Origin of the sequence: Nocardia shimofusensis NBRC 100134 (assembly GCF_001613125.1) — a bacterium.
In the GTDB taxonomy this organism is placed as follows: domain Bacteria; phylum Actinomycetota; class Actinomycetes; order Mycobacteriales; family Mycobacteriaceae; genus Nocardia; species Nocardia shimofusensis.
The window spans coordinates 1-56,907 of record NZ_BDBT01000014.1 but is presented as its reverse complement, the minus strand read 5'-3'; the positions used below and the strand labels follow the sequence as shown (position 1 = coordinate 56,907).

The 56,907-nt window shown below is 69.2% G+C and carries 53 protein-coding genes and 1 pseudogene (1 of these 54 only partly in view); 22 read left to right on the top strand and 32 right to left on the bottom strand.

The window, feature by feature from the left end:
* The 13 genes from NS3_RS16995 to NS3_RS16935 all read right to left on the bottom strand — a co-directional run.
* A protein-coding gene (locus tag NS3_RS16995; protein ID WP_067860773.1) for a prolipoprotein diacylglyceryl transferase crosses the window boundary here: on the bottom strand, positions 1–271 show its 5' portion. It extends 485 nt beyond the left edge of the window; 271 of the gene's 756 nt are visible here — the first part of the coding sequence; its start codon is at positions 269–271; its stop codon lies beyond the left edge, outside the window.
* Between the two features lie 139 nt (positions 272–410).
* Positions 411–1,538 (bottom strand): glycosyltransferase, encoded by a 1,128-nt coding sequence (locus tag NS3_RS16990; RefSeq protein ID WP_067860771.1) that lies wholly within the window; start codon positions 1,536–1,538, stop codon positions 411–413.
* Between the two features lie 121 nt (positions 1,539–1,659).
* On the bottom strand, positions 1,660–3,006 hold the full coding sequence (locus NS3_RS16985) for a glutamate-1-semialdehyde 2,1-aminomutase (RefSeq protein WP_067860769.1): 1,347 nt from the start codon (positions 3,004–3,006) through the stop codon (positions 1,660–1,662).
* A 36-nt stretch (positions 3,007–3,042) separates the two neighbouring features.
* Positions 3,043–3,636 (bottom strand): YdcF family protein, encoded by a 594-nt coding sequence (locus tag NS3_RS16980; protein ID WP_084495662.1) that lies wholly within the window; start codon positions 3,634–3,636, stop codon positions 3,043–3,045.
* Between the two features lie 3 nt (positions 3,637–3,639).
* Positions 3,640–4,971, bottom strand: a complete 1,332-nt coding sequence (locus tag NS3_RS16975) for a glycosyl hydrolase family 28-related protein (RefSeq protein ID WP_067860767.1) — start codon at positions 4,969–4,971, stop codon at positions 3,640–3,642.
* On the bottom strand, positions 4,968–6,518 hold the full coding sequence (locus NS3_RS16970; RefSeq protein ID WP_067860765.1) for a hypothetical protein: 1,551 nt from the start codon (positions 6,516–6,518) through the stop codon (positions 4,968–4,970). The genes NS3_RS16975 and NS3_RS16970 overlap by 4 nt, the downstream gene beginning before the upstream one ends.
* Positions 6,518–7,936, bottom strand: coding sequence for a hypothetical protein (locus NS3_RS16965; protein WP_245649662.1), 1,419 nt, complete (start codon positions 7,934–7,936; stop codon positions 6,518–6,520). The genes NS3_RS16970 and NS3_RS16965 overlap by 1 nt, the downstream gene beginning before the upstream one ends.
* Entirely contained in the window at positions 7,923–8,927 is a 1,005-nt protein-coding gene (locus NS3_RS16960) for a CgeB family protein (RefSeq protein ID WP_067860763.1), read from the bottom strand. Before NS3_RS16960 ends, NS3_RS16965 begins: the two co-directional genes overlap by 14 nt.
* Positions 8,924–10,459 carry a lipopolysaccharide biosynthesis protein gene (locus NS3_RS16955; protein ID WP_084495658.1) on the bottom strand — a complete coding sequence of 512 codons (1,536 nt, stop codon included), beginning with the start codon at positions 10,457–10,459 and terminating at the stop codon, positions 8,924–8,926. The genes NS3_RS16960 and NS3_RS16955 overlap by 4 nt, the downstream gene beginning before the upstream one ends.
* Positions 10,456–11,682, bottom strand: coding sequence for a glycosyltransferase family 4 protein (locus NS3_RS16950; RefSeq protein ID WP_067860761.1), 1,227 nt, complete (start codon positions 11,680–11,682; stop codon positions 10,456–10,458). The genes NS3_RS16955 and NS3_RS16950 overlap by 4 nt, the downstream gene beginning before the upstream one ends.
* Positions 11,679–12,728, bottom strand: a complete 1,050-nt coding sequence (locus NS3_RS16945; protein WP_067860940.1) for a glycosyltransferase family 4 protein — start codon at positions 12,726–12,728, stop codon at positions 11,679–11,681. Before NS3_RS16945 ends, NS3_RS16950 begins: the two co-directional genes overlap by 4 nt.
* A gap of 26 nt (positions 12,729–12,754) precedes the next feature.
* Positions 12,755–13,594, bottom strand: a complete 840-nt coding sequence (locus NS3_RS16940; protein ID WP_067860759.1) for a glycosyltransferase family 2 protein — start codon at positions 13,592–13,594, stop codon at positions 12,755–12,757.
* Positions 13,591–14,703, bottom strand: a complete 1,113-nt coding sequence (locus tag NS3_RS16935) for a class I SAM-dependent methyltransferase (protein WP_067860757.1) — start codon at positions 14,701–14,703, stop codon at positions 13,591–13,593. Before NS3_RS16935 ends, NS3_RS16940 begins: the two co-directional genes overlap by 4 nt.
* Before the next feature lie 14 nt (positions 14,704–14,717).
* Here NS3_RS16935 and rfbC point away from each other — a divergent pair, with 14 nt between their 5' ends.
* On the top strand, positions 14,718–15,284 hold the full coding sequence (gene rfbC / locus NS3_RS16930; RefSeq protein WP_067860755.1) for a dTDP-4-dehydrorhamnose 3,5-epimerase: 567 nt from the start codon (positions 14,718–14,720) through the stop codon (positions 15,282–15,284).
* Here the strand turns inward: rfbC and NS3_RS16925 are convergent.
* From NS3_RS16925 to NS3_RS16910, 4 genes are read right to left on the bottom strand one after another with little or no spacing between them, the layout of a single operon-like run.
* Positions 15,268–16,296 carry an NAD-dependent epimerase/dehydratase family protein gene (locus NS3_RS16925; RefSeq protein WP_067860753.1) on the bottom strand — a complete coding sequence of 343 codons (1,029 nt, stop codon included), beginning with the start codon at positions 16,294–16,296 and terminating at the stop codon, positions 15,268–15,270. The two genes, rfbC and NS3_RS16925, sit on opposite strands and share 17 nt — an antisense overlap.
* Positions 16,297–16,299: 3 nt before the next feature.
* Positions 16,300–16,950, bottom strand: coding sequence for a PIG-L deacetylase family protein (locus tag NS3_RS16920; protein WP_245649661.1), 651 nt, complete (start codon positions 16,948–16,950; stop codon positions 16,300–16,302).
* On the bottom strand, positions 16,947–17,729 hold the full coding sequence (locus NS3_RS16915; protein ID WP_067860751.1) for a glycosyltransferase family protein: 783 nt from the start codon (positions 17,727–17,729) through the stop codon (positions 16,947–16,949). The genes NS3_RS16920 and NS3_RS16915 overlap by 4 nt, the downstream gene beginning before the upstream one ends.
* Positions 17,726–18,967, bottom strand: coding sequence for a class I SAM-dependent methyltransferase (locus NS3_RS16910; RefSeq protein ID WP_067860938.1), 1,242 nt, complete (start codon positions 18,965–18,967; stop codon positions 17,726–17,728). Before NS3_RS16910 ends, NS3_RS16915 begins: the two co-directional genes overlap by 4 nt.
* A 446-nt stretch (positions 18,968–19,413) precedes the next feature.
* On the opposite strand from NS3_RS16910, the gene NS3_RS16905 reads away from it, so the two are divergent.
* Entirely contained in the window at positions 19,414–20,910 is a 1,497-nt protein-coding gene (locus NS3_RS16905) for a sugar transferase (RefSeq protein ID WP_067860749.1), read from the top strand.
* Here the strand turns inward: NS3_RS16905 and NS3_RS16900 are convergent.
* Positions 20,904–21,518 carry a DUF308 domain-containing protein gene (locus NS3_RS16900; RefSeq protein WP_067860747.1) on the bottom strand — a complete coding sequence of 205 codons (615 nt, stop codon included), beginning with the start codon at positions 21,516–21,518 and terminating at the stop codon, positions 20,904–20,906. The genes NS3_RS16905 and NS3_RS16900 overlap by 7 nt on opposite strands.
* Before the next feature lie 151 nt (positions 21,519–21,669).
* Between NS3_RS16900 and NS3_RS16895 the strand changes: the two genes are divergently transcribed.
* Both NS3_RS16895 and NS3_RS16890 read left to right on the top strand, forming a co-directional pair.
* Positions 21,670–22,239 carry a GNAT family N-acetyltransferase gene (locus NS3_RS16895; RefSeq protein ID WP_067860745.1) on the top strand — a complete coding sequence of 190 codons (570 nt, stop codon included), beginning with the start codon at positions 21,670–21,672 and terminating at the stop codon, positions 22,237–22,239.
* 170 nt (positions 22,240–22,409) lie between these two features.
* A complete protein-coding gene (locus tag NS3_RS16890; RefSeq protein WP_084495656.1) occupies positions 22,410–23,615 on the top strand; it encodes an FAD-dependent oxidoreductase in 1,206 nt (401 codons plus the stop codon).
* Positions 23,616–23,643: 28 nt separating this feature from the next.
* On the opposite strand, the gene NS3_RS16885 is transcribed toward NS3_RS16890, so the two are convergent.
* Complete coding sequence (locus NS3_RS16885) at positions 23,644–24,582, bottom strand: coiled-coil domain-containing protein (protein ID WP_245649660.1); 939 nt, start codon at positions 24,580–24,582, stop codon at positions 23,644–23,646.
* A 673-nt stretch (positions 24,583–25,255) separates the two neighbouring features.
* Between NS3_RS16885 and NS3_RS30095 the strand changes: the two genes are divergently transcribed.
* Positions 25,256–25,708: a hypothetical protein gene (locus NS3_RS30095; protein ID WP_245649659.1), complete on the top strand. Its 453-nt coding sequence runs from the start codon at positions 25,256–25,258 to the stop codon at positions 25,706–25,708.
* Between the two features lie 63 nt (positions 25,709–25,771).
* Here NS3_RS30095 and NS3_RS16880 read toward each other — a convergent pair.
* A pseudogene (locus NS3_RS16880) lies at positions 25,772–26,890 on the bottom strand (methyltransferase); the annotation flags it as partial.
* 307 nt (positions 26,891–27,197) lie between these two features.
* On the opposite strand from NS3_RS16880, the gene NS3_RS16875 reads away from it, so the two are divergent.
* Entirely contained in the window at positions 27,198–28,109 is a 912-nt protein-coding gene (locus NS3_RS16875; protein ID WP_067860741.1) for an LLM class F420-dependent oxidoreductase, read from the top strand.
* A 184-nt stretch (positions 28,110–28,293) separates the two neighbouring features.
* Positions 28,294–29,469 (top strand): site-specific integrase, encoded by a 1,176-nt coding sequence (locus tag NS3_RS16870; protein ID WP_373865318.1) that lies wholly within the window; start codon positions 28,294–28,296, stop codon positions 29,467–29,469.
* Positions 29,470–29,579: 110 nt separating this feature from the next.
* Here NS3_RS16870 and NS3_RS16865 read toward each other — a convergent pair whose 3' ends face one another.
* Complete coding sequence (locus NS3_RS16865; RefSeq protein ID WP_067860737.1) at positions 29,580–29,951, bottom strand: MerR family transcriptional regulator; 372 nt, start codon at positions 29,949–29,951, stop codon at positions 29,580–29,582.
* Positions 29,952–30,008: 57 nt separating this feature from the next.
* Between NS3_RS16865 and NS3_RS16860 the strand changes: the two genes are divergently transcribed.
* Entirely contained in the window at positions 30,009–30,371 is a 363-nt protein-coding gene (locus NS3_RS16860) for an RBBP9/YdeN family alpha/beta hydrolase (protein WP_067860735.1), read from the top strand.
* A 24-nt stretch (positions 30,372–30,395) separates the two neighbouring features.
* On the opposite strand, the gene NS3_RS16855 is transcribed toward NS3_RS16860, so the two are convergent.
* The gene (locus NS3_RS16855) at positions 30,396–30,881 is read right to left on the bottom strand and encodes a nitroreductase family deazaflavin-dependent oxidoreductase (protein WP_067860732.1); all 486 of its coding nucleotides are present in this window, start codon (positions 30,879–30,881) and stop codon (positions 30,396–30,398) included.
* A 90-nt stretch (positions 30,882–30,971) separates the two neighbouring features.
* Between NS3_RS16855 and NS3_RS16850 the strand changes: the two genes are divergently transcribed.
* Both NS3_RS16850 and NS3_RS16845 read left to right on the top strand, forming a co-directional pair.
* Complete coding sequence (locus NS3_RS16850) at positions 30,972–31,694, top strand: endonuclease/exonuclease/phosphatase family protein (protein WP_067860730.1); 723 nt, start codon at positions 30,972–30,974, stop codon at positions 31,692–31,694.
* Between the two features lie 332 nt (positions 31,695–32,026).
* Positions 32,027–33,346: a family 1 glycosylhydrolase gene (locus NS3_RS16845; RefSeq protein WP_067860728.1), complete on the top strand. Its 1,320-nt coding sequence runs from the start codon at positions 32,027–32,029 to the stop codon at positions 33,344–33,346.
* 15 nt (positions 33,347–33,361) lie between these two features.
* Here NS3_RS16845 and NS3_RS16840 read toward each other — a convergent pair whose 3' ends face one another.
* Entirely contained in the window at positions 33,362–34,639 is a 1,278-nt protein-coding gene (locus tag NS3_RS16840) for a PucR family transcriptional regulator (RefSeq protein ID WP_084495650.1), read from the bottom strand.
* A gap of 157 nt (positions 34,640–34,796) precedes the next feature.
* On the opposite strand from NS3_RS16840, the gene NS3_RS16835 reads away from it, so the two are divergent.
* Positions 34,797–35,528, top strand: coding sequence for a TetR/AcrR family transcriptional regulator (locus tag NS3_RS16835; protein WP_084495648.1), 732 nt, complete (start codon positions 34,797–34,799; stop codon positions 35,526–35,528).
* Between the two features lie 15 nt (positions 35,529–35,543).
* Here NS3_RS16835 and NS3_RS16830 read toward each other — a convergent pair whose 3' ends face one another.
* Together NS3_RS16830 and NS3_RS16825 are read right to left on the bottom strand one after the other, a co-directional pair.
* Positions 35,544–36,533, bottom strand: a complete 990-nt coding sequence (locus tag NS3_RS16830) for an AurF N-oxygenase family protein (RefSeq protein WP_067860726.1) — start codon at positions 36,531–36,533, stop codon at positions 35,544–35,546.
* Positions 36,534–36,806: 273 nt separating this feature from the next.
* A complete protein-coding gene (locus NS3_RS16825) occupies positions 36,807–37,490 on the bottom strand; it encodes a MerR family transcriptional regulator (RefSeq protein ID WP_067860724.1) in 684 nt (227 codons plus the stop codon).
* A gap of 96 nt (positions 37,491–37,586) precedes the next feature.
* Between NS3_RS16825 and NS3_RS16820 the strand changes: the two genes are divergently transcribed.
* A complete protein-coding gene (locus NS3_RS16820; RefSeq protein WP_067860722.1) occupies positions 37,587–39,320 on the top strand; it encodes a GMC oxidoreductase in 1,734 nt (577 codons plus the stop codon).
* Between the two features lie 118 nt (positions 39,321–39,438).
* A complete protein-coding gene (locus NS3_RS16815; RefSeq protein ID WP_067860930.1) occupies positions 39,439–41,010 on the top strand; it encodes a GMC family oxidoreductase in 1,572 nt (523 codons plus the stop codon).
* Between the two features lie 63 nt (positions 41,011–41,073).
* Here NS3_RS16815 and NS3_RS16810 read toward each other — a convergent pair whose 3' ends face one another.
* A complete protein-coding gene (locus NS3_RS16810; RefSeq protein ID WP_067860720.1) occupies positions 41,074–41,550 on the bottom strand; it encodes an HAD-IIIC family phosphatase in 477 nt (158 codons plus the stop codon).
* Between the two features lie 250 nt (positions 41,551–41,800).
* Between NS3_RS16810 and NS3_RS16805 the strand changes: the two genes are divergently transcribed.
* Positions 41,801–43,351, top strand: coding sequence for an acyl-CoA carboxylase subunit beta (locus tag NS3_RS16805; RefSeq protein ID WP_067860718.1), 1,551 nt, complete (start codon positions 41,801–41,803; stop codon positions 43,349–43,351).
* 296 nt (positions 43,352–43,647) lie between these two features.
* On the top strand, positions 43,648–45,750 hold the full coding sequence (locus NS3_RS16800) for an AMP-binding protein (protein ID WP_067860716.1): 2,103 nt from the start codon (positions 43,648–43,650) through the stop codon (positions 45,748–45,750).
* Positions 45,751–45,778: 28 nt separating this feature from the next.
* Here the strand turns inward: NS3_RS16800 and NS3_RS16795 are convergent, their stop codons facing one another.
* On the bottom strand, positions 45,779–46,642 hold the full coding sequence (locus NS3_RS16795; RefSeq protein WP_507762084.1) for a Sco1979 family transcriptional regulator: 864 nt from the start codon (positions 46,640–46,642) through the stop codon (positions 45,779–45,781).
* 263 nt (positions 46,643–46,905) lie between these two features.
* On the opposite strand from NS3_RS16795, the gene NS3_RS16790 reads away from it, so the two are divergent.
* The 3 genes from NS3_RS16790 to NS3_RS16780 all read left to right on the top strand — a co-directional run bounded on the left by NS3_RS16790 (position 46,906) and on the right by NS3_RS16780 (position 49,075).
* Entirely contained in the window at positions 46,906–47,448 is a 543-nt protein-coding gene (locus NS3_RS16790; RefSeq protein ID WP_067860712.1) for a DUF2599 domain-containing protein, read from the top strand.
* Between the two features lie 65 nt (positions 47,449–47,513).
* The gene (locus NS3_RS16785; RefSeq protein WP_067860710.1) at positions 47,514–48,173 is read left to right on the top strand and encodes an SDR family oxidoreductase; all 660 of its coding nucleotides are present in this window, start codon (positions 47,514–47,516) and stop codon (positions 48,171–48,173) included.
* A 674-nt stretch (positions 48,174–48,847) separates the two neighbouring features.
* The gene (locus NS3_RS16780; RefSeq protein ID WP_067860708.1) at positions 48,848–49,075 is read left to right on the top strand and encodes a hypothetical protein; all 228 of its coding nucleotides are present in this window, start codon (positions 48,848–48,850) and stop codon (positions 49,073–49,075) included.
* A 215-nt stretch (positions 49,076–49,290) separates the two neighbouring features.
* Here the strand turns inward: NS3_RS16780 and NS3_RS16775 are convergent, their stop codons facing one another.
* Both NS3_RS16775 and NS3_RS16770 read right to left on the bottom strand, forming a co-directional pair.
* Positions 49,291–50,190: a Sco1979 family transcriptional regulator gene (locus tag NS3_RS16775; protein WP_174550480.1), complete on the bottom strand. Its 900-nt coding sequence runs from the start codon at positions 50,188–50,190 to the stop codon at positions 49,291–49,293.
* A gap of 146 nt (positions 50,191–50,336) precedes the next feature.
* Positions 50,337–50,561 (bottom strand): DUF397 domain-containing protein, encoded by a 225-nt coding sequence (locus NS3_RS16770; protein WP_067860704.1) that lies wholly within the window; start codon positions 50,559–50,561, stop codon positions 50,337–50,339.
* Between the two features lie 371 nt (positions 50,562–50,932).
* Between NS3_RS16770 and NS3_RS16765 the strand changes: the two genes are divergently transcribed.
* Together NS3_RS16765 and NS3_RS16760 are read left to right on the top strand one after the other, a co-directional pair.
* Positions 50,933–51,730, top strand: a complete 798-nt coding sequence (locus tag NS3_RS16765; RefSeq protein ID WP_067860702.1) for an SAM-dependent methyltransferase — start codon at positions 50,933–50,935, stop codon at positions 51,728–51,730.
* Between the two features lie 251 nt (positions 51,731–51,981).
* A complete protein-coding gene (locus NS3_RS16760) occupies positions 51,982–52,245 on the top strand; it encodes a hypothetical protein (protein WP_157101384.1) in 264 nt (87 codons plus the stop codon).
* A gap of 51 nt (positions 52,246–52,296) precedes the next feature.
* Here NS3_RS16760 and NS3_RS16755 read toward each other — a convergent pair whose 3' ends face one another.
* Positions 52,297–53,391, bottom strand: coding sequence for an NAD(P)-dependent alcohol dehydrogenase (locus tag NS3_RS16755; RefSeq protein ID WP_067860698.1), 1,095 nt, complete (start codon positions 53,389–53,391; stop codon positions 52,297–52,299).
* A complete protein-coding gene (locus tag NS3_RS16750) occupies positions 53,391–53,876 on the bottom strand; it encodes a DUF4334 domain-containing protein (protein ID WP_067860696.1) in 486 nt (161 codons plus the stop codon). The genes NS3_RS16755 and NS3_RS16750 overlap by 1 nt, the downstream gene beginning before the upstream one ends.
* A gap of 125 nt (positions 53,877–54,001) precedes the next feature.
* On the opposite strand from NS3_RS16750, the gene NS3_RS16745 reads away from it, so the two are divergent.
* Positions 54,002–54,565, top strand: a complete 564-nt coding sequence (locus NS3_RS16745; protein WP_067860694.1) for a TetR/AcrR family transcriptional regulator — start codon at positions 54,002–54,004, stop codon at positions 54,563–54,565.
* Between the two features lie 43 nt (positions 54,566–54,608).
* Here the strand turns inward: NS3_RS16745 and NS3_RS16740 are convergent, their stop codons facing one another.
* On the bottom strand, positions 54,609–55,253 hold the full coding sequence (locus NS3_RS16740) for a TetR/AcrR family transcriptional regulator (RefSeq protein ID WP_067860692.1): 645 nt from the start codon (positions 55,251–55,253) through the stop codon (positions 54,609–54,611).
* A 161-nt stretch (positions 55,254–55,414) separates the two neighbouring features.
* Between NS3_RS16740 and NS3_RS16735 the strand changes: the two genes are divergently transcribed.
* The gene (locus NS3_RS16735) at positions 55,415–56,830 is read left to right on the top strand and encodes an NAD(P)/FAD-dependent oxidoreductase (protein WP_067860690.1); all 1,416 of its coding nucleotides are present in this window, start codon (positions 55,415–55,417) and stop codon (positions 56,828–56,830) included.
* Positions 56,831–56,907 lie beyond the last annotated feature (77 nt).

Genomic DNA, 56,907 nt, shown 5'->3' with positions numbered 1-56,907 from the left:
CGAGCACACCGAGGTAGGCGCCGAGCAGTCCGCCGAGCACGCTGCGCGCGCCGAACAGCCAGCTTTCGTAGGGGTCGAGGGTTTCGGCCAGGCTCGACAGGCGCATCCCGATCGCTCCGCCGACCAGCGCGCCGGTGACCGCGACCAGCGATTCCTCACCGAGCGCACCGCGGCGTCGGCATTCGGCGACGAAGACGACGGCGGCGACCGCCACCCCGAGCGCCACGAAGAACCCGTGCGTGGGGAGCCCGAAGATCAGCTGCGGCACCATGGGGCGAGAGTATCCGGGGTGCGTCCGGGCGGGCATGAGTGGAACTACCCGTCGCGATCTCCGTGGCCGGGGTGAGCGTGTGCCGGTGCGGCGGGTCGGGCTCCGGCGGGGCCGGAGATCGCGAGACGCCGCGATCCGGTCAGCGCGCGGCGAGGACGCCGTCGACCACCTGCGCCATCCGCGACCGGAACATCTCGGGGCCGAAGGTTTGCGCGTGGGCGCGGATCTCGGCGGGGTCGAGGTCGGTCGCCGTGGGGTCGGCGAGCACCGCGGCGAATCCTTCCACGACCTCGTCGTCGGCGCCGTGGGCGACGTGTGCGCCGCTGAGGCCGGGCAGCACGGTGTCCAGGGCGCCGCCCTCCCCCACCGCGATCACCGGCGTGCCGCAGGCCATGGCTTCGACGGGGACGATGCCGAAATCTTCGACGCCGGGCATGAGCAGGGCATGGCAGCGGCGGTACATGTCGACGAGGACGTGATCGGGTGCGGCGCCGAGGAAGGTTGTTTCCGGGCCCGCGAGGGTTTCGAGGTGGCGGCGGTAGCGTCCGTCGCCGACGACGACGAGACGACGGCCGCTGCGCTGGGCGGCGCGGATGGCCAGGTCGGGGCGTTTGTAGGGGACGAGGCGACCGGCGAAGAGCAGGAAGTCCTCGCGGGCGAGGGCCGGGTCGGGAGCGAAACGGTCCAGGCGCACGGGCGGATTGATCACCTCGGCGGGCAGCCCCCACCAGTCGCGGACGCGGTCGGCGACAGCATGGGAGTTGGCCACGACGGCGCTCAGGTGCGGTGCGGCGGCGAGTTCGGCGCGGCGGGCCAGAACGCCCAGCGCCGCCAGTGCGCCGCGTCCGGCGAGTCCGCCGGCTTCGCGGGCGCGGAAGGCGGGGTCCCAGGCCCAGCGGGCGGGGCTGTGCACGTAGGCGATCACGGGCGCGTCGGTGGCCAGCGCCGCTTGGATGCCGAAGGAGTGATGGCTGACGACGACGGCGTCGTAGCCGTCGCGCAGCGGCAGTCCGCGCAGCGCTCGGGGCACCAGCGGCAGCAGCGGCGCGTGGGAGCGGCGGCCGGTGGCGGCGTGTACGCGGTCGAGCCAGGTGGCGGTGATGGTGTCCCACGGAGGGTGGGCGACGGCGGGTGCGCGGGCGGCGTCGACCAGCGGCGCGAATACCGGCGCCTGGGGCCAGGTGCGCGCGAATTCGCCGACCACGGCTTCGGATCCGCCGTATTCGGTGAAGCGTTCGTGCACGATCGCGAGGCGCGGCTCGGTCATTGCTTGATCTCCTGTGCGCTGCGGGCTCGCCGCGTGCTGGGTCGTTCGGTTCGGTGCGATGCGGGCGATGCTGCGGGCATCGACTGTGGAGACGGTCCGGCGGTGACGGTGGAGCGCGCGGTCATGCGGGTCTCGTCGCGGGCGCGCGGTTTTCCAGGCGACGGGGTGCGGCGAGGGCGCGCAGGGCGGGCGCGACGGGGCGACCGTTCAGCAGCCCGTCGACGCTGCCCTGGTCGAGGGCGCGGGCGTAGATCGCGGCGGCGGCGCGACAGGCCTCGAGGGTGTGGTCGATGTCGGTGTCGGTGTGGGCGGCGGAGGTGACGAACGACTGCCCGAGGACGCCGCGGCGCAACATTTCCTGCAGGAACAGGGTGCGGTACGGCTGGGACGGGTGTCCGTGCGGGTCGAGGGTCTGGAAGATCAGGCAGGAGGGGCGGCCCGCGATGCGCAGATGGTCGCCGATGCCGAGTTCGCCGGTGATCTGTTCGAACCCGGTGCGCAGGCAGCGACCCGCGGCTTCCATCCGGCCGATGGGGTCGGTGGTGGTGTAGGCGTGGGCGACGGCGAGGAAGGCGGCCAGGGAGCCGGTTTCGGGGCCGTGGGTGGTCGAGAGCAGGAAGACGCGCTCGGCGTCGGTGCGCAGGCCGCCCAGTTCCATGTAGTCGCGGCGGCCGGCGAGAGCGGAGACGGGGAATCCGTTGCCCATGGCTTTGCCCCAGCACGACAGGTCGGGGGTGATGTCGTAGATCTGCTGGGCGCCGCCCGCCGACCAGCGGTAGCCGGTGATCATTTCGTCGAAGATCAGCAGTGCGCCGTGCCGGTCGCACAGTGCGCGCACTCCGGCCAGGTAACCGGGGGGTGGTTCGTGCAGCGCGGTGGCGGCTTCCATGACGACGCAGGCGATGTCGTGGCCGGTGAGCACGGCGTCGAGAGCGGTGAGGTCGCCGTAGGCGAAGCGCACGGTGGGTGGGGACGGGATGCCCGCGGACATGGCGGTGGTGCCGATGAACCAGTCGTCGACGGAGAAGAACGGCTGGTCGCAGACGGCGATGGCGGTTCGGCCGGTGACGGCGCGGGCCAGGCGGACGGCGGCGGTGGTGGTGTCGGAGCCGTTCTTGGCGAATTTCACCATGTCGGCGCCGGGGACGAGGTTCAGGAACGTTTCGGCGGCGGTGAGTTCGAGCAGGGTGGGGCGGGAGAAGTTGACGCCGTCGGCGATGGCGGCGGTGACGGCGTCGACGACGGGCCGGTAGCCGTGGCCGAGGGTGACCGAGCGCAGTCCCATGCCGTATTCGACGAATTCGTTGCCGTCGCAGTCGGTGACGCGGCAGCCGTGGCCGCGCACGAGGACCGGCGCCATGTTTTCGGGGTATTGGTCGGCGCCGCGGGCGTAGGTGTGGGCGCCGCCGGGCACGAGGTCGTGCAGGCGGGCCTGGGCGGCGTTGTCGCGGGTGAAGTCGGTGATCACGGCGGGGGTTCCTCTTTCGGCTCAGCAGCTTTCGGCTCAGCAGCCGGTCTCGGTGAAGGCTCGCAGATAGCCGGCGCTCTGGCGCAGATACATCCACCCCTGGTAGGCCAGGCCGGTCGGGGCGGGGCTGGCGACCATGGTGAGTTCGCCGTCGAAGCATTTGCCGATGATGTAGCGGGCGCGGGAGATGTGCGGGGTGAAGGTGACGACGATGATGTGACGCCAACCGCCCGATTCGGCGCGGCGGCGGATCTCCTGCGCCTCGCCCTGGGTGGTCCACGGGCGCGGTTCGAAACACTGCACCCGGAACGGGTATTCGCCGCGGCAGTAGCGGTCCATGAGAGGGTCGTCCAAGCCGGTGGAGGCGGCGATCACCAGTTCCGGAGCCAGTCCCGCGCGCGCGAGGTCCACACCGATGTCGAAGCGTTCGTACGGGGTGCCGCCGAGCACCACGATGGCGTCGGCGGGCCGTAGCGGGTCGAGCTGGGGGTGCACGAACACCGGGATCCCGGCCAGGGCGAGGGCCGTGATCGTCGCCGCGATCGCCAGCGGAAGGCGCAGCAGGCACAGCAGGCCCCGGAGGCTGGGCCTGCAGCGGTGGGGCGTGGTGGCGCCGGGCGTGGTGCTCATGGGTCAGCGGGCCGGCCGGTCCTTGCCCAAAGGGGCGGTGGTCAGTGCGCCGTTGGGGGCCACGACGAGCCGCCAGTAGCCGCCTTCGCCGTCGCGCAGCACCACGCCGGCGTCGGCGCGGTCGGAAACGTAGGCGCCGGAGGCGAGTACGGAGGCGACGGCGGTGCCGTCCTGGGAGCGGGCGCGCAGGATCTCGGCCTCGCCCGTACCTTGGGCGGTGACGGTGCCGGTGAAGGTGGGCCGGTGCACGCGGCCGCGTCCGATGACCTGCCAGTGGTCGGGGAACACCCGCGAGTCGAGGTCCTCCCCCGCGCTGGAGATGAGGTTGACGGCGGTGCCCTCGGGGCAGCCCGCGGGGTCGATGCGCAGTTCGGCGGGGCTGTGGCCGGGGTCGGGGTCGAAGGCGACGTTGGCCAGATACGGCTGGCGGCAGTGGTTGAGTTCGACGCAGGCGGTGCGCCCGGCGACTTTGCAGTTGATCATGCCGAATTGGGCGGGCCCACCGCGTCCGGCCACCCCGACCTGCACGGCGACCTCGGAGCCTTCGAACCACACGTTGGTCAGCCACCAGTTGGCGGCGGGCCCGTCGATGAGCAGGTGCCGGTCGGTGGTGCCCGGATCTGTGTCGGAGACGAACTCGGAATTGGTGATCGACAGTCCGGCCGCGTGGTCGTCGGTGCCGACGCCGAGGACGCCGATGCGGTTGCTGGTGAACTTCGAGGAGGTGACGTAGTTCTGGATGCAGGAAGTGCTCAGCCCGATCCCGAAGTTGTTGATGTCGCAGTCGACGAAAGAGGTGCCGCCGGTGTTGGCCTCCAGCACGACGCCGCGTTGGCGGGCGTAGCGGGGGAAGTTGTCGCCGAGGTGATTACCGCGCACGAGCACGGTGTCGAAGCTGCAGCGGAAACACTCGCTGAGCTGGATGGCGGTCGCTTCGGGACCGGTGAGGTAGAAACCCATGCGCGCGAACCGGACCCGCTGCTTGTTGCGCAGGGTCACCAGGGTGGTGTCGGTTTCGCAGAACACGGTGGTCACGTCGGCGCCGTCACCGTAGACGACGGCGTAATCGGGCAGCTCGGGGAACGCGGTCACCTTGTAGTCGCCCGCGGGCAGGTAGATCACCGGCGGCGGTCCGTCGGTGCGGGCGGCTTCGGCCAGAGCGGCGGTGTCGTCGGCCTTGCCGTCGCCGACGGCGCCGAAGTCACGGATGTTGCGCACGGCGGTTCCTCCCGGTGGCATGGGGCCGGTGGGTTCCTGGGCGTTGCAGGAGGCGATCGGCACCGCGGCGATGCCGAGTCCGGCGGCGAGCAGGTGGCGGCGACGGAGTCCGGTCATCGGACCTGCCCGGGACCTGCGGCGTCGACCGTGGCCGCCGCGCCTGCCGTGGCGGCGGTCGGGTTCGGGGCGGGGACGGCGGGCGGTGTGGCGGCGGACGGCACAGGTGCGGTGGTGTCGCGGCCCGACAGCCGCTGCCACAGAGTGCGCCGCGACGGCACGGCGACCAGGCCGGTGAGCTGGCCGCCCGCAGCCCCCAGCGCGGCCAGGTCCTGTTCGATCCGCGTGGTGGTCGCGTCGCCGAGCACGGTGACCGCGAGGACGCCCGCGCTGCGTGCGGCCACCGCGGCGGCGTCGGCGGCGTCGCCGGGAGCGGCGGTTTCGACGATCACATGGTCGTAGCGTTGCGCGGCCTCGGCGAGCAGCGCGGTGAAGCGCGCCGAGGCGATCAGGTCGGGAGTGCGGGCGTCGGCGGTGCCGAGGGTGAGCACGGTGATGCCGCGCGCGGTCCAGTTGGTCGTGGTGTCGTCGAGGCGCGCTTCTCCGCGCAGCACCAGGTCGAGTCCGCCGGGGATGTGGGGGCCGAGGACGGGTTCGTCGGCGGGCACGGCGGCGGGGATGGTGCGCAGGTCGATCTTGGTGGTGCGCAGGGTGGCGTTCTCGAGGTAGTCGTGTCCGGCGGCGACGGTGGTTCTGTGCAGGGTCGCCGATTCCCGGATCGGCCAGTTCCCCGCGGTGACGGGCAGCAGTGTGCTGGTGCCCGCGCCGGTGGTGTCGGCGTCGATGAGCAGCACCCGGCGGCCGGTGGCGGCCATCGCCCCGGCCAGCGCGGCGGCGAATCCCGGTGCGCTGCCCGCGCCCGCCCCGGTGACCAGCAGGGGTGTGGCGGTTTCGGGCAGGCGGGCGCGCACGGCCCGCAGGCCGGCGGTTTCGGCGTCACCGCCGAGGTCGACGGTCCCCAGCAGCGGCACGCCGAACGGTTCGAGGTCGTCGAGGTCGCGGGGCCTGCGGGAGAACCGTTCCAGCAGGTAGGCCGCGACAGCGCCGAGCAGCAGTCCACCGACCGCGCCCGCGGCGAGCAGGCTGGTGCCGCCGCCACCGTCGGGTTCGGTGGGCAGTTCGGCGCGGTCGACGACGGCGACGCGCGCGGCGGGAGCCGCGCTGCGTTCGATGGTTTCCAGATCGTGGATCAGCGCACGCATCTGGGAGACGACTTCATCGGCGATGACGCGCGCGCGTTCGGGATTCTCGTCGGTGACATAGACCTGCAACAGGGTCGTCGCCGGCGGGGAGTCCGCACCGATCTGCGCGGCCAACTCCCCACGGCTGGTGTCCAGAGACAGCTGGCCGATGACACGGTCCACGACGGTGTCACTGGTGACCAGCTCGAGGTAGGACCGCACCCGCTGCTGGGCGGCCAGCCCGCCCTGATAGGAGTCCGCGACCGAGGTGCCGGTGGCCATCGAGACATACATGCTGCTGGAGGCGGTATAGGTCTGCGGGGTCGCCTGCACCTGGTAGGCGGCCAGGCCGATGCCCAGCGCCGGTCCGGCGAGCAGTATCGGCCAGCGGCGGCGCGCGATACGCAGATAGTCGGGCAGTTCCATCATCGGTTTCCTTCACTCCCAACGATCGCCGGTTCCGGCCGCGGTGACGGCTCGGTGATCCGTTCCCGGTGCCGGCGCCAGTAACCCACCGCGAGACGGGTCAGCCAGGCCAGCACGACGACTTGCAGATATTTGCCGAGGGTTTCGGCGCTGCCGAGCATCCCGCGCTCGAACACCACCGGCACCTCGATGAGCGCCACACCGAACAGCACCGGCACCAGGTGCCCGGCATACAGCGACCGCCCCCACCCGATCAGCACGACGGCGGTGAACACCATGCCGACGACGACGCCGGTGTACCCGCCGAGGACATAACCTTCGGCGACATTGCCCTCGGCCAGCGACACCGACACCTGACTCATGTCCACCGACGCGCCGCGCACCTGCGCGGCCCATGCCGTGCCCGCGTGCAGCTTCTCCGTGGTGAGCAGCTGGCTGGGCACCATGGCTTTGGCCAGGTGTCCGATCACCTCACCGGCGCTCAACCACGAGTTCGGCCCGAGATAGTAGGCGTCGGTGGCGGCTTCGAGCAGGTCGAAGCGGCGCAGCAGGCTCAGGAACGGACGCACCGACTCCGGGTAGGCGGAATCGATGTTGGCGGCTTCGGCTTTCAGATACGGGGTGGTCTTGAGCGACTGCAGCCAGTCGAACCCGACGATGCCCAGCACCGACACCGCCGCGATGCCACCGATTTTGGCGCGCGTCCAGCCGGTGAGGGCGAAGCGCACCGCGATCGCCAACGCCGCACCCAGAATCGGGGTCTTGGAGGAGATGGCGGTGGTCCACCACAGTTCACCCAGGACCAGGAACCCGAGGACCGCCAGGTTGGCGTGGTGGGTGGCCGGACGCGCGAACACCAGCAACCCGACCGCGCCGAGGGTGGCAGGCATGGTGAGCAGGCTCAGCAGCGGTGAGGCGCTTTCCACTTCACCGGCCTGCCCCGCCGTGCCGCCCGCGACACTGGCCAAGCGGGCGAGGGTGCCCAGCGCGTAGAGCGCCCACAGGGTGGTGATGAAGTCGGGGTCGCCCGCCAGGGCGGCGCGGCGGGCGCGTTCGCGGGGACGCGCCCATATCGCGTAGGCGAGCACGAGCGCGGCGTATACCGACAGCCCGAACGCGACGGGTCCGAGCGCGCCTTCGATGCCGACGTCGTAGCCGATCTCCGCCAGCCTCGGGTCGGCGATGTTGTCGCCGAAGTGCGGGTCGGGCCGCACCACCAGCAGCAGCACCGGGCGCGCCACATACGACATCGACCAGTACACGGCCTGGGCGATCAGCAGCACCCGCAGCACACCGGAGACCAGCACTCCGGCGAGGACCATCGTCGCCAGCGCGGCGATGATCACCAGCAGCGGGCCGTTGCCGAGCACATCACCGATTCCCTGCACACCAGTGCCCGGCACACTACTGAAGGGCACGCAGGATCTCCCTCGCCCGGTCGGTGTAGGTGTGCTCGCCTTCGACGATGCGCCGGTGACCGGCTTCGGCGATCTTGGTCACCTGGTCGGGGTACTGCGAGCAGCGTTCGAGGATGTCGTCGAGTTCGTCGCGACTGGAGAACAGGAACGCTTCGGCGCCGTCCTCGAGCAGTTCGGCGTGTTCGTCGGTGCGTTCGCCGACGAACAGTCCACCCGCGGCGGGCACTTCGAAGGTGCGGCAGGTGTGGGTGTCGCGGTTGGCGGAGTTGAGCAGCACCAGGTTCGCGGTCACCGAGGCCACGGTGATCGAGAAGTCCTCCCCGTACACCCCGGCGGTGACGGCGGCGCGGGTGGTGCGCAGCCGCCGCACCCGCCGCCAGCCCGGCCCGCACACCAGCAGTTGCGCACCGTAGGTGCGGGCCAGGGAGACCATGCCGTCGCGGCGGTCGGGGCGGCAGGCGCCGATGAAGCCGACGAGGAACTGGCGGGTGCTGCGCCGGGCGGCCAGGTGATGCCAGGCCGGGTCGTAGGCGCTGCGCACGAACAACGCCTCCTCGGCTCCGCGTGCCAGCAGTTCGGGCACGTTGTGACGTTTGGTGGTGACCACCAGATCCCATTCCGATTCGTGCGCCAGATAGTCCGCGGTCGTGTTCGCCGGGTTGGCGACGTCGTCGGGACTGTAGTGCACGTGCAGCGCGGCCGGGATGTCGAGCAGGCGGCGCTGGTCCAGGTGCACGGATTTGAACCCGAACACCAGGTCCGGGCGCAGTTCGGCGGCGGCGCGCTCGAGACGGGTGTGGATGCGCTCGATCGTCCACGGGGCGCGCTGCTCATGGGTTTTGGCATACATCCACGACGGCGACAGCCGTGGCGGCAGCGTCGCCGGGGTGGAGTCGATCACGATCACTTCGTGGCCGAGGGCTCGGAAACCTTCGGCGAGCGAGCGCGCATTGCTGCCGAGCCAGTCGTCGCCGAGGAACAGGATCTTCATCGCGTCCTTCTTCTTTCCGCGTCCGTGCGGACCCCGCCACCGAGGGCACCCTCGCCGAGGACGGCACCCCCGGGCGCACTCGCGGCGCGTTCACGCACGAACATTCCGCGCATGCGCGCGAGATACCACAGGGCCACGGCGCATTCGGCGGCGACGATGCCGCCCGCCAGGGTCCACATCGAATGGGTGCGCACCGCCATGAGCAGCGCCGCACCCGCCACACAGGTGCCCACGAGCGCCCCGATCAGCACACCGTTGGTGTCCTGACGCACCGGCAGCACCGCGGTGGTGACGAACGAGGTCACCGTCGTCGCGGGCAGGATCAACGCTTCCAGGCGCAGCACCGCGACCGCTTCGGCGAATTCCGCGCCGAACACCACCGGGATCAGCAGCGGCGCGCCGACCCACAACGCCGCCGAGGCCACACACGCCACCGCCACGCACACCGCCAGCGAGCGCAACGCATCAGGCCAGAACCGTTCTCCGCTGCCCCGTTCGGCCAGCCGCGGCAGCAGCGCGAACCCGATGGGATCGAGCATGGACTGCACCGCGCGCACCAACCGGTCCGAGGCGGAGAACAAGCCGAGGGAGACAGCGTCGAGCACGGTGCCGTACACGGTCGCCGCGCCTTGCCCGTAGCTGGTGGTGAGCAGGCGTCCGCTGACCACCGGCACCGCCGAACGCACCAGCTTCCACACTCCGCGCGGCGCGGTCGGCGCGCCGAAGGTGCGCCAGGTATCCCACCAGGTCAACGCGACGCTGATCACCGCCGACCCCAGCAGGCACAGCAGAGCCATGACCGCGCTCGGGAATCTCGGCAGCAACACCAGCAGCAGCCCGAGATAGCCGACGCGGGCGATGGACTGATACAGCGTGGAGGCGCCGAAGCGGCCCTGGCCGATGAGCACCCAGTCCTCCGACATCGACCAGAAGCCGCCGACGAACAAGCCGAGCACGATCATGGTCGCCTGCTCGGGCGCGCCGGCGACGACCGCGATCGCCAACGCCGCTCCGACCACGGCGAGGATGCTCGCGCGGATCACCAGGTAGGTGCCGCGGACGCGGTTGACCACCCCGGAGTCCACACCCGATTCCTGCATGCCCGATTCCTGCACGCGCGCGGCCATGTAGGAGGTGATGCCCAGGTCGATGAGCAGCGAGCCCAGGAAGTAGGCGGACATGCCGATGGCGAGCAGCCCGAGCCCGGCGGTGCCGAGCACGCGCGCGATCAGCGGCAACGTCGCCACCGTCACCAGATACTGGCCGTACTTGCCGAAACTGACGTAGGCGATGTCGCGCAGCAGCCCGGCCAGTTCCCGTGCCCGCGACCGCGGTGCGCCCGCGGCTTCCTCGGCGGCGGCGTGCAGGGCGCGGGTCGACAGGACCGGCAGCTTCTCGGTCGGCCAGTCGGCGAAGGCGGGGATGACCTCGGTGGGCAGGTCGTAGTCGGGGGTGCGCAGACCGTCCAGCGATACCGGGTAGTGCCGGGCGACGATACGGATCGGGACGGTGGTCTGATCGGCCAGGCTCATCGCGCACCCACCTCGTTCCCGGTGACGGCGTGCAGCAACGCGGTGACCACACGCGCGGTTTCCTCGATCGAGAAGTCCCGGCAGCGCCGGGCGCCCGCGTCGGCGAGACGGGTGCGCAGCGCGGGATCGGCGACGAGCCGGTCCACAGCGGCGGCGAGGGCGGCCGGGTCGCCGGGCGCCACGAGCAGCCCGTCGATGTCGTGGCGCACGATCTCGGTGGGTCCGCCTGCGTCGGTGGCGACGACCGCGCACCCGGCGCGCATGGCCTCCACCACGACCTGCCCGAACGGTTCCGCCGTCACCGAGCAGTGCACCGCGATGTCGGCCGCACGCAGGTAGGGGCCGGGATCGTCGACGTGGCCGGTGAACGCGACCGGAACCGTCAGCTCGGCCGCGGCGCGTTCGAGTTCACGGCGGTAGTCCTCTTCCCCGAAGAACGTCCCGCCCACCAGGGTCACCGCGGCAGGCGGGCGACGCAGCAGCGGCAGGGCGCGCAGCAGGATGTGGTGGCCCTTCCACGGGGTGAGCCGGGCCACGAGCACGATCCGGGTGTCCGCGGGCGCGCGTTGCGGTGCGCGTTCGCCCGTGGCGGTGTCCTCCACGCCGGGATAGGCGACAGCGGCGACGCGCCCGCGGGTCCAGAGCGTGGCCAGGGTGGCGTGGCTGTTGGCGACGACGCCGCGCGCGACGATCCAGCCCAGCGTCCGCAGCAGCACCGCCAGCACGGTCCCGAAGTACTCGCTCGCGATCCGGTCGTGCACCTGCCACACCAGCGGCACCCGCGCGCGCCGCGCCGCCACCGCACCCATCAGCAGCGCTTTGGTGCTCTGGGCGACCAGCACATCGGCGTTCTCGGCGCGCACATACTCTCCCAGCCGCCTGCCCAGCCGGATCAACTCGAACGCGCCGCCGATCAGCCGCAGCGGTCCCGATCCGGCGATGGTGAGGCTGCGGCTGTCGAAGTCGTTGCCGCACACCGTGACCGGGATGCCGCGGGCGCGCAGCAACTCCACCAGCGGACCGTGTTCGGTCAGCAGCATCGACGCGCGCACCGGCGCTGCTTCCTCGACCGCCCCGCCGCCGACCGCGGCTCCGGCCGACGCCGCGACATGGCGTTCACCGGTGCGCTTCGTATTCCTCTCCAGGGCGCTGAGCAGCCGCAGCGTCGCCAGCTCGGCGCCGGAGGGGGCGGCGGTGTGGGAGAGGAAGACCGCGCGCGTCACCGGGCCAGCTCCCGATACAGCACGGCGTGACGTTCGGCGGCCGCGGCCCAGGAGAAGGTTTCCGCGTGCGCGCGGCAGGCGGCGGCATCGGGCAGTTTCCCGTCCAGGGCCTCCACCAGGCGTGCGGCCAGTGCGTCGGCGTCACCGCCTGCCACGATCAGGCTCGGATCGAGTCCGCGCACCGAGTCGGGCAGCCCGCCGCAGTCGGTGACCACCGGGGCGCGCCCGGCGGCCAGCGATTCCAGCGCGATCAGCCCGAACCCCTCGAGCGCGACCGAGGGCACCACGGTCAGCGCGGCGCGGGAATAGAGTTCGGCCAGTTCGTCGTCGCCGACGCGGCCGGTGAACCACACCGCGTCACCGAGCGTTTCGGCCCGGGCGCGCAGGGCGGGTTCGGCGGTGCCGGTGCCGACGACGACGAGCCTGGCCCACGGGTGCGCGGCGCGCACCGCCGGCCAGGCGCGCAGCAGCACGTCGATACCCATGCGGTTCTCCAGCCGTCGCACACACAACACGATCGGCCGGTCCTCGGTGGCGGGAGCGGCGAGACGGAACCGGTCCAGGTCCACCCCGGGCGCGATCACCTCCACCGCTCGCGGGTCCACCCCGTAGTCGTCGGCCAGCACGGCCCGCATGTGCTCGGAGAGCACCACGAACCGGTCCGCACGCAGCATCCGCACCCGCTCGACGAGATACTTCGTCCGCACGGCCGTCGAACCCTGTCCCGCCGCAGCGCTTTCCGCCGCCCACGGCCCGTGGAAGTGCACGACCAGCCGATGCCTGCCGCGCGGCGGACCGTAGAGCGCGAAATGACGGTCCAGGATCAGTGATTCACCGGTGCGTGCGACCGGGTCGCGGCGCGCGGTCCGGACCCGTTGCCGGGTGGAGCCACCGACCGGACCCCACGACGACCCACCCTCGGGTGGGTCGCCGAAAGCGGCGGCGGTGACCGACAGGTCGGCGCGCAGAGCCAGCGCGGCGTACAGGTCGGTGAAATAGCGGTTCAGCCCGCCCGCGGCGGCGCCGAACCACTCCGACCCGCACAGGTGCACGCGGGTCGTGGCGGAGGCGGTCATCGGCTCGACCCACGCCCTGCGCGTAGTGCCGCACCGGCGCGCACGCGCAGCCGTTCCAACGCCATGCCCGCGATCCGCACGTCACCGACGGCGACATCCGCAGGCGAGAGCAGCCGCGGACAGTCACGGGCCAGACGATGATGGAAACGCAGCAGTTCGGTGAGTTTGCTGACCGTGGAGGTGCGGCTGCACAAATTGAACGTCGAGTCCCGCCAGGCGGCGGCGACCTGCGGCAACCCGAAGAACAAGCCGAACTGGCCGACGCGGGCGAACAGGTCGACATCCATCGGGAACACCAGGTCCCCCCGCAGCCCGCCGACCCGGTCGAAATGCTCACGCCGGAACATCGCCGCGGCGGTGGGCCCGAAATCGGCGGGTCCGCGCCGCACGATGGTCCGCGCCAGCGCCCGCGGACTGTGCACCCCGGCCAGACCGGGCAGGCCGAGATCGGTTTCGACCAGCTCACCCTGTTCGTCGATCACCTGGAACCGCGTGGAACTGATCGCGAAAGACGCATCGCGCATCACCTCCACCTGCGCGGCCAGCGAGCCCGGCAGCAGGATGTCGTCGGCGCACACCACTTTCACCAGTGCGCCGGTGGAGTGGCCGATCGCGCGATTCCAGTTGTCACCGATCGGCAGGGTGGTCTCGTTGCGTTCGACCCGCAGCCGCGGGTCGCCGAAGGAAGCCGCGATCTCGCCGGTGGCGTCGTCGCTGGCGTTGTCCAGCACCACCAACTCGAAATCCAGATCCTGATCCAGGATCGAGCGCAGAGTCTGTTCCAGGGTCCGTTCCGCGTTGTAGGCGGGGACACAGACCGAGACGAGCGTGTTCACAACGCCCTCCCCGCCACCGGTTGCGCGTCGTCGACTCCGAACCAGCGGCCGTCGAGTTGCGGGTAGCGCTCGGCGACTTCGGCGAGCAGGTCGGGCACGGTCAGCAGCACCCGGTCCGGGCGTGCGGCGACCAGGTGTTCCGGCGAGATGATCGGGATATCGGTCCCGGGCATCCGCCGCCGCTGTTTGGCGGGCGAGGCGTCGGCGACACCGGCCAGCAGCGCACGATCGATCCCGGCCCGGCACAGCAACGCCACCGCCCGCGAGGCCGCCCCGTAGGCATACACCCGCGCACCGCGGGCGGCTTCGGCTTCCAGCGCCGCGCGCAGCGCCGCGCCCTGCCGGTCGGCCGCGCGCTGCAGTCCGCGCACCACCTGCGGGTCGCTCACCGTCGCCTCACGCTCGAGCACCCGCGTCACCGATTCACCGGCCCGCGCCTGCCCCGGCACGGCCGCGATCAGCACCGTGCCGCCGTAGAGATCGAAGTCCCACGCACGCACCACCGACAACCCGGCCGCGGACAGCATGTCCCGCAGGACCCGCAGGCCGTAATAGGCGAAATGCCCGTGCCGCAACGCATTCCATTGATCCCCACCGACAATCGTGTGCAACGGATGGTACTGCACCAGCAGCACCCCACCGGGCGCGGTGGCCGCCGCCCGCTGCGCGAACGCCGCCCGCTGATCGCGTTCGTGCATCAACCCGAAACAGTCCAGCACCACATCGGCGACCCCGCCGGTGATGCCGTCGACCGCGGTGAACCCGCGCGCGGCGAGCAGATCCAGCCAGCTGCCGCCGTGCGGGCTGCCGAACTCGCGCACCGTGCGCCCCCGCAGCAACCCCGCCGCCGCGACCCGGGCGACCGCGTCGGCGGCCTGCTCACGCAACGCCCGCGGCTCCACCCCGCGCGGTTCCTCGGTGACGGTGTCATCGCGCTCCAACTGCGCCAGGCCGCAGCCCCGGCACAACAGCATCGCCAGCGGATACCCCGCCTCGGCCGGGTCGTAGGGCTGTTCGACCGGCGGGAACCAGTCCGCGGCAGGCATCGCCCCCAGATCCAGCACCGTCTCCAACGCCGCGCCGCCGCACGCCAGGCAGATTCCGCTCATGGCACCATCACCGGGTGCGCATCCAGACCACCGAACTCGCCGATGTCGAGCTGCTGATCCCCGAACCGTTCCACGACGAACGCGGACTGTTCACCCGCACCTTCGACGCCGAGGTCTTCGACACCGCTCACGGCGCCGGCGCGGCGGCACGCTTCGTGCAGGACTCCCAGTCCCGGTCGCGGCGCGGTGTGGTGCGCGGACTGCACGGACGCCGCGGAGCAGGCGAAGCCAAACTGGTCCGCTGCTCCCACGGCGCCGTGCACGACGTGCTCGTCGACATCCGCCCCGGCTCGCCGACCTTCGGCCGCCATCAGGCGTTCCGCCTCGACGACACCGACTTCCATCACCTCTACGTCCCGCCGGGCTTCCTGCACGGCTTCCAGGCGCTGACCGGCACCGCCGACGTCTGCTACCGCATCGACCGCCCGCACGACCCGGCCGAGGACCTGGCGGTGGCCTACGACGACCCCGACCTCGCCGTCGCATGGCCGCTGCCGGTCACCGTGATCTCCGCCCGCGACCGCGCCGCGGGCAGCTGGCAGGAGCTGATCGACTCCGCACACCTCACGCACCGGCCCTGACCCGGCGCAGCTCGGCGTCGACCGCACCGGATTCACCCAGCGCCCGCAGCCGCGCCAACCGCACGAACCGGCCCGCGAAATCCTGCGCGGTCAATCCGCGCGCGATGTACTCCCGATACAGCTCCTGCGCGCCGTCGGCGATGCTCCAGCGCGCCTGGAACCCCAGCTCCCGCCGAGCCGCACCGAAATCCACCCGATAGGAACGCGGATCGGCGCCGGACTCCCCGGTGATGACGACCTTCGAGCCGGGCACCACCGCGGCCACCGCCTCGGCGATCTCGGCGACAGTCCGGTTGTTGACCTCGGTGCCGATGTTGTAGGCGCGCCCGGAAATCGTGTCCACCGGCGCCTCCAAGCACACCGCGAACGCCTCGGCGATATCGGCGGCATGCACCAGCGGACGCCACGGCGTGCCGTCGGAAAGCACCTTCACCACCCCGTCGAGCACCGCGTGCCCGACCAGATTGTTGAGCACGATGTCGGCGCGCAGCCGCGGCGAGAACCCGAACGCCGTCGCGTTGCGCAGGAACACCGGCGCGAAATCGGCGTCGGCCATCGCCAGCAGATCGTCCTCGACACGCACTTTGCTCTGCGCGTAAGGGGTCAGTGGACGCAACGGCGCGGACTCGTCGACCAGCCCGTCACCGGCGGCGCCGTACACCGAGCACGTCGAGGCGTACAGGAACCGGCGCACCCCGGCGTCCTTGGCCAGCCGCGCCAGGCGCACCGACGCGTGATGGTTGATGTCGTGGGTGATCTGCGGGACCAGCGCCCCCAACGGATCATTCGACAGCGCCGCCAGATGCACCACCGCGTCGACACCGGTCAGATGCTCGGCCCGCACGTCGCGCAGATCCAGCGCCACCCCGGGCGGATCGGCGGGTTCACCGCCGAGCACGCAGTCGGCGAAATATCCGGTGTCCAAGCCGACGACCTCGTGCCCGCGCGCGGCCAGCACCGGGGTCATGACCGTTCCCAGGTACCCCTGGTAGCCGGTGACCAGAACACGCATCTGCTACGCACCTCCGAAATCGACGATCAGTTTGTCCACCACGAAACCCTCCGCGTACCCGGCGTGGCATTGCACGCCCCGCAGGCGCGCGAGACCGAGGAACGACTCGTCGTCGAACCAGTCCCGGTGGGCTTGGGAGCGATAGCACCGCGCCAGCAGTTCGGCTTTGCGCCGGGCGATCTCCGGGGTCACCGGATGCAGCACGTTCGGGCGCGGGGTGTCGGTCTCCCACTTGAGGATCTCGTAGCCGAACACCGCGTGGTCGCGGAACTCGGTGGGCACCAGCTCGGCCAGCAGACGGTGGTCCTGGTGGGCGTCGGCGCGCTGCGGCGCGAACACCAGCTGCGGTTCGACGCCTGCCCGGAACGCCGCGAGTGCGTCCTTGATCCGGTCCCAGTGCGCGGGCGCGCGCCCGTCCGGCACGTCGAGCACGGTCAGTTCGAGATCGGCTCCAGGGCAGAAGGATTCGAGCGCGTGCCGTTCCTCGGCAGCACGGTCGGTGCCGCCGCCGGAGAGCACCAGCGCACGCACCCGCAGGCCCGGGTTGGCGGCGGCGACGGTCAGCAGGGTCGCGCCCATGCCGATGGCGATGTCGTCACAGTGCGCACCGAGCATCGCGATCTCGGTGAGCCGCGACGGGGTCAGTGTGATCACCGCGCCGGACGCTCCCACACCATCCACGGCCGCTCGCCCCGGACGTATCCGGCGTCGAGCTCGGCGCGTTCCTTGAACGTGTCGGCCGGTTTCCAGAACCCGAAGTGCTGGTAGCCGAACAGCCTGCCCTGGGCGGCCAGCGCCCCGCAGGCGTCTTCGACCAGGTCCCCGTTCTCGGGCAGGTGATCGAAGATCTCCTGGGTGAGGACGAAGAACCCGCCGTTCTCCCATATCGGCAGCTTCGCGACCGGGGTGATGTTCTTGATCTCCCCGCCCGGCAGCACATCCACGCAGTGGAACGACGACTGCGGCGGCACGATCATCATCGACGCCGCGGCCTCCGAGTCCCGGAACTTCTCGACCATCAGGTCCAGGGGCGCGTCGGTCAGCACGTCGGAGTAGTTCGCCAGGAACATCTCGTCGCCGTCGAGGTACGGGCGCACCCGCCGCAGCCGCTCCCCGATCGCCGATTCCACCCCGGTGTCGACGAAGGTGATCGTCCAGTCCGCGATGTCGGAACCCAGCAGCTGCACCTCGCCGCCACGGATGACGAAGTCGTTGGACATCGTCTCCCGATAGGTGAGGAAGAAGTCCTTGATGTGGTGAGCGCCGTAGCCCAGGCACAGGATGAACTCGGTGTGCCCGAAGTGCGCGTAATAGCGCATCACATGCCAGATCAGCGGGCGCGGACCGACCAATTGCATCGGCTTGGGCACGCCGTCGCCGTCACCGGAACGCATCCGCATGCCGTACCCGCCGCAGAAGAGCACGACCTTCACCGCGCACCGACCTCCATCGGCTCGACCACCCGCACCGTGGGCATCGGGAACACCAGCCGCCCACCCCACGCACCGATATGGGCCAGTTGCGCGGTCAGCTCCGCCTCCAGATTCCACGGCAACACCACCACCACATCCGGACGGTCCGCGTCGATGCGTTCGGGAGCGTGGATCGGAATGCGGGTACCCGGGGTGAACCGGCCGTGCTTGTAGGGGTTGCGATCCACGGTGTACTCGAGCAGATCCGGGCGGATACCGCAGTAGTTGAGCAACGTGTTGCCCTTGCCCGGCGCGCCGTAGCCGACAACCCGTTTGCCGGCCGCTCGCTGATCGAGCAGAAACCGCAGCAGATCCTGCCGCACCGCTTGGGCGCGGGTGCGCAGCACGTCCCATCCGGCGACGGTGTGCAGACCCGCAGCGGCCTCGGCCGCGAGCACCCGGCCCACCCGCGCCGTCGGCTCGGCGACCGCCCGCGGGCGCGCCCAGATCCGCAACGATCCGCCGTGGGTGCCCAACTCCTCGACGTCGGCGACGGCCAGACCGGCCGTGGCCAGCGCTCGCTGCGCCGAATCCAGCGTGTAGTACTGGAAATGCTCGTGATAGATGGTGTCGAACTGTCCGTGCCGCACCAGATTCAGCGCGTGATGCACCTCGATGGAGATCCACCCGTCCTCGGCCACCAGCGTGGCCAGCGCACGGGTGAATCCGAGCAGGTCCGGGATGTGCGCGTAGACGTTGTTGGCGACCACCAGGTCCGCGGGCCCGTGCTCGGCACGCACCTGTCCGGCCAGCTCCGGGTCCAGAAACCGGGTCAGCGTCGGCACACCAGCCTCGCGCGCGGCCGCGCCCACATTCACCGAAGGCTCGATACCCAGGCACGGCACGCCCGCCTCGACGACGTGACGCAGCAGGTAGCCGTCGTTGCTGGCCACCTCCACCACGAACGATTCGCCACCGAGCCCCAGCCGCGCGACGGCGCCGGCGACGAACTCGCGCGCGTGCCGCACCCAGGAATCGGAGTAGGAGGAGAAGTAGGCGTATTCGGTGAACGTCTCTTCCGGGGTGATCAACGCCGGGATCTGCGCCAGCAGGCAGTCCTCACACACCCGCAGATGCAGCGGATAAGTGGGTTCGGGCCGGTCCAGCTCATCGGCGGACAGGAATTTCTCACACGGAGGTGTGGCTCCCAGGTCGAGCACACTGCTCAACCGAGAAGAGTCACACAGACGACAACGCAACACCGGGCTCCACTCGAAAACAAACCTAACCGTCGGCGGCGCCCCGCAGCCCGAGAAGCGACTTCTCTGCCGACCCCGGAAAGCTAGCACTCGCACGCCGAATCCGCGAGTCGTCCGTTCGATCGATGCTCTTTACCGCCCCGGCGCAGCACACCAGCAGTTATCGATCCGGCCGCCCGGTCACGCCGAGAATTCGCCACCGGAGCCCGGCCCACCCCTTTCGAGCGCATACGCGTATACCCCGACCAGACCCCGTTACACTGTGATCTCGATCGCACCACTTGTGCCCAACGCCGTTATGTGGCAATACTTTCGCAACAGATCGGCCCGGCTTCGAATCGTCTCCGCATGGCGTCGCCGGACGTGCTGTCACAGGCAGGCATTCCGCCCCTATTTTCGGGGGCTGGAATACGACGGTTCAAGGTTCAAGCTAGGTATTTCTCTCGATGGTCCTCGATCTCACCGGCACCAACGGTGCCGTAGATCTGCATTTCTCCCGTCCGGGTGAGCGTGACCGCTGGCGCGCGAACTATCTACGCCGCCTCATCGCCACCGACACCCTCGTCGTCACCGCCGCGGTGCTGCTCGCCCAACTCGTCACCGTCGGCACCGGCCCCACGAACCTGCTGACCTGGACACCCGACCGCACCGTCGCCGACACCGCGCTCTCGGTCGCGATCGCCCTGGCGTGGTCGATCGGCCTGGGCTGGAACGACTCTCGCTCCCACCGCACCGGCGTCGTCGAGGAAAACCGCAGACTGGCCGGCGCGACCCTGCGAGCATTCGGCGTCACCGCCATCATCGCCGTCGTCACCGATCTCGGCGCCGTCCGCGACTACATCCTCGTGGCCATGCCACTCGGCCTGCTCGGCCTGGCACTGACCCGCGCGTTGTGGCGCGGCCACACCACCCGCCACCGCGCCCTCGGCCGCTACCGTCGCTCGGTGCTCGTCGTCGGCGGCGCCGACGCCGCCACCGCCATCGCCACCACGCTGGCCCGCCACCCCCACTACGGCTACGACGTGGTCGGGGTGTGCACCTCCACCGGCGCCGACCCGGCCGAACCGGCCACCCTCACCGTCGCCGGACGCGAGATCCCCGTCGCCGGCGACGACCGGTCGGTGCTGCGCGCCGCGCGGCGCACCGAAGCCGACACTGTCGTGGTCATGGCCACCGACCGACTCGGTCCGCGCGACATCCGCCGCCTGGCCTGGGATCTGGATTCCTTCGGCGTGGAGCTGATCGTCGCGCCCGGCGTCATGGACATCTCCGGCACCCGCATGTCCGCGCAACTGCTCGGCGGCATGCCCATGCTGCACATCGAACGCCCCCAATACGACCGCGCGCTGTCGCTGAGCAAAGCGGTGTTCGACATCTGCTTCGCCACACTGGTGGTGACACTCATCTGCCCGCTGCTGCTGGCCATCGCCGTCGCGGTGAAATGCACCAGCCACGGCCCGGTGTTCTACCTGTCCGAACGGATCGGCATGGACGGCAAGCCGTTCCAGATGATCAAGTTCCGCAGCATGTACGCCCACGCCGACCGCAAGGCCGACTCGCTGATCAGCGCCAACGGCGGCAACCCGCTGTTCTTCAAACTGAAGAACGACCCCCGCGTGACCCCCATCGGCCGGTTCCTGCGCAAATACAGCCTCGACGAGCTGCCCCAGTTCTTCAATGTCCTGCGCCGCGACATGAGCGTGGTCGGCCCCCGGCCACAGGTGCGCCGCGAAGTGCACTCCTACGACGGCATCATGCGCCGCCGGCTGCTGGTGCGCCCCGGCATCACCGGCCTGTGGCAGGTCAGCGGCCGCTCGAACCTCTCCCCCGAGGAGTCGGTGGAGCTGGACATCTCCTATGTCGAGAACTGGTCGATGGCACTGGATCTGTCGATCATCACCCGCACCCTGCACACCGTCGCCAAGGGCGAAGGAGCCTACTGAACCGGCCGCGGCCACCCGGCGGACTGCATCGACCCGCGGCGTGACCACGCCGTCCTGGTCTCGCCGCGCCCGACACCGGCGAGCGCGAACTCCGCCGCCCCCAGCACGATCAACGCGGCCCCGCCCGCCCAGCCGAGCGCCGCCGTCGATTCCAGCGGAACGATCAGCAACACCACGCCCACCACCGCCGTCGCCACCCCGGACAATTCGTGGCGTCCCGGATCGGACAGCTGGTCGTCCCACACCGACACCATCGCCTGACTCACCCCTCGGAACGTCAGCCCCATCCCCAGCCACATCGACAGCATCGGCACCGAATTGCCGCCCTGCGCACACACCACCGCGAGCATCACCGTCAGCGCCGCGCTGATCACCAGCAACCCACGCAACGGCCACGCGAACCGCGCCCCCGCCGCGAGGACCACCTGAACTCCCGCGCTCAGCGCCAGATACCCACCCACCAGCAGCTCGAGCATAGGAATCGATTTACCGGGCCACAGCGCGACCACGACCCCCAGCACCAAGGACGCGGCGCCGAGCACCAGCATCGCCTCCCGCCCACCGCGGACCTGCGACGCGACCTGCCTTCCACCATAGTTATCAGGCATAACACCATGATAGAAGCGCGCGAGCCGACCCGGCGGCACCTTCGCGACACCGGCACGTCGCCTGATCCGCGCTGGTGCAACAATTCCCGCACAACGGGACATACCGCTGCACTCGGCTGCGCCGTCGATCCCGAGGGCGGACAATGACGAAATGCCCGAGTTCTTGCCGGGGACAATCGATCCCGCCAGGTTCACCACCGCGCAACCGACACTGACCGGCGCGGACGGCCTTGCGCTCCGCCCCTGGGCCGACACCGACGCACCCGCGGTCTTCGAGGCGTTCCAGGACTCCGCGATCCGCCGCTGGCATGTGCGCACCGCCGAATCGATAGAGCAAGTGCGCCAGTGGATCCCCCACTGGCGCTCGGCCTGGACCCTCGGCCGAGGGCAGTGGGCCGTCACCGTCGAAGGCGAGCCGGCCGGCCGGATCGGTCTGCGCCGCACCGATCTCGCCGAAGGCGTCACCGAGCTGGCCTACTGGACGATGCCCGCCTGGCGCGGCCGGGCCGTCGCGCCGCGCGCCGCCCACATCCTGACCCGCTGGGCCTTCGACGACATCGGTTTCGACCGCATCGAACTCACCCACTCGGTGCTCAACGAACCCTCCTGCCGAGTCGCGGGCAAGTGCGGGTTCCTACTGGAAGGAACCCTGCGCGGGGCAGGCCGCCACCACGACGGCCGCCACGACATGCACATGCACGCACGCCTGCGCACCGACTGACCCACACCACCCGGCGAGGCCGCAGTGTGGCGTCGTGGACGTGGTACCTGACGAGCCATTCGTCAACTGTAGGTTGACGATCACCCTCATCGTCAACTATTAGTTGACGATAAGGTGAGAGTGCAGTGCCCTGCTCTCGCCGACAACGGACCGATCCAGGAGTGGCAGTGATGGCTGGAGAGAACGCGGCGCCGGGTGCCGCCGGGACAGAGATGAAGCGAGTAGTGGTCGTGGGCGCCGGTATCGCCGGCCTGGCTGCTGCGCTGCGGATGCACCAGCACGGTTGGGATGTCGTCGTGGTCGAGCGTGCTCAAGCCCGGCGCAGCAGCGGCTATCTGGTGAATCTGCACGGACCCGGATACGACGCCGCGGAGCGGCTCGGACTGGTACCGACGCTGGCTTCGCGTGACATCGGGTTCTTCACCTCGATCCTGGTTCACGCGGACGGCCGGGAAAAGTTCACGATTCCGGCCGCCGTCGCACAAGCCGCTGTCGGGAATCGGGCACTGAGCCTGTTCCGCGGCGATCTGGAGTCGGCGCTCTACCACGCGGTGGCCGATCTCGCCGACATCCGTTTCGGCACCACCGTGCAGGCAGTCACCCAGGATGCCGACGAAGTCGTCGCCACCCTCAGCGACGGCACCTGCCTGCGAACCGACCTGCTCATCGGCGCCGACGGCGTGCACTCCCGAATCCGTGAACTGGTATTCGGCCCCGAGGCCGACTACCAGGTGGACCTGGGCCACATGGTAGGAGCATTCCCGCTCGAACAGGTTCCCGAGCACGTACCGGAAGGTGCCGGCACGACCTTCCTCGGACCCCGGCGCACAGCCGCGGTGATGAACCTGGGGCCGGGTCGGTCCTCGGCGTTCTTCACCTACCGCAGCGCCGATCCGAACGCGGAACTGGCCCTCGGCCCCGCAACCGCGCTCACTCGAGCATTCGGAGATCTCGGCCGAGGCGTCGCCGATGCCCTCCGCCAACTCGAGGCCGACCCTGCTGCCGCCTACTTCGACTCGGTCGGCCAAGTCGTCATGGACCGCTGGAGTCGCGGCCGAGTCGTTCTGCTCGGCGACGCAGCCTGGTGCGTCACCGTATTCGCCGGCTACGGGGCGGCCCTCGCCCTCGACGGCGCCGACCGGCTCGGCGCCGCCATAGCAGCCCACAGCGACGACATCTCCACAGCACTGGACTCCTGGGAGACGTCGTTGCGTCCCGAAGTCCGCAAACGACAGGCATTGGCCCGCAAAGGAATGAGCCGATTCGCCCCACCGTCACGCGCGCACGTCTGGGCGGGCGAACTCATGCTCCGCGCTATCCAACTCCCCGGCATCCGCGGCCTGGTCCGACGCTCCATCCAACGCGCCAACAATTAGGCAGGTGCCCCCGCCGCGCCCTCCCCGATCAGGCCGGATCAGCCGTGCCGACCGAGCGCCGTTGCGCCAGTAGCTCGTCGAGCTGACGTTCGGCGCGTTCGGCGCGGGCGAGAGTCTGGGCACGCGCGTCGTCGAGAGCGGTGATCCGTTGCGCCGCTTCGGCACGTGCGCGTTCGAGGGCTTCCACAGCCTCCGCGCGCTGGGCTGTCAGCGTGGCCTCGGCATCGCGGCGCGCCTGTTCGGCTTCGGCGCGGACTCGATCGAGGTCACCCCGCACGCGATCGAGTTCGCCTCGCAGACGGGCCATTTCGGCGCGGTTCTCCTCGAGCAACTGCTGCCGTTCGATGGCGATCTGTTCGGCGCGGGTGACGGCGCGGTCGGCGTCGGCGGCGCGCTGCACCGCCAGGTCGCGTTCGGCGGCCGCAGCGGTGATCTGCTGGGCGGCTTCGCGGCGCACCTGTTCGGTCTCGGCCGCAGCCTTCGCCCGCGTGGCCTCGATGTCCTGCTGGGCCTGTTGCCTGACCCGCTCGATCTCCCGCTCGGCGTCCCGACGCGCGGCCCTGATCTGCTCTTCGGTCTCGCCGCGGAGGGCGAAGATCTCTTCGGAGGTGCGCGCCACCACCTGTTCGACTTCCCGCAGGGCCTCTTCCCGTGCCGAGTTCGCCTCGGCGACGAGCTCTTCGGCTCGCTCGGCAGCGGCCGCGGCGTCATCGGCGGCGGCCATCGCGCCGCGCCGTTCCTCGTCGGCCGCCCTGCGCGCCTGCTCGGCCGCGGCGGCGGCCATCTCCGCTTCGGCGATCCGTCGGGCGGCGTCGGCCTGCACGGCCTGCACCTGCGCTTCGGCCACGGATGGATCAGCGAGCGTGGACAACTCCGCCACCGCCGCACCGAGCGTGGCGTTCAGTTGGTCGGCCAGATTCCGGAACTGGGTGAGTAGTTCGTCGGCGCGCAGCCGCGCAATCGTCACCGGACCCTGTTGCGTCACAGTGACGGTTGCCTCCGGCGCCTGAGCTTCCTGCTGGAGTCGTTGACGCTCGCGCCAGGCACGCCATCGGGTGTGGTCGGGGTGATCGCAGTATTCCGATGGCCGACCGGGTCCGCCGCCGCGAGTGATCGGTCGATGACAGCCGGGGTAGTTGCACACGCTGGACACCGGTGAATCGTAGCGTTGTTTTCGTTGGTTGCAACGTATTACGACGGAATCATCCCGCCGTTGCCGATCAAGAGACTCCCGATGCCTGACCTCCGATAAGTGAACGTTATCGGGGGTCAGACGGGAAGACGGCGTAGCACTCGCCGGACCGACGGGCCGCCGACGATCGATACCGTTGGCATTACGTTGCGTTGGTGACACGAAACAGAAAGCGACGTATCCCGGTCGAAAAACTGTGTTCGGTGGTACGGCAGTGCCAAACGAGCCGTCAGAGCCGAAAAGGCGACGCCCGTTGTCGAATCCGCCCGCGCTACTTCCGCGAACACGCCGATCCCGCCTGTAAAGACCACAGCCACCCCGGAATCGGCGTCCCACGCAGACGTCCTCACTCCAGGCAGAATCAACTGGGTGACGGCCGGGCCGAATGGCCACCGAGGACCACCACCTCGCCTTTCGCGCGGCGAGGCGACCGGAGGGAAGCGCGAGAATGACCGAGACAGCGCCCGACACCCGCTCCACGACCCCCTGGCATCTCTGGGGCGTCGGCATCGCGTCCGTCTTCTTCTACGGTGTCGGCGCCTACGACCACACCATGGCCCTGAGCGAGAACAGCGCCTACTTCCGCGCACAGAACTACGACAGCGAACAGATCCAATACTTCACCGACTACCCGCTGCTCCCTGCCGTCTTCTGGACCGTCGGCGTCTGGAGCGCGCTCCTGGCCGCGATCCTGCTGCTCCTGCGCAACCGATGGGCCGTCTCGGCCTCGATCGCCGGACTACTGGGCCTGCTGATCCTCGATGTGCTCACCTTCGGATTCCGCGACCGCTGGCAGACCCTCGGCCCGCAACTGGCACTGTTCGACCTCGGAGTCCTCGCCCTCACCACAGGATTCGCCGTCTACTGCCGGGCCATGAAGTCGCGGGGCAGCCTGCGCTGAACCCACCGAAAACGCCTGCCCCGAACCGGGCACGGGACCGGCGTCGCCGCCTCGATCGACGGCCAGACGCCACAGCGAGGTGACTTCCGCCGCCCGGGCGGTGTGCAGCGGGTCCGCGGAATCCCGCGCTCGCGGATGCCGCGGCACGGTGTCGATCCTGCCCACCACGCGCAGGTTCGCCGCCTCGATGGCGGTCAGCAGCTCGCCACGCGTCCTGAGCCCCAAGTGCTCGGCCAGGTCCGAAAGAACAAGCCAGCCTTCACCTTCCGGCGCGAGGTGAGCGCCGAGCCCGTCCAGGAAGCCGCGCAGCATATCGCCGTCCGGGTCGTAGACACCTTGTTCCACGGCGGAGGTGGGCCGGGCGGGAATCCAGGGCGGGTTGCAGACGACCAGGTCCGCGCGGCCGCCGGGATAGAGGGCAGGGCCGACGACATCGACGCGCTCGGTGAGGCCGAGCCTGCGGATGTTCTCGCGCGCACAGGCCAGAGCGCGCGGGCTGATGTCGGTGGAGACCACATGGTCGATGCCCCGACGGGCCAGGACGGCGGCAAGCACTCCGGTCCCCGTGCCGAGGTCGAAGGCGGTGCGTGGCACATCCCGGCTCCACTGAACCGGCAGCGGCGCCTGGGCGACGAGATCCACGTATTCGCCCCTGACCGGGGAGAACACACCGTAGTGCGGGTGGATACGCGCATCGAGATCTCGAACCCGCACACCCTTGACACGCCACTGGTGCGCGCCGATCACGCCGAGCAGTTCGGTGAGCGAGACGGCCATCGGCTCCGACGACGGCCCGTACGCCTCGGTGCACGCCAGCCGGACATCAGGAGCTCGGCGCAGGTCCAAGCGATATTCTTCGTCCAGCAGCACGAGAATCCTGCCCAGCACGCGCGCCCGGTGATTGCGGGACCGGCGATGCAGGTGGAAGGACTCGGCCGGGCTCCGGCCACCGACCACGGATTTCCGGTCGACGCGGCGGCCGAGTGCCTGCAGGAGTTGACGGGCGTTGTGGAAGTCGCCCCGCCACAACATGTCGGTGCCTTCGCAGGCCAGACGGTAGGCGGTGTCGGCTTTCATACGGTCGTCCGCGCCGACCACCACCCTGGGCGGCTGCGTGGCGCTCTCGGAATGCCAGCGGACGCAACGGGCCGTGTTCGTCTCGGTCCAGTGAATCCTCGACACCGGGCACTCCTCGTGATCGAACGTGCGGAAACGTGATGATCACTTCGACGAGGAGCAGGAACAACGACGCGCGCGACGGCGCGGAGCACATCAGGACCAGCTCTTTCCCAGAGATGACATACCAGGCTCCCACAGTCCTGACACCGCGGCCAAAACCAGCGGCAGGCACCCCTTCCACTACACCCATTCCAACAACCGCACAACCCAGCACTGGTAGCCGACGCCGCCGCGGCGGCGACCCGTCTACGCGTAGGCTTCGGGAGAGACCGAGATCAGCTCCCCACCGGGACGACGACAAGGAGACGCCGTGCGGATCGGAATCCTGCTGAACGAACACGCCGGACCCGACAGCCTGCGCCTGTTCACCGACGAACTGCGCCAGGCCGCCGACGAAGGCTTCGATTCGGCATGGCTGCCGCACGTGTTCGGCCTCGACGCACTCACCGCACTCGCCATCGCGGGCAGCCGGGTCCCCGAGATCCCCATCGGCACCGCCGTCGTCCCCACCTACCCGCGCCACCCCGGCGCGCTCGCGCAGCAGGCACGCAGCACCGCTCTCGCCGTCGGACCCGACCGGCTGACGCTGGGCATCGGCCTGTCCCACAAGATCGTCATCGAGAACATGTACGGCCACGACTTCGGCCGCCCCGTCCGGCACATGCGCGAATACCTCGAGGTGCTGACCCCGCTGCTCGAGGGCAACCCCGTGTCGTTCACCGGGGAAACCGTCACCGCCAACCTGGCGCTCACCGTGCCGAACGAAGACCACGTCCCCGTCCTCGTCGCCGCGCTCGGCGAACAGATGCTGAAACTGGCCGGACGCGCCACCGAGGGCACCATCCTCTGGATGACCGGCCCCACCACCATCCGCGACCACATCGCCCCCACCATCACCGAAGCCGCCACCGCCGCCGGCCGGCCCGCCCCACGCATCGTCTGCGCCCTCCCGGTCCTGGTCACCGACGAACCCGACGCCGCACGCGCACGCGCGGGCAAGGTCTTCAAGATGTACGGCACACTGCCGTCCTACCGCGCCATGATGGACCGCGAGGGCGTCGCCGGACCCGCCGACATGGCGATCGTCGGCACCGAAGACCAGGTCGCCGAACGTATTCGCGGGGTAATCGACGCGGGCGCCACCGAATTCGTCGGCATCGTCTTCGACGGCGGCGAAGCCGCGGGACGTACCCGCAAGCTGCTCACCAGCTTGAAGTCCTGACATCGGCCCGAGCCGCAGCGTTCCGCCGCCGCTCGCGCTGCCACGTCCTCGACCGGCGTCCGCCACGCCGGTCGAGGACGCACCCGGGATGCGGGCCGCACGCCCCATACACTCGAACCCATTGCGTGCGATGGTGATCGGTGAAGGAGAGCAGGTGACGACAGAGGCGGCCGTCGTCGTCGCGATGCCGGAATCCGTACGCGGCGAACTACGGCGCGGCGTAGGCAGCGTCCTCGTCGACGCCGCCGCACTGCGCCAGGTGCGGGAACGGTTCGACGACGGGCAGGCCGGCGCGCTGGGACGCTACCTCGAGGCATCGCAATCACCGAACACCTTGCGGGCCTATCGCAGCGACTGGATCGCGTGGGCCGCGTGGTGCGCGGGCGAAGGCCGCCAGGCGCTACCGGCCGAACCGCTCGACGTCGCCGTCTATCTCGCGGCCGCCGCCGACGCCGAACGCGAGGACGGCGGCTGGGCCTTCAGCCCCGCCACCCTCGAACGCAAGTCCGCCGCCATCGCCGCCGTACACGCCGCCAACGGCCTCGCCTCCCCCACCCGCTCCGACGTCGTGCGCCTGACCCTGCGCGGCATCCGCCGCACCAGGCGCACCGCCCCCACCAGGAAACGCCCCGTCCTGCTGCACACCCTCGAACAACTCCTCGACGGCCTGCCCGAGCCCGGCTGGCCCACCGAACCCGCCCGACGCCGCGACGCCCTCGCCCTGCTCGTCGGCTTCGCGGGCGCCCTCCGCCGCAGCGAACTCGCCGGGCTACGCATCGGCGACATCGTGGTACGCACCGACCACACCACCGGCGAGCCGATGCTGCTCATCCACCTCCCCGCCACCAAAACCGACCCCACCGGCGCCGCCGAACACCGCGTCGCCCTCCCCCGCGGCCGTCACCCACGCACCTGCCCGGTCTGCGCCTACACCGACTGGCTACGACTGCTCGAAAACCACTACCGCGGAGGAACACTCGCCGTCCGAGAATTCTGCACCCGCCCACGCGACGGCGAGGCCATCCACCGCTGCCACGGCTTCACCGGCCTGCCCACAGAACGAGACGACGATCCCCTGCTCCCCACCATCACCCGCCACGGCGGCATCGGCGAGCGCCCCATGTCCGGCCGCGCCGTCGCCGAACTCGTCAAACGCTACGCCGCCCGCGCCGGACTCGACCCCGCCCTCTTCTCCGGCCACTCGCTACGCGCCGGCTTCGCCACCCAGGCCGCGCTCGGCGGCGCCAGCGACCGCGAGATCATGCGCCAAGGCCGATGGTCCAACCCCCGCACCGTCCACGGCTACATCCGCACCGCCGATCCGCTCCAGGACAACGCCGTCACCAAACTCGGCCTCTGATCAGCGGACACGGCCTTCTGCCGTCACCGACAGGCTTGCACGGTGCGCGACTGAAGGGGCCCGGCGCACCCGTGCCCGCGCAGCGTCGTCGACCGAGACCACCGACCCGTTCACCGCGCAGCCGAGTGGACGCCACTGCTGTCGATCAAGCCGTCCAGCCGACGCCGCATCTCACCGATCTCCCGTTGCTGCGCGTCCAAACGCCTGGCGACGGAGTCCAGCGACGCGCGCAGATCGGGGCACATCTCCAGCGAAGTCCCGTGATCGCCGGTGCGCGCGCACTCGAGGTACCGCACGATGATCGAGGACCCCAACCCGGCGGCGATCATCGCCTGGATCTGCGCCACCCGGACGACGTCGGCTTCGGCATAGACCCGATACCCGTTACCATCGCGGGTCGGATGCAGCAGCCCGCGATCTTCATAGTGGCGCAACGCGCGCGCACTTACCCCGGTCCGCTCCGCGAGCTCACCGATCAGCATGTCGACTCCTCTCCGGTTTGACCTTCACGCCGACGTGAACCCCTACCCTCTGCCGACATGACAACAGCGACAACCCGGCAGCGCGCCTCGATCATCCACGGCTACAGCGCGACCCCTGACGACCACTGGTTCGGCTGGCTCGCCGGAAGACTCGACGCGAAAGGCATCCCGGCCACCGTGCCCGCCCTCCCCGAACTCGATCCCTACATCGGGGACGGCTGTGACATCACCGGTCTTCGCGACCGCGTCGACCGGCTGAGGCTCCTGCGTTCGGACGCAGACGTCTTCGTCCCCGTCGCTCACACCGACCGGCTGGCCGGACTCCTCGGAACCACCGCATCCGTCGTCCCCGGCGCCGGTCACTTCCTCGCCTCCGACGGCGTCACTGCACTACCCGAGGTTCTCCACGCGATCGGCTGACGACAGGCACAAGGGCGCTCGGGCTCAGGTCTCGTCCGAGCGCCGCAACTCGAACATCCGGAACTCCCGCCCACCCGACAGCTCGCACTCCATCGCGTACCCGGGCCAGACACGCACAGCGTGCTCCCACAGTTCCTTCCGGCGCGGACCAGTCACCTCCACGACCCGCACACGGAACCGCTCACCACCCCGGTGCACGACAGCGGTCTCGGCAGCGCGCAGGTTCGCCGACCACATCGGATGGGTCGGCTTTCCCCAATTCGATCCGATGACGAGACAGTCCGCGCCCAGCGGCACGTACAGCAGCGCCGTCGTGCGCGGCATGCCGGTCTTGCGGCCGGCCACGGTGAGCTCCAGCGCGGGCAGACCGGCCAGGTCGAGCACGCCCATCCGGCCGCCGCTCACCCGCCGCAGCAGGCGTTCCAACCACATCACCACCGGCGCGGTGCGCATCACCCACCGCCACTGCGCAAGACGCCGGGCGATCCTGGGCAACGGGTTCGCGGACATCTCGCCATCTTGGCACGATCACCCCCGCCGCCGGGCGCCGCACGCCGCCAACCGGGGAATCCTCCCAGGAATGGGTAGCATCGACTCACGATGATCACGGTGGCCACCTGGAATGTCCTGCACCGCATCCACGCCGACAACTGGGGCGAGGAGGCGCCACGGCAGTGGCCCGACGAAGCCGCGCGCATCACCGCGATCACCGAGTGGATCGCAGGCAGAACCGAACAGATCATCGCGTTGCAGGAGGTCAGCGGCGACCTGCTCAACAGCCTGCGGATCGCGCTACCCGACCGCGCCGTTCTGTTCTTCCGCTATCCGCGCACGCCCACGCCGCGGCGGGTTGCGGCCGAACTCACCGAGCCCGCCGAGTACTTGGTACTCATCCTGGACCAGCCTGGCAGGGAGGTCGCCGCCCGAGCGTTCCGCGACGATCCGGGCAAGGGCATTCTCGCTGTGAAACTCGGCGAACTGATCGTCGTGGCAACACATCTCAGCGGCGCAAGACGCAATCGCGGCCAGCTCGACCGCCTGGCCCGCTTCGCCCGCACCCACAGCGGATCGCCCATGGTGATCCTCGGCGACTTCAACACGTCCCGAGAAGCGGTCGCCGGCCACCTTCCCGAGTTCACCATCGCCGAATTCTCCGACTCCGCACTGCCGACGCGCCCGCGGCCGATGCCCAGCCGCTCCCGCGATATCGACCATATCGTCGTTCGCGGACTCACCGTCGTCGACGCCGATGTCGACGACAGCGGCGATCGCTCCGACCACAACTATGTCCACGCCACGGTGACTGTCGACGCGACCCTGTAGACAATCTCGGTGCCGTCGTCGATATCCGCACCGCCTGCCGTCCTTGCTGCTTTTTTGGTGAGTGTTGTCGGTGGTCGGGCGTTATTGGTGATGGGGAAAAAACATGTTTAGATGCGCATATCTACGTATCGAGATGTAGATTCGGTAGATCCTTTCTTCGAGCATCAGGCGTTCCGGTTGAGCCGAAATCGATTGGCCGTCAATGGAATTCCGGAACCGGTTCTCGCCGCACTCTCCCGAGCGGAATACTCCCCTACAGTGAACCCACTACCCCACCGGCACCGGAGCCCGAGGCCATTCGCCGCACTCCCCCACGCCGGAACAGGAGCACGATGCATTCTCGACGCCGGCTGACTCTCGTCGGCCTCACCACCGCGTTGGCCCTTCTCGTCGCCGGGAATCCGGGGGCCGCGAACAGCCTCCCCGCCCCGGACGCGGTCGCACCCATGAGTGCGGACTTCCTCTGGGGCGTCGCGTCTTCCGGGTTCCAATCCGAGGGCGACGCGCCCGACAGCAACTGGTCGCGTTACGTCGCCCAGGGCAGGACCGAGGATCCCTATCTGAACTCCGTCGATTTCCACGGCAGGTATCGCTCCGACATCGCGCTCGCGGCCGGGCTCGGGGTGAAGGTGTATCGCATCGGCGTCGAATGGGCTCGGGTACAGCCCGCGCCGGGCGCGTGGGACGAGCAGGGGTTCCGGTTCTACGACGATGTGATCGCGGCGATCCGGGCCGCGGGCATGCGGCCGATGATCACGCTGGACCACTGGGTGTATCCGGGCTGGCAGGCCGATCGCGGCGGCTGGGGCGATCCGGGGATGGTCGAGGCCTGGGTGGCCAACGCGCGCCGGGTGGTCGACCGCTACGCGCAGGCCGACCCGCTGTGGGTGACGTTCAACGAGCCGATGGTCTACCAGGTCAGAGAGGTGACCTACGGCGGTCTCGCGGCAGGCGACGCGCCCACCATGCACGACCGGATCGCGCAGGCGCACAACGCGATCTACGACCACATCCACGCCGTGCAGCCCGGCGCGATGGTCACGAGCAATGTCCCCTACATCCCCGCCGTCGAAGATCTGCTCAACAAGCCGCTGCTGGACAAGATCGGCGCCAAGCTCGACTACATCGGGATCGACTACTACTACGGCGTCTCACCCGACGCGCTGGCCGGCGAGTGGAGCATCGCCGAACTCTGGAAGAACCCGCTGCACGCGGAGGGCATCTACTACGCCCTGCGTCACTACGCCCGCGCCTTCCCCGGCAAGCCGCTCTACATCGTGGAGAACGGGATGCCGACCGACAACGGGCAGCCGCGCGCCGACGGCTACAGCCGCGCCGATCATCTGCGCGACACCGTCTACTGGCTGCAACGCGCCGAAGCCGACGGCATGAATGTGATGGGTTACAACTACTGGACCCTCACCGACAACTTCGAATGGGGTTCCTACCGCGCGCGATTCGGCCTCTACACGGTCGATGTGCACACCGACCCGACGCTCACCCGCAAGCCGACCGATGCCGTGGCGGCCTACCGCGAGATCACCCGGGCCGGCGGCGTGCCCGCGGACTACCGGCCCACCCGCGACCCGCGTCTGTGCTCGCTGGTCGACGGTGTCGCCAGCTGTCTGGAACCGGTCGGCGTCCCTCGATGAGGTGACCGGCGCGGGTCAGGCGCGCTTGCCGAGGCGCACGGTGGATTCGGGGAAGTCGTGCGCCGCGGGGCGTTCGTCGACGTGATGTGTGCGGGCGACCAGCGCCGACCGCAGGTACCAGAGGCCGGCCGGCTTGGTCGGGTCGAAGGCGATGAGCTGACCGATCCGTCTGAGCCGGTAGTCGACGGTGTTGGTGTGCACATGCAGCAGCCGCGCGGTGCGTTGCCGGTTGAGATTGGTCGCGATGTGCACGCGCAGTGTCTCCAGCAACTCCGGGTAGTCCTCGAGCGGATCGAGCAGTGAGCCGAGGAATTCCAGCGCCGGGCCGGGGCGGGTGAGCTGGTACTCCAGCGCCAGGTCGGTGAACCGGTACAGACCGGATTCGCAGTGCATCCGATGCACCATGTCCAGTAGTTCGTGCGCCTGATCGGCGGCTTGCGGAATCCCGGCGGGCGCAGCCGAGACGACAGTCGCGCGCACCGGCACCTGCGCCGCCGCCGACAATCCGGCGACGAGTTCGTCGAGGTCCTCGTCCGCGCAGGTGGGGACCGGAATCAGAACGGTGCCGCCGTCCACGCTCAGCAACGACAGCGCGGTCTCGCCGCACCTGGTCGCGAGTTCGGCCTGCAACCTGCGCAACTTGCGCCTGGCCACGACCCCCGCGTCCAGCGCCGGATTGTGTTCGTCACGGTGCGGCGGAATCGCCAACGCCAGCACGTGATATTCCTCCGACAGCGGAATGCCGCACTCGCGCACCATCGTCGAGGTGCTGTTGCCCGCGAGCAACGCCGAAGTGAGGGTGTGCGCGGCCGTGTGGTGCTCGCTGACCACCGCGCGCAGTTCGCGCACATAGGCCGCGGAGACGGCCGCGGTGATGGTGTCCAGGATTTCCATGAACCGGCGCGCCACGTTCACCAGGCTCTGGTAATCCTGTGCGCTGGCCTGCGATTGGATCACCTCGAAGCTGAGCTTGAAGCCCTCGTGGATCGCGTGCTGGATGGTGTCGATCGGGATGCCCTCGCGCGCCCAGCCCGCCGCGGCGCCGGCCACGCTCTCGATGTCCTCGCCGATTTCGTCGCCGTCGAGCATCCGCATCGCCAGTTGCAGGCAAACCCTGGTCACCGCTGTCACGTCACCGCTGAGCGCTTCGCCGGGCAGAGTCCCGCAAGGCGCGACATTCTCGACGAAGTGACCGACCATCCGGCGCGAAATCGTGCGAACATCCCTCAGATGTGTGGACGCGGGCCTGCCGGAGACGATCAGATCCGGATCGGCAGTGGGTGGTGGGGTCATGGAGATTCCTTCCGCCCGAGTATCGCAGCGATTCAACCTAACGGCCCTCGCGCGCGCATCGGCCGGGTACCGACAGTGTTTGTGATACCCGACGAACTCCCCCACTCCCCCTTGTGATCGAGTCCAGGTCGTGTCAGCTCTGTTCTAGACTCGGTGCGTGCCGACCCTCCTGCCACCGGACCCACCTCCCGGGGGCAGACGGGCGCGCTGGCAGCCGCACAACGAGGGCAGGCGTGAGCGGATCGTCGCCGCGCTCGTCGAATTGATCGAAGAGACCCCACCCGGCGCCGAGGTGCCGATGCAGCGGATCACCGAACGGGCCGGGCTCGCGAAATCGGTGGTCTACCGGCAGTTCTCCGGACGCGACGAGCTGGACCGGCGGACCAGGACCGCCATCGCCGACCAGTTCGCCGACGCCCTGGCCGCGGCGCTGGACGTCTCGACCGGCTCCATCAACGAGATCCTGCATCGCACCATCGCCGTGGTGGTGGACTGGATCGACCAGCACGCCGGACTCTACGAGTTCCTTCGTCGCGGGCCGGTCGACGGCGCTCCCGAGGACGTGGACGGCATCAGCAGCCTGAAGGACCGGATCGCGGCCGACACCCGCGCGCTGGTATCGGAGCTGGCCGGGGTGGTCGGCGTCGTGGACGAGCCGGTGGTCGACACGATGACCTTCGCGATCGTGTCGATGACCGAGGCGACCGTGACTCGCTGGGTGCGCAGCCGGGAACGCACGCTGAGCAGGGAGCGACTGATCGGCGAGCTCGCGGGTTACGCGTGGAGCGTGCTCGACGGGGTCGGTCGCGCACAGGGCCTCGACCTCGATCCGAACGAGCCGCTGCTCGCCGTGCTCACCCGCCTCTCCACCGTCCGCGCGCCCCACTGAGCCTCGCCGAGCCGGTCACGCGATCCGCCGGACGGGCTCCCCTCGGTGCCGCGACGGCTCACCGTCGACGTGCAGCAGTGCCCACAGCTTCGCGCTGACCGGCGTCATCAGTCCGAGGTCGGCGGCCAGTCTGCGCACATCCCCGAAGTAGCCGGACAGGATCCGCCGGGAGTGCGGCGCCCGCCAGAACGCCTCGGCGAACACTTCGCGCGGGATGCCGAACTCCTTCGCGAACGACCGCGGCGGCACCATGATCTCGCCGGCCAGCCAGCGCATCACCACCGGGAAAGCGACCGCGGCCGCCGCCCGGCCCGCCGGGGACATGTGCGCCAGGTGCGCCTCGAGGAACTTGTTGGCGAAGCTGATGTGGCGCGCTTCCTCGGCGATGTGGATCTGCATCGTGCGCCGGACCGCGGGCGGAATGTTCGCGCCGTCGCGCAGCAGAGCCTTCTGGTAGTGGTCGATCGGTTCCTCACCGCCGAGGATCCCGATGAACAGGATGGCCGGGGCGAATCCACCCGCGACGCCGATGAAAGGCGAGAGCGCGCGGAAGATCGGCCGCATGCCCGGCACATCCACGCCGATGCGGTTGACCAGCTCCTGGAACATCTGGATGTGGTTGCACTCTTCGGTCATCTCGTGCAAGCAGTAGCGGAACTCCGGCGAGCCGTTCGGCAGCTTCATGATGTACTGCATCACGCCGCGGATCAGCACGCTCTCGAAGGCCGCGCCGACCTTGATCGCGTTGGCGGTGCGCCACCGCCCTATCTCGATCTGCCGGTGGATCGGGAGTTCGCGATACCACCTGGTCGCGCCGAGCGGATCGTGCTCCGGCGAGAGAACCCACCTCGGATCGTCCGGGTCGATCACGAATTCCGGTGCATCCCAATCGATATCGAGATAAGGGTCGAATTTGCGATGCACCGACCCGTCCGAGAGCGTCGCCAGCGCTTCCCGGTATGCCTGGTCGAACAATCCTGTGCTCGCCGATTCGGACAGCGTCATCGATGCCTCCTCGTTCCCGCCGGCGATGCGACACCGGCTGTGCGCACGCTGGGCGCGTGGTGCGCTTCAGGATATATGGGACCGACGGTCCCACACAATAGCCTCGACCGATCGGGCCGCGCCTCTGCGAGCGCAGAGCCGCGGCCGTATCGACACTCAGGAGGCCTGACTCTGTCCCGCAATCTCTCGAAAACGCCCGGTCACGACCTGATGCGCGACCGGGCGGCGGCCACAAATCGGGGCTCGACCGGTCGCGGCGGACGGAGGTTCGGATCAGGCTTCGGATTCGCGGACTGCGCGGTCGATCTCGTCGGCCAGGGTCGCGCCCGCGACTTCCCGGGCCGCGGCGCGGAAGCGTTCACGGAACCGGTGGTGGTCGACGCCGATCCCCTCTCCCCCGTAACCGGTGGGCAGGGCGTCACGAAAGGTCGCGACGATCTCGTCGGCGAGGTCGGCGAGCCGAGCCCGGATGAGTTTGCGCAGCGCGCCGCTCAGGGAGATGTCGGTGCCGAGGTCGTAGAGAACGAGAGCGCCCTTGAGCATGGGCTGATCGGGAATGCGCCAGCCCGCCTCACAAGGGACGATGTACTGGGCGGCGACGAGTTCGTCGAGAATCTCGGCGCGGCGATCACCGAGCAGCCCGGTGAGCTGCTCGTCGTCGAGCACCACCGACTGCTCGCTCGCGCCCGGATAGCGGGGATCGAGCACCGCGCGCCAGTCGGCCGGGGCGCCCTGCTGACTCTGGGCGTCGAACACCTCGCGGATCGCCCCCAGCCGCAGACCACGCGTCTGCATCTCGGCGATCTCGCGCAACCGGGTCAGATGCTCGTCGCCGTAGACGACTTCCTTGCCCGCGCGAGCGGGTCTGGGGAGCACGCCGAGGGAGTGGTAGTAGCGGATCGTCCGCGCCGGAACACCGCTGAGGTCGGCGAGCTGCGAGCGGTTGTAGCGGGACACGTGGTCAGCATAGAGGCTGCGACGAGCTTTCGTTGACAGTCACAGCTGTCGGCGTTAGCGTAACGCGCGTCACTGTCGACCGACCGAGGAGAGCCCATGTCCCAGCGAGAGACCGACTTCGACGTGCTCATCATCGGGTCCGGATTCGGTGGCAGCGTCACCGCGCTGCGCTTGGTGGAGAAGGGCTACACGGTCGGCGTCCTCGAGGCGGGCGCGCGTTACGCCGACGACGAACTGCCCGAGACCAGCTGGGACATCCGCAAGTTCCTCTGGGCGCCCGCACTCGGCTGCTTCGGCATCCAGCGCATCCACCTGCTGCGCGACGTCCTGATCCTCGGCGGCGCGGGCGTCGGCGGCGGCTCGCTCAACTACGCCAACACCCTCTACGTGCCGCCGGAGCCGTTCTTCCGCGACGCGCAGTGGCGCGACATCACCGATTGGCGCGAGGAGCTCACCCCGTACTACGAGCAGGCGAAGAAGATGCTCGGCGTGGTCCAGAACCCGCACATGACCCAGGCCGACGTGATCTTCAAGAAGGTCGCCGACGACATGGGCTGCGGCGACACCTTCGTGCAGACCCCGGTCGGCGTGTTCTTCGGCGAGCCGGGCAAGAACGCGCCCGACCCCTACTTCGGCGGCGCCGGCCCCGAGCGCACCGGCTGCATCGAATGCGGCGACTGCATGGTCGGCTGCAAGTACGGCGCCAAGAACACCCTGGTCAAGAACTACCTCTACCTCGCCGAGCAGGCGGGCGCGCAGGTCCTGCCGATGACGACGGCCACCGCGGTGCTCCCACAGCCGGACGGCACCTGGACCGTCGAGACCAAGCGCACCGGCAAGATCATCGGCACGCAGCCGAAGAGCTACACCGCGCGCCACGTGGTCATGGCCGCGGGCACCCGCGGCACCCAGCAACTGCTGTTCAAGATGCGCGACAAGGGGGTGCTACCCAAGCTCTCGAACCGTCTCGGTGTGCTCACCCGCACCAATTCCGAGGCGATCGTGGGCGCGGCGACCAAGAAGCTGAAGCCCGGTCAGGACTTCACCCAGGGCGTCGCGATCACCTCCTCGATCCACCCCACCCCCGACACCCACATCGAACCGGTGCGCTACGGCAAGGGCTCCAACTTCATGGCCCTGCTGCAGACCCTGATGGTCGACGGCGGCGGCAAGCTGCCGCGCTGGCTGAAGTTCGTGCTGCTGGTGCTGCGCAAGCCGATGGACACCCTCAGCTTCCTGAGCACCAAGAACTGGAGCGAGCGCACCATCATCTCGCTGGTGATGCAGAACCTCGACAACTCCATCACCACCTACACCAAGCGTGGTCTGTTCGGACGCCGGCTGACCTCCAAGCAGGGGCACGGAGAGCCGAATCCGACCTGGATCCCGGTCGGCAACCAGGTGACCCGCAAAGTCGCCGAGGAGATCGGCGGCATCGCGGGCGGCAGCTGGGGCGAGATCTTCAACATCCCGCTCACAGCGCACTTCCTGGGCGGCGCGGCCATCGGCGCCGACGCCGAGCACGGTGTCATCGACGCCTACCACCGCGTCTACGGCTACCCGACGATGAGCATCGTCGACGGTTCGGCGGTCTCGGCCAACCTGGGCGTGAATCCCTCGCTGACCATCACCGCCCAGGCCGAACGCGCCGCCGCCTACTGGCCGAACAAGGGCGAGCTGGACCAGCGCCCGCCGCAGGACGAGCCGTACCGTCGCATCGCACCGGTCCCGCCGGCTCGGCCTGTGGTGCCCGAAAGCGCGCCCGCCGCATTGGTTCTGCCGATCTTCCCGGTGAACCACGCCGAACAGGATGCCTCCAGGCCCGCCTGAGGACGCACCGCGGCTCGACCGGAAGACAGGCTGCGGCGAAACCCCACCGGGGTAACCCGCATCCTCGTATCTTTGCCTCGATGCAGAAGATCGGAGTGGGAGAGTGGCCACAGACAAGATGACCGCCGACTACATCGTCGTCGGAACCGGATCCGCGGGCGCGGTCCTCGCCGATCGGCTCAGCGAGGACCCCGGCGTGGAGGTGGTCGCCCTCGAGGCCGGGCCCGCGGACAAGAACAAGTTCGTCCACATCCCGGCCGGGTTCGCGAAACTGTTCCGCACCGATCTGGACTGGGATTATCTGACCGAGCCCCAGCCCCACCTCGGCAATCGACAGATCTACTGGCCACGCGGACGGATGTTCGGCGGCTCCTCATCGATGAACGCGATGATGTGGGTGCGCGGGTTCCGCGCCGACTACGACGAGTGGGCGCTGCTGGCCGGCGAGCAGTGGGGTTTCGCCGCCGCCGTCGAGCAGTTCCGACGCATCGAGAACGTGCAGGATGCCCGGTTTCCCGACGAGGGCACCGGCGGGCCGCTGCACATCCAGCGCCAGCGCAGCCCACGCTCGTCGACCGCGGCCTTCCTGACCGCCGTCCAGGAGGCGGGGTTCTCCGTCGAGCCGCCGAATCGCCCTCAGCCCAACGGTTTCAGCCAGACCATGGTCACCCAGCACAACGGCAGACGCTGGAGCACCGCGGACGGGTATCTCAAGCCGGCGATGCGCCGCCGCAATCTGACCGTGCTCAGCGAATCGCAGGTCACCAAGGTCCTGTTCGAGGGCACCAGGGCCATCGGCGTCGAATACCGCCGTGGTCCGGAGACTTTCGTGCTGCGTGCCCGACGCGAAGTCGTGTTGTGCGGTGGTGCGATCAACAGTCCGCAACTGCTGATGCTGTCCGGTATCGGCGATTCGGACGAACTGGCGCGCCAGGGCATCCCGGTCGTCCACCATGCCCCCGAGGTGGGCGCGAATTTGCAGGACCACCTGGTGGCCGGCATCGGCTACTCCTGCGAGGATTCACTCTTCGCCGCCGAGAAGCCGCTGGAGCTGGTGAACTACCTGTTGCGCCATCGCGGCATGCTCACTTCCAATGTCGGCGAGGCCTACGGGTTCGTGAAGAGCAGGCCCGAGCTCGAACAGCCCGATCTGGAGCTGGTCTACGCCCCCGCCCCGTTCTACAACGAGGGCCTGATCGAGCCCGCCGAACACGGCAACATCCTGGCCACTGTGCTGCTGCGTCCGCACAGCCGGGGCCGGATCGGCCTGGCGTCGTCCGACCCGCTGGCCAAGCCGATCATCGACCCGCGATACCTGTCCGACAGCGGCGGTGTCGACCGCGCGGCCATCCTGTCCGGTCTGCGCACCTGCGCGAGGATCGCCGACACGCCCGCGATGAAAGCGATCCTCGGCGACCTGATCTACCCGCCGAACGCACCGGCCGACCTCGAGGCGATCCTCGAGCACACGCTCACCGACTACGCCCACACCCTCTACCACCCGATCGGAACCTGCCGGATGGGCACCGACGCGGTCAGCGTGGTCGATCCGGACCTGCGGGTGCGTGGCGTGCAGAACCTGCGCGTGGCCGACGCCTCGGTGATGCCGCTGCTGGTGCGCGGGCACACCCACGCGCCGAGCGTCTTCATCGGGGAGCAGGCGGCTCGCCTCCTGCGATCCGCGAGCTAGGACGTAGCAACCGGAGTACACCGCGGGCCGGAGCACGAACCCTGTCCCGGCCTCGCCGTGCGGCTAGATGGCCGGGATGCGGTCGAAGCCCAGCGGCGGCGTCGGGTGCGGGCCCGAGCGACCCACCGGACGGAAGTCGGGCAGCGCGGCGAGCACGTCGACATTGCGGGCGGCGTAGCAGCGCACCTGGGGCAGCGCGCGCAGCACCTCGGCGCGCTCCACCGGTTCGTCGTCGATGAAGCCGACGGTGTCCAGGCTCAGGCCCAGTGTGCGGGCGATGCGCACGATGGACGCCGATTTGCGGCCCCAGCCGATCTCCAGCGCGGAGAACATCTCGTAGATGCCGTGCCGGTAGAGCTGTTCGCGTGTCATGTCGCGGTCACTGCGGCTGGCCGCCGCGTGCCAGATCCCGCGTTCGCTCAGCGTCCGCAGGGTGCGCAGGGCCGCGGGCCGGGGCGCGGTATTCGTCCCGTCGCTGACCACGCCGTCCCACAGCGTGTTGTCCAGTTCCCAGACCAGGCACCTCAGAGCCGGTCGCATCGCCTGCCCCCATCCGTCGTGAACACTGCAGCACCTGCCGTGGCGGGTGCCGCTGATGATACCGGTCCCGATGGGCGGACCGGAGCCCCGAAGTCCTCACGTCACGCCCGCGCTCGTTGTGACGCCGCCCATGACAATCCATCCCGGGGTGTGCGAAGCGTCTCATCACCGATAGAGTCGAGCGCCGCGCCTCCGTTCGACTTCCTCGACGGATCGGGCGCCACGGCCGATTCGAAGGACAAGACAACATATGAGCGGTACGCGAGACAAGCTGGATCAGCTGCTGGGGATCCTGGAGCTCGCCGAGGAACCTGCCGGCGAGGCCGGCATCGCGAAGCGCAAGGCCAAGGAGATACCCAGCGCTCGCGAACGTGTGCGCCTGCTCTTGGACAAGGGCACCTTCGTCGAGATCGGCAAGCTGGTGCGCCAGCCCGGCGGCGGCAACGCCATGTACGGCGACGGCGTGGTCACCGGGCGCGGCGAGATCAACGGCAGGCCCGTGGTGGTGATCGCCCACGATCAGACCGTGCACGGCGGCTCGGTCGGCGAGATGTTCGGCCGGAAGGTAGCCGCGGCCATGGACTTCGCCTACCAGAACGCCTGCCCGGTCATCGCGATCAACGACTCCGGCGGCGCCCGCATCCAGGACGCGGTGACCTCACTGGCCTGGTACGCCATGATGTGCCGCAGGCAGGAGGATCTGTCGGGCTTCGTGCCGCAGGTCGCGATCATGCTCGGCAAGTGCGCGGCCGGGTCGGTCTACGGGCCGGTGAACATGGACGTGCTGGTCGCGACCGAGAAGTCCTACATGTTCGTGACCGGCCCCGAGGTGATCAAGGCCGTCACCGGTGAGACGGTCAGCGCCGAGGAACTGGGCGGCGCGGCGGTGCAGGCCCAGAACGGCACCGTGCACCATGTGGCCCCCAGCGAGCAGGCGGCCTTCGACTGGGTCCGCGATTACCTCGGCTACCTGCCGTCGAGCTGCCTCGAGCAGCCGCCGGTGGTCAATCCCGGCCTCGAGCCGGAGCTGACCGATCACGATCGCGAGCTCGATTCGATCATCCCGGACTCGGACAAGGTCGGCTACGACATGCACGAGGTCCTGCTGCGCATCTTCGACGACGGTCAGCTGCACGAGGTCGCCGCGGGCACCGCCCCCAACCTCATCACCGCCTTCGCGCGGGTGGACGGCCGCAGCATCGGCGTGATCGCCAATCAGCCGCAGGTACTCGGCGGCGCGCTGGACGCCCAGTGCTCGGACAAGGCCACCCACTTCATCCGGCTCTGCGACGCCTTCGGCCTGCCGCTGGTGTTCGTGGTGGACACTCCGGGTGTGCTGCCCGGCATCGAGGAGGAGCGCAACGGCGTCATCAAGCGTGGCGGCCGCTTCTTCCGCGCGGTGATCGAAGCGACGGTACCGATCGTGACCATCGTGACCCGCAAGGCCTACGGCGGCGGATACGCGGTCATGGGCTGCAAGCCGCTCGGCGCCGACATCAGCTTCGCCTGGCCGACCGCGCGCATCGCGGTCATGGGCGCGGAGAGCATGGTCGGGATCATCGGCCGCAAGCGTCTGGCCGAGACGCCCGAAGAGCAGCGCCCGGTGGTGCGTCAGCAGATGATCGACTTCTACAACGCGACGATGGCCACCCCGTGGATCGCCGCCGAGCGCGGCTACATCGACGGGGTGATCGAGCCGTCGCAGACCCGGCTCGAGATCCGCAAGGCGCTGCGGATGTTGCGCGACAAGAACCCGCGCCCGCGCGCCAACCCGCGCAAGCACAGCCTGTTCCCTGTGTAGGAGAAATGCCGCGGCGCGGGTGATTTCCCGGGAGACTATGACTCGTCACAAATTTCCCGGAAAGTCGCCCGCGGCGGCCGACTGGCCGGTCGGCGCCATACCCGACCGACCGGCGCTCATCCCGCTGACCAGCCGCGTTGTGCTCTCGCACAGCCCATTCCGGGATGCGAATGGGTCGGCGGACAAGGTGTGCGCGGGAATAACCGAAAATGCTTGACCGGGATCGGACGGCCGGTTACAAATAGATTTCCCGCCGACCCGAGCCGTTCGAACCGGCCGACGAGAATTGCACGCCAGTGGTTACCGATGTCTTCGATGTGACCGCGGAACTTCCCATCCCCCGCCAGTCGGTCTGGGATCTGCTCCGCGAACCACAGACCTATCAGCGCGTCTTCTCCAATATCGGTGCCTGCGATCCGATGGAGCCGGTGGGCGGACACGCCATGCTCCGGATCCGGGTGGGCACCGCGCACAGCGGGATTCGGGTGCACATCGTGCAGCTGCGCATCCGGCGGTGGTACGAGAGCCTGGAACTGGTCTGCCCGGCGCAGGGCAGCTTCGCCTCGGTGCGTCTGCTGGGCGACGAGCGGCACACCCGGGTGGTGGTCACCCTCTTCGCGCCCGGTCGGATGCATCCGGCCGTCGAGCAGGCCACCAACGCGGTGATCGTCGCGTGGACCGAGCGCGGGCTGCGCCGGCTGTCGGACCTGGTGCGCGGCGCGCCCACCTCGGTGCTCGTCAACGGAGAGAACTCACCGCTGCGCAGACGCGCGGAGGTACTGCGTCACGTGATCGGTGCCGGGATGGTGCCCACCACGCGTCCCGACGTCGGCCTCAAGCAGTTACGCACCCTCACGGCGTGGGGTTTCAATCTCGCGGGCGGGTACGCGGCGGGCGCGATCGCCGAACCCGAGCGCACCGCGCTGATCGACGCGCACGGCGAGCTGACGTTCGGCGAGATGCATCGCCGCACCACCGCGATCGCGGCCGCGCTGGCGGAACTGGGCATGCGCGCGGGCGACTCGGTCGGCCTGCTGTCGCGCAACCATCGCGGCATGGTCGAGACCATGGTCGCGGCGGGCAAACTCGGCATCGACGTCGCGCTGATCAACACCGGCCTGCCCGCCCGCCAGATCGAGGACGTCGTGCAGCGCGACAAGCTCTCGGCACTGTTCGTCGATGACGAATTCGATCCACTGGTCCGGTATCTGCACTCCGACCTGCCCCGCTACAGCACCGGCGCGACCACCGCGTTCCCCGGCAGACTCACCCTCGACGACCTGGCGGGCATGGGGCACACCCGCTTCCGCAGGCCCGCCAATCCCGGCAAGTTCATCGTGCTGACCTCTGGCACCTCCGGCACGCCCAAGGGTGCGCGCAGACCTCAGCCCAAGGGTTTCGGCACCGTCGCGGCACTGCTGTCGCGCATTCCGCTCGAGATGGGCGAGACCATGCTCATCCCCGCGCCCCTGTTCCACACCTGGGGGCTGGCGGCGCTGCAGTTGAGCACCGCGCTGCGCGCGCGGGTGGTGCTGACCGCTCAGTTCGACGCCGAGGAATGCCTGCGCCTGGTCGCCGAGCACCGGGTGCACACCCTGATCGTGGTGCCGATCATGGTGCACCGCATCCTGGAACTGCCCAAGCACGTGCGGTCCCGATACGACACCTCCAGCCTGCGTGTGGTCGCCAGTTGTGGCGCGCCGCTCGCGGCGGGCACCGTGCTGGACTTCATGGACGCCTACGGCGAGATCCTCTACAACGTCTACGGTTCGACCGAGGTCTCCTGGGCCACCGTCGCCTGCCCGGCCGATCTGCTCGCCTCGCCCGCCACCGCGGGCCGCCCACCGCTGGGGACCAGGATCGCGGTGCTCGGTCCCGACCACAAGCCGGTCCCGGTGGGCGCCACCGGGCACGTGTTCGTCGGCAATCACATGCTCTTCGACGGTTACGTCAACGCCGCGCCGCCCGACGAGACCGACGGCATGCTCGACACCGGCGATCTCGGCTATCTCGACGCCTCCGGCCGGCTGTACATCGCCGGCCGCGACGACGAGATGATCATCTCCGGCGGCGAGAACGTCTTCCCACGTCCGGTCGAGGAAGCGCTGTCGTTCCTGCCGCAGGTCCGCGAGGTCGCGGTGGTCGGCGTCCCCGACCGCGAGTACGGTCAGCGGCTGGCCGCGTTCGTGGTGAAAAGGGAAGGCGCCGGGCTGGATTCGGACATGGTGCGCACCTACATCCGCAATCGGCTGAGCCGCTTCTCGGTGCCGCGCGATGTCACCTTCCTCAGCGCACTGCCGCGCGGGGACACCGGCAAGATCCTCAAGCGGCTGCTCGCCGGACCCGGCGGCGAGCCCGCACAGCACCCCATCATCGGCACCATCGCGCCCAATTCCTGACCGGGCCTGCTCGGGCCGCATACGGTGATCACCGCGCGCGGGGCTCGTCCACGGTCTCGGGCCTGCGGTGCCGCAGCGCATCGAGCAGACCCCTGGTGTACTGCGGCGGCGAGGCATGCACCGAGAGCATATTGGCCACCGCGCGATATGCCGCCAGATCGGATTCCTTGTCCAGGTACAGCGCGCCGGTCAGCTGCTGCAGGTACACGATGTCGGGCAGGTCGGATTCGGTGAAGCGCAGCATGGTGAAGCCGCCGTCGGTCAACGCCGGTCCGCCCACGTGATCGGCGAGCACCTGCAGAGTGATGTTGGGTTGTGAGACCGCCTCGATCAATCGGTCCAACTGCTGCCGCCAGACCGTGGATCCGCCGATCGGCCTGCGCAGCGCCGCCTCCTCGACGATCAGCCAGACCTGCGGCGGGTCGGCGCGTTCCAGGATGTGCTGCCTGCGCATGCGCAGCGCGACCCGGCGTTCGACGGCGTCCGCGGGCTTGTCCGGGTGGGCCAGCGTCAGCAGGGCGCGGGCGTAGTCGGCGGTCTGGAGCAGTTCGGGCACGGCCCTGGGCTCGTAGCAGCGGATCAGCCGCGCGCCCTGTTCCAATCCCAGATAGGTGTCGAACCACTTGGGTAGCCAGTCCGAATCGCGGTGCCACCAGCCCGAGGCGTTCGCACGGCGGGCCAGCTCCAGAAACTCGTCGCGCTCGGCCTCGTCGGACACCCCGTACAGCGCCAGCAGATCGACCAGATCACGTTCCCGGAATCCGGTGCGTCCCAATTCGAGTCGGCTGATCTTCGAATGCGAGCCGCGGATCGCCTCACCGGCTTCCTCCCGCGTGATGCCACGCCCCTCACGCAGTCGCCGCAGCTTGCCGCCGAGGATCATTCGAAGCACGGTGGGACCACCTTCGTGCGCGGATTGCCTTGCCGAGGAAGAAGATTCATGACGAGACACGTCGAACAGCCGACCTTCCGTGGAACGCATCCATAGAGTCTGCCATGCGCGAGAGGTATGACTCCACAACTAAACCGGAGTGTCTTCCGTCATATTCCCCACACGGGAACACCGTTTCCCTCAGCCGATTTCCGCGTTGGCTACCCTGGTCCGGGTGCGGCGGACACGGCCGCCGTCCGGTTCGGCGCGAGGAGGGACACGCGATGACACCACGGCAGCGGGTCCGTATCGAGCGGCTACGGACATGGATCGCCACCCTCGTCCTGTGCGCCGCACCCGGACTCGCCGCATGCGGTTCGGATGCCTCCTCCCCGACGACTTCCCCGGCTCCGGCATCCCACACTTCCGCCCCCACGACCGTCCCCCCGCCTGCCACCGCTACGGCGCCGGCCCGCTCCACATCGACCCTCGCGCCACCGACGGTCGACCCCTACGCCGGACAACCGTTGATCGAGCGCGTGGAGTGGACCGAGAGCCAGGACGGGGCCAGGCTGCTGGTCTTCCCCACCCGCGCAGGCCGTGACACCACCTTCCCCCGGGCCGAGGAACGCGCCTGGGCGGAGATCCGCGCCCACTCCCCGGCCGCCGAGTCGCCGGGCATGTACGACCAGTTCGTCTGCCATTGGCACTGGGCCCGACTGGTCCAGCCGGACAAGCCCAGCTGGAACCTCGAGCCCTGGCGCCCCGCCGTCGGGTATGAAGGAACCGTAGCGGCGTCCTGCAATCCCGGCGGTCCCGAGCGTTGACACACCCGGACGGCTCGCGCCGCGAGATCCCGCCTTACCACGAGCGCGACAGGAAGGAATCGACCATGGATGTGGCGATCGCGGGGGGACACGGCAAGATCGCCCTGCGCCTGGCCGAGCAGTTGAGCCGGCAGGGTCATCGCGTACGCGCGCTGATCCGCAATCCCGAGCACGCCGACGACGTCGCGACCACCGGGGCGATCCCGGTGATCCTCGACCTCGAGCAGGCGAGCGTCGACGAGCTGGCCGAGGCCATCGCGGGCTCGGACGCGGCGGTGTTCGCGGCGGGCGCGGGCCCGGGCAGCGGCACGGCGCGCAAGTACACCGTCGACAGGGACGGCTCGATCCTGCTCGCCGACGCAGCGCAACGGGCGGGCGTGCGGCGCTTCGTGCAGATCTCGGCCATGGGCACCGGCGAACCGCCCGCACCGGGCCGCGACGAGGTCTGGAAGGCCTATCTGGAGGCCAAGACCCAGGCCGAGGACGATCTGCGGTCAAGGGACCTGGACTGGACGATTCTGCGACCGGGGCGGCTGGTCGATTCCGCACCGGCCGGGTCGGTCACCCTCAGCACCGAACGGGTGGGTCGCGACAGTATCGCCCGCGCGGACGTGGCCGCGGTGATCGCCGCGCTACTGCCCGCCGCGAATACCGTGCACACCACTCTGGAGCTGGTCGAAGGCGCGACCCCCATCGCGGATGCCGTCGCCGGAATCGTTAGCTGAAAAATTGCCCAACTGATCTGCGTGACAACGGGATCAGAACCTAACAACCGGTCGGATTTAATGCGCCACCGCGCGAGCGGATTCGTTTTCATCACGATTGCGCGTGCCTGCTCCCCTTCCATTGACAGAAGCGGTAGACCAAGAGGGCAAGGCGGACGAGACAGCACGGAACCATCCGGTCACACCGCACGACTCGTTCTCCGAACACACGGTGAGCACCGGCCAGGACCATGCCGGCTCTCACCGATAGCTCCACCCATGCCCGGCCGGGCCCGTCTACACCCGATCCGGCAGGCCACGAGCGGCGACAACATCGCCGCACGACGGGCAGCGTTCGGTATTCACTCGGGGATAATCGGCGGCAGTCATCCATAGCGAGACCTCCCGGTCGACACGATCGGAACCTACTGCGAATACGCGAAAATCCCACCGTGTGAATACAAATGGACCTTGCAGATGTACTTGCATTTGCAAGAGGCACGGTCCTAGACTCGGAATCGCATAGCTGATCAGGGGACAACCAGGGGCGGCTGTTACGGCGAATCGATGGCTATGTCGCCAGAGATTAGCCGCCGCCGAAAGTCAGGGGCGCTCAGATGAATCATTCACTCATTGACGGCCACGTCGGTCTCGTCGAACCCACACCGGCCGTTCAGCCACCGAACGGTAGGACAATGAGCACACCGCCGGCCCGCACCGGGCACGCGCCATCCAGGTACACGCGAGAGACAGCGGTCGCCTTCGTCATCGACGCTGTGGAGTCCACCGGCGCGGCGACGCGCAACGACTTCGACATCGATCGGATCGTCAGCACCGCGCACGAGCTGGCCGAGGACTGGGATCTGAACTCTCTGCAGCCGGAAACCTTCTGGCGGATCGCATCCACCTGCATCAAGCCTTGACATCACCGGCCCGCACCACGCCACGCGAGCGTCGGCGCGTTCGGGCCGGTGGATCGAGCCGCCGTACGACGGCGCAGCCGAAGGATTGCTGTCCGGTGCCTGCCGAGTGGTGATCTCTCGGCTCGGGCCCTGGTTCGGCCCGGATCAGCGACGAAAACAACTGTGGCCTGCCCGGGATCGTTCCGGACAGGCCACAGTTGTCTGTTGTCAGCGGATCACAAGCGGGTGGCGAAATCCTTCAGCCACTCGCGCGATTTATCCGGAGCCATCGCCTGCACACTCAGGCGATCCATCACCGAGCGGTACAGCGCCAGATCCTGGCTGCGTTCCAGGTACAGCGCACTGGTCAAGTGCTCCAGGTACACCACGTCGGGCAGTTCCGCCTCCGCGAAACGCAGGATGCTGAACGAACTCCCCGCGGCGGCGTGCTCACCCGCCGAATACGGCAGGACCTGCACGGTCACATTGGGCAGATCGGAGTACTCGATCAGATGCTCGATCTGCTCGAGATGCACCCGCGAGCCGCCGACCGGCCGATGCAGCGCGGCCTCGTCGATGACGGCCCACACGATCGGTGGATCGGTACGGCGCAGAATGTCCTGCCTGCGCCGACGGACGGCTACCCGTCGGTCGGTGTCCGCGTTGTCGCTTCCCAGTGCGAGCACCGCCCTTGCGTAATCCGGTGTCTGCAACAGGCCGGGCACCAAGTGCGCCTCGTAGGTGCGAATCTTGCTGGCCGCCTGTTCCAGCCCCAGGTACGTGCCGAACCACTGTGGAAGCAGATCGCTGTAGCGATGCCACCACCCCGGCTCGTTCGCCCGCCGCGCGAGATCGAGGAAGGCCTCGCGCTCGGCGGGATCCGTGACACCGTAGAGAGTGAGGAGATCCCGGATGTCACGTTCCTTGAAACCCGTTCGCCCCAACTCGAGACGACTGATCTTGGCATGCGAGCCGCGGATCGCGTCACCCGCTGCCTCGCGGGTGATATTGCAGCTCTCCCGTAGCTTTCGCAGCTGACCGCCGAGCGCGATCCGCAACACGGTCGGACCACGTTCCGCAGCCGGTCGAGGCGCACGGCCGCCGTCGTGAGGTTGCGCATTGGGATCTGCGATCATTGAGCTCGTCTCCGATACTCGAGTTTGCCCACCAGTGTGTCACATACGTCGTCGCGCCAAGAACAGCTGAGCGTTACAGCCATGGCGAACCCCCTGGCATCCGCTCGGCGTCGCAGGACTCACCGCATTGATCCCAATGTTACCTTTCAGTTAGTCAAATCGTCGAATTCTCCCGCCTTCGCGCCGCGAACGAACGCGTCGATCTCCGGGCGGGTGTAGAAGACGACCGGACCTTCGGGGTCACGCGAGTTACGCAGGGCCACACGACCATCGGTCGCCTCGGCCAGTTCGACGCAGTTGCCGCCGCTGGGGCCACTGAACGAGCTCTTGCGCCAAGCACCGGTGACACGGTGCGCCTTGTTCTCCGACATATCCACTCCTCTGTGCGCAGTGCGAGAGATTCGTACGAGTCGGTTGTGCAGATGCAAACTCAAACGTTCTTGCATCTGCACCGCCGCGCGAACGATAGCACGGAGTTCGCCGCGTGTGGCGTTGTGCGACAATCTTTTTCGGACCTACCGGTCGGCTTTGTTACACCGGTTGAAGACTGTCCGGTACGGGCGTGCTCAGCTATCGCATCCGCACCGCTCGGGGCGCACGAATCTTGTACTGTCACAGAGCAACATCGGATGTACCGATATTCGCGACACGCCCGCGCCGATTATCCGGCGCGCCGCAGCGGGATGGTGCGTCCACCACGAAGTACATCGCTCGTCCGAGCTCGTCCGAGGAGTCGTACACAATGCCCGAAACCAACGCACCCTTGATCCGGACCGATATCCCGCATTCCGCGCGCATCTGGAATTACTGGATGGGCGGGAAGGACTACTACGAAATCGACCGGGTCGCAGGCGACGCGGGCATCGAGGTCGACCCCGACATCACCACCATGGCGGTCCAGTCGCGACAGTTCCTCATCCGCGCCGTGAGTTATCTGGCCGGCGAGGTCGGCATCCGTCAGTTCCTCGACATCGGCACCGGCCTGCCGACCATGCAGAACACCCACGAGGTCGCCCAGGGCATCGCCCCCGAGACCAAGGTCGTCTACGTCGACAACGATCCGCTGGTGCTGACCCACGCACGCGCGCTGCTGACCAGCACCACCCCCGAAGGCGTGACCACCTACGTGGACTGCGACTTCCACGACGCCGATCAGATCGTGGCCGACGCCCGCAACGTGCTCAACTTCAACGAGCCGGTCGCCGTGATGTTCATGGGCGTGCTCGGCCATGCCAAGACCTACGACGAACTGCGCCGCATCGTGGACACCGTGCTCGCCGCGGTGCCCTCCGGCAGCTACCTCGTCATGTGGGACGGCACGATCGACAACCCCAACTACGTCGCGCTGTGCAAGAACTACGCCGAGACCGGCGGCGTCCCGTACACCGCGCGCACCCAGGACGAGATCCGCGCCGTCTTCGACGACCTGGAGTTCGTCGAGCCCGGATTCAGCTCCATCACCGAGTGGCGTCCCGACGCCACCCAGGTGGGCGAGGTCAGGCCGATCTCGGCGTACGGCGGCGTCGCGCGCAAGCCCTGACGCGTCACCGGAATTTCTTGCGGCACAACGCAGGCCGCCGTCCGAACGGACGGCGGCCTCGTCATTTCCAGACCGCCCGGAATCCTTTCGGATGTACTTGCATCTGTAAGCGACAGATGCATAAACTTCCGGCAAACATCAACCGGGGAGGTGCGCCGAACCCGTAGGCGCGACTTCGATTTCGGTGTCCGTCCGTCACGACACCGATGCGTGAGAATCGCCTCCCCATCGCGACAGGCGAGGGCGGTCCGATGAGCCAACCATTGCGAACCCCGTACCCGGCCGGCATCGGTGCCGCGACCGGTACGGGAACCGACATGCTGCCGGCCCGCGCGGACACCCTGCGCGCCAGGATGTTCACCGAGATCGCCGCTGCCGACTGCACGACCGAGCCGAACGGGCTGACCTATCGTCGCGCCCGCGACATCCTCCAGGTGCACGAGGTGCACGGACCACGCTGCAGGCAATGGCTGGCAGCGGCGGCCTACCTATCGGCGGGCCTGGACGACGAATGAGAGCGGGGCGCCGGTATCGCACCGACGCCCCGCCCGAGCCCGACCGCGATGTCACCAGCGCAACACGGGCTTCACGATCTTTCCCGCGCGCTGGTCGTTCAGCGCGCTATCGATCTCGGCGCTGGGATAGACCGATACCAGTCGCTCCAACGGAAGCCGGCCGGCGCGATAGAGCTCCAGCAGCCGCGGGATGAACACCGACGGCACGGAATCGCCCTCGAGGCAGCCGCGAATGCTCTTGCCGTTCATCACCAGATCGCGCACATCCACCGGCGGAGTGCCCGAGCCGAGCCCCAGCGCGACGACCGTTCCGCCGACCGCGAGCGCGCGCACCGCGTCGCCGAGCACCGCGGGAATGCCGGTGGTGTCCACGGCGTGCGCCGCCCCGGTTCCGGTGAGTGCGCGAATCCGCTCCACCGTGTCGCCCTCGGCGGGATCGATCACTTCGGCCGCACCGAGTTCGACAGCGAGATCGCGACGCCGCGGCGAGGTCTCCACCACGACCGTGCGCAGCCCGTCGACGGTGTCGGCCGCCAGCAGCGCGGCCATCCCGACCGCGCCCGCGCCGAACAGCGCCAGCCAGGAATCCCCCTGCGGGTTCAGGACATTGAGCACCGCACCGGCACCGGTCTGGAAGCCGCAGCCCAACGGCGCGGCGAGCGCGAGATCCACCGAAGGGTCGACCACGACGGTGTTGTCCTCGGTGGACAGCGCGTAGCCCGCGAGACTGGACTGGCCGAAGAAGCCGTCGAGCACGCGCGCGCCGTCCACGGTGACCCGCGGCGTTCGGTCGGAACGGCTGCCGAAGGTGTTCAGCGCGTTCGCCTTCAGGCAGTAGGCCGGACGCCCCGCGGCACAGTTGCGGCAGTCGCGGCAGTGCCGGAAGGTGAGCACTACGTGGTCACCCGGACGCACCGAGACGACCTCCGCACCGACCTCCTCGACGATGCCCGCCCCCTCGTGACCGAGCAGCACCGGCCGCTGGGCCGAACCGGCGGGGCGGCTGACCAGATCGGTGTGGCAGATGCCGGACGCCACGATGCGCACCAGGATTTCGTTCGCCCGCGGCCCGTCCAGGGTCACCTGCTCCAGGCTGAACGGCTCCCCCGGATCACGGGAGAGCGCGGCGGTCGTGACGGTGGTCATCAGGCCGTGCCCCGGTCGAGGTCGCGCTCGAGCAGGAAGTAGAAGTGCTCGCCGCGGCTGAGCACCAGCTCGGGCCTGCCGTTCATGATGCCCATGAGGGTGTTCTCGTCGAGCCACTTGAAGTGGTCGAATACCGCGCGCCCGTCGTAGACCATGGTCGCGGTGACCTCGCCGCGGAACTCGATGTTCCACAGCGTCGCCTCGCCCTGGCCGAGCTCGATATTCGAGAACAGCGCGCCTTCGTCGTCACGGCAGATCAGCGGCTTGGCGTCGTCGAGCGCCAGGAAATGCTTGCCGTGCCAGCGACTGGCGGCCAGCGCATTGCACAGCGGATGGCCGGTCCGGAAGGCGGCGCCGCGCCATTGCCCGAGGATGTCCTCGGCGCGCGCGGTGGGCAGCTGGGACCAGAGCTGGTCCAGATCGCGGGGCGAGACGCCCTCGCCCACCTCGCGCAGCACCCGCCAGTCGATCCGATCGGTCGTCACAGTCCCTACCTCCGCACAGTATCGGCTCCGCTGCCGCCGCCGTCGACTATCGCGGCGGCTGCCCGGCGCATCCGAACCCGACGATATATCCGAACCAAATGGTTCGGCAAGCTAGGATCAGCGCCATGCGTGCAGCAGGAGAGGCCACCCGGGACCGGATTCTCGCCGCGGCGAAGGCGGAGTTCGCCGAGTTCGGCGTGGCGGGCGCGCGTATCAACCGCATCGCGATGGCAGCGCGGGCCAGCAAGGACCGCCTGTACGCCTACTTCCCCGGCAAGGACGAGTTGTACGCGGCGGTGACCCAGCGGTGGGCGGCGCAGACCACCGCGGAGACAGCGCTGTCGGCCGATGATCTGCCCGGCTATGTCGGGCGGCTGTTCGACCACTTCATGGCCAACCCGGACAACGCCCGGCTACAGGCCTGGGCCGATCTCGAGCCGGCCGCGCACGAAGCCGTCGTCGAGATACTGCGTGCCGAGGTCGCGCCGAAGCTCGCCGAGGTCAGACGCGGCCAGGCCGCGGGCACGGTGACCACGGAATTCCATCCGATCACACTGCTGCGCATTCTCACCGACATGGCCCGCACGTCGGCCACCCATGCCGTGCAGGCCACCGACGAGGCGAGCCGGGCGGCTCAGCGCGAGGCCATCGTGCTGGCGGCGCGGCGCTTGGTGGAGCCGCGCGGCTGATGAGCGAGCTACGCTGCGAGACAACCGTTTTCGCGCGATCTCCTCAGCGGTCCGGCGCGTCACCGTAGACGATCAGCCAGATCGCGCGACCGAGCGCCCTGGCCATGGCTTCGTCGTCGGGACCGGAATCCCTCGCGAAGGCCGTGGCGATAGAACGTTCCACCATCGATGTCAGCACCACCGCGGTCGCGGCCGGATCGATGCCCGGATCGACACGGCCCGCCTCGCGTTCGGATTCCAGCCGGGCGCGCACGATCTCGACGAAGGCCGCCACCCGGCTGCGCCAGTAGTGGCCGACGTCGCGGTCGTAGGAGGCGACCTCGGCCAAGGCCAGCAACAGGAAACGGTGCTCACGGAAGCCGGCGATCATGGTGCCGATCGCGGCGACGACTCCGGCCTGTTCGTCGGCGTGTTCGTCCTGCCACCAGTATTCGGCGGCGCGGAACAGATCCGCGGTCGCCAGCTCGGCCATGCGGACGAGCAGCCTGCTCTTGTCCGGGAAGTAGCGGTAGAACGTCGAGCGCGCCGACCCGGACGCCGCGGCGATCCGCTGCACCGCGATCTCGGTGAACGGCGTCCCGTCGGCGAGCAGTTCCTCCACAGCGGCCAGGACGCGCTGCTCGAATTCCGCGCGCCGATCGTCGTCCGATTTACGCGCGGTCTTCCGGACCCGGGTCAGTGACGCCATCGGGCGCCCGTCGCATTGCCGGCGCCCCGGCGCCGCCCCGATCGGCCGAATGACTGCATGTCGCCCATTCTGCCCGCACATGTGCGGTTGTTGACAATCGGCCGGACCGACCTCACCATAATCGGACAGTGTGTCCGAGACTAGGTGACCGAGGGGTTCCGATGGACGGCTCGCCCGCCGCGCAGAGCGAAGAAACCGAGGTCATCGTGGTGGGCGCGCGCTGCGCCGGGTCCGCGGCCGCGGTCGCCTTCGCGCGCGCCGGGCGCTCCGTGGTGGTCCTCGACGCCGCGAAATTTCCCTCGGACACGTTGTCCACCCACCTGCTGTGGCCGGCGACGGTCGCCGAGTTGGGCCGGGTGGGCGCGTTGGCGCGAGTGCGAGAGATCGGCGCACCGGAACTGCGGTCCGCCTTCGCGGCGGGATCCGGAGTGGGCGTCCACTCGGATTTCACTCCGGCCGACGGCATCGACTACGCACTGTGCGTGCGGCGCACCGGTCTCGACGCCGCGCTCGTCGACACCGCGCGGGCGGCCGGCGCGCAGGTGCGCGAGGGGTCGCGGGTAGCGGAACTGCTCTGGGAGGGGCGGCGTTGCGTCGGTGTCCGTTACACCGATGCCGCGGGCACGCACGATCTGCGCGCCGCGCTGGTGGTCGGCGCGGACGGCAGGCGCAGCACGGTCGCCCGGCTGACCGGCGCCGAGACACCGTGGCTGACGGTTCCGAGCGGGCGGGATTGCTTCTTCGCGTACTGGCGCGATGCCGCGGACTCGTGGCGGCACGTCGCCGCGCAATGGCGCGAGGGCGCGGATCTCGGCACTGCCTTTCCGTGTGAGGAGGGCTTGGTGCTCAGCCTGGTGCAGCCGCCCGCTTCCGCCGAGAAGTCGCGCCCCGGTGTCGCCGAACGCCGTTATACCGAGGCGCTGCAACGACTTCCCGGACTGACCGAGCGGCTGTCCGGCTGTGAGCGGGTCGGCCGGGTGCGCTCGGCGACGGGGATCGAGTCGTATTTCCGGCACGCGGCGGGGCCCGGTTGGGCGCTGGCCGGAGACGCGGGCCACTTCAAGGACCCGGTCACCGCACAGGGCATTCGCGACGCACTGCGCTACGGGCGGCTGCTGGGCGAGATGGCGGCCCCGGTCCTCGACGATCGCGCCGAACTCGATGCGCTACTGCGAGATTGGGAGCACAAGCGGGTGGCCGAGTGCCTGGAGATCTTCCAGTGGACCAATCGGCTCGCGCGTGGCACGGCGATGAATTCCCTCGAGATCGAGCTGTACCGCAAGGCCGCCACCGACCGCGGGCTCGCCTCGCAGGTCACCGCAATCTTCTCCCGCACCAAGCGACCCTCCGACATCCTCGGACCGGCCCGCAGCGTCGAGCTCACCGTCCGCGCGCTGCGCCGTTCTTTTCCCGCCGTCACCCCGGTGCTCGCCGATGTCGCCGGTGAGGCGCGCGATCTGGTCTCCGATTGGTGGCAGGCCCGCGGCGTCATGGCCGGTCGGCAGCTGCCGCATTCCCCGGCCACCGCTGTGACCACGACTCCGACCGCCGTCTGTTCAGGAGAGCGACATGGATGACAAGCGAACCGCTAGCGGACCCACCCGCCGCGACGTGCTGCGCGGCGCGCTGGCCGCGGGCATCGGCCTGGCCGCCA

Excerpts from the sequence above, each read along its gene's own strand:
- NS3_RS16845 (WP_067860728.1), top strand. The coding sequence starts at position 32,027 with ATGCATTCTCGACGCCGGCTGACTCTCGTCGGCCTCACCACCGCGTTG.
- NS3_RS16975 (WP_067860767.1), bottom strand. The coding sequence starts at position 4,971 with ATGACCGGACTCCGTCGCCGCCACCTGCTCGCCGCCGGACTCGGCATC.
- NS3_RS16810 (WP_067860720.1), bottom strand. The coding sequence starts at position 41,550 with ATGCGACCGGCTCTGAGGTGCCTGGTCTGGGAACTGGACAACACGCTG.
- NS3_RS16740 (WP_067860692.1), bottom strand. The coding sequence starts at position 55,253 with ATGGCGTCACTGACCCGGGTCCGGAAGACCGCGCGTAAATCGGACGAC.
- NS3_RS16785 (WP_067860710.1), top strand. The coding sequence starts at position 47,514 with ATGGATGTGGCGATCGCGGGGGGACACGGCAAGATCGCCCTGCGCCTG.
- NS3_RS16935 (WP_067860757.1), bottom strand. The coding sequence starts at position 14,703 with ATGAGCGGAATCTGCCTGGCGTGCGGCGGCGCGGCGTTGGAGACGGTG.
- NS3_RS16765 (WP_067860702.1), top strand. The coding sequence starts at position 50,933 with ATGCCCGAAACCAACGCACCCTTGATCCGGACCGATATCCCGCATTCC.
- NS3_RS16850 (WP_067860730.1), top strand. The coding sequence starts at position 30,972 with ATGATCACGGTGGCCACCTGGAATGTCCTGCACCGCATCCACGCCGAC.
- NS3_RS16760 (WP_157101384.1), top strand. The coding sequence starts at position 51,982 with ATGAGCCAACCATTGCGAACCCCGTACCCGGCCGGCATCGGTGCCGCG.
- NS3_RS16980 (WP_084495662.1), bottom strand. The coding sequence starts at position 3,636 with ATGAGCACCACGCCCGGCGCCACCACGCCCCACCGCTGCAGGCCCAGC.
- NS3_RS16775 (WP_174550480.1), bottom strand. The coding sequence starts at position 50,190 with ATGATCGCAGATCCCAATGCGCAACCTCACGACGGCGGCCGTGCGCCT.
- NS3_RS16840 (WP_084495650.1), bottom strand. The coding sequence starts at position 34,639 with ATGACCCCACCACCCACTGCCGATCCGGATCTGATCGTCTCCGGCAGG.
- NS3_RS16735 (WP_067860690.1), top strand. The coding sequence starts at position 55,415 with ATGGACGGCTCGCCCGCCGCGCAGAGCGAAGAAACCGAGGTCATCGTG.
- NS3_RS16745 (WP_067860694.1), top strand. The coding sequence starts at position 54,002 with ATGCGTGCAGCAGGAGAGGCCACCCGGGACCGGATTCTCGCCGCGGCG.
- NS3_RS16805 (WP_067860718.1), top strand. The coding sequence starts at position 41,801 with ATGAGCGGTACGCGAGACAAGCTGGATCAGCTGCTGGGGATCCTGGAG.
- NS3_RS16990 (WP_067860771.1), bottom strand. The coding sequence starts at position 1,538 with ATGACCGAGCCGCGCCTCGCGATCGTGCACGAACGCTTCACCGAATAC.
- NS3_RS16905 (WP_067860749.1), top strand. The coding sequence starts at position 19,414 with ATGGTCCTCGATCTCACCGGCACCAACGGTGCCGTAGATCTGCATTTC.
- NS3_RS16890 (WP_084495656.1), top strand. The coding sequence starts at position 22,410 with ATGGCTGGAGAGAACGCGGCGCCGGGTGCCGCCGGGACAGAGATGAAG.
- NS3_RS16870 (WP_373865318.1), top strand. The coding sequence starts at position 28,294 with ATGCCGGAATCCGTACGCGGCGAACTACGGCGCGGCGTAGGCAGCGTC.
- NS3_RS16865 (WP_067860737.1), bottom strand. The coding sequence starts at position 29,951 with ATGCTGATCGGTGAGCTCGCGGAGCGGACCGGGGTAAGTGCGCGCGCG.
- NS3_RS16755 (WP_067860698.1), bottom strand. The coding sequence starts at position 53,391 with ATGACCACCGTCACGACCGCCGCGCTCTCCCGTGATCCGGGGGAGCCG.
- NS3_RS16970 (WP_067860765.1), bottom strand. The coding sequence starts at position 6,518 with ATGGAACTGCCCGACTATCTGCGTATCGCGCGCCGCCGCTGGCCGATA.
- NS3_RS16960 (WP_067860763.1), bottom strand. The coding sequence starts at position 8,927 with ATGAAGATCCTGTTCCTCGGCGACGACTGGCTCGGCAGCAATGCGCGC.
- NS3_RS16820 (WP_067860722.1), top strand. The coding sequence starts at position 37,587 with ATGTCCCAGCGAGAGACCGACTTCGACGTGCTCATCATCGGGTCCGGA.
- NS3_RS16860 (WP_067860735.1), top strand. The coding sequence starts at position 30,009 with ATGACAACAGCGACAACCCGGCAGCGCGCCTCGATCATCCACGGCTAC.
- NS3_RS16815 (WP_067860930.1), top strand. The coding sequence starts at position 39,439 with ATGACCGCCGACTACATCGTCGTCGGAACCGGATCCGCGGGCGCGGTC.
- NS3_RS30095 (WP_245649659.1), top strand. The coding sequence starts at position 25,256 with ATGACCGAGACAGCGCCCGACACCCGCTCCACGACCCCCTGGCATCTC.
- NS3_RS16895 (WP_067860745.1), top strand. The coding sequence starts at position 21,670 with ATGCCCGAGTTCTTGCCGGGGACAATCGATCCCGCCAGGTTCACCACC.
- NS3_RS16955 (WP_084495658.1), bottom strand. The coding sequence starts at position 10,459 with ATGAGCCTGGCCGATCAGACCACCGTCCCGATCCGTATCGTCGCCCGG.
- NS3_RS16855 (WP_067860732.1), bottom strand. The coding sequence starts at position 30,881 with ATGTCCGCGAACCCGTTGCCCAGGATCGCCCGGCGTCTTGCGCAGTGG.
- NS3_RS16790 (WP_067860712.1), top strand. The coding sequence starts at position 46,906 with ATGACACCACGGCAGCGGGTCCGTATCGAGCGGCTACGGACATGGATC.
- NS3_RS16900 (WP_067860747.1), bottom strand. The coding sequence starts at position 21,518 with ATGCCTGATAACTATGGTGGAAGGCAGGTCGCGTCGCAGGTCCGCGGT.
- NS3_RS16925 (WP_067860753.1), bottom strand. The coding sequence starts at position 16,296 with ATGCGTGTTCTGGTCACCGGCTACCAGGGGTACCTGGGAACGGTCATG.
- NS3_RS16830 (WP_067860726.1), bottom strand. The coding sequence starts at position 36,533 with ATGACGCTGTCCGAATCGGCGAGCACAGGATTGTTCGACCAGGCATAC.
- NS3_RS16770 (WP_067860704.1), bottom strand. The coding sequence starts at position 50,561 with ATGTCGGAGAACAAGGCGCACCGTGTCACCGGTGCTTGGCGCAAGAGC.
- NS3_RS16780 (WP_067860708.1), top strand. The coding sequence starts at position 48,848 with ATGAGCACACCGCCGGCCCGCACCGGGCACGCGCCATCCAGGTACACG.